Origin of the sequence: Psychrobacter sp. 78a-MNA-CIBAN-0178 (assembly GCF_040309625.1) — a bacterium.
In the GTDB taxonomy this organism is placed as follows: Bacteria; Pseudomonadota; Gammaproteobacteria; order Pseudomonadales; family Moraxellaceae; genus Psychrobacter; species Psychrobacter okhotskensis.
In genome coordinates, this window is sequence record NZ_JBEOOZ010000023.1 from 1 (window position 1) to 45,227 (window position 45,227).

Here is a 45,227-nt window from a genome sequence, read left to right on the forward strand (position 1 = left end):
AACGTGGCATGATTGGTCCTTGTGCCCCCATTTGGATTATTCTTTAGGGGTGACAACTATCCTGCCATAGGGGGATACACTAATATTCATTTTAGACTTTCTGCGAATGTATTATACTTCTCCGCTATCTTTATAGGAAGCATATCTTCATCGAAGGGCGAGCGGAACTGCTGAGGGCTTTTCATTGCTTGATTCATTTTATCTGCCATAGCTTCTATATCTCTCATTGGCATTAAATTATTACTTGGAAGTAGCTCGCTTGGACCCGATGGGCAATCAGTACTTATAACAGGCGTGCCTATAGCCAATGCTTCAGGTATTACTAAAGGACAGCCTTCCCAGTCAGAAGTCAATACTTTGAACTGAGCATGTTTGATATAAGGAAAAGGGTTCTCACGAAATCCTAAAAATATCACCCTATCTTCAAGTTTAAACTCTGCAACTAATCTTTCCACTTCACTTTTGTGCTTGCCTTGACCTAACAGTAATAAAAGCATAGATTGATCGGTTCGCGCATATGCTTGGATCAATAGATCATGACGTTTTGCATCTTTAAAACTACCCACATGAACAATATAATTTTGATATTCAGGAATAAAGGCATTAGCCTGTCTTTGAATAACGTCTCTATCAATAGGGTTATGAATTGCTGTTGTCGGTGTGATATTACCAAAGGTCTGAATGAAATCTCTTTCCACACCATCACTCACACATACGCAAGGATGTTTAGAATAAATTCTCAATAGCTCTTCTTTTTTCTTGTTAATATCTTCTTCTTTCTTGAGTTTATATAACAGCGATACGGTATTGTGTATAACGTAAACAATATTTTCTAATTTGCTATAACTAAAAATACTGTCCGAACGATCAAGATTGGATAATATCAAATCTGGTTGTCCAATTTTTTTTGTAATGTACTTATCTACTCTACGTGCAAATATCTCGTCTCGACGTTCTTTACCTGGAACAAGTTTATAAGGCTTAAACTTAAGTACATGATAGTTAAGATTTACATCAAGTTCATATTGAACTAATGGTTTAAACCTTAAAATATGCACTTCATAACCCAACTCATAAAAACCTTTCCCTAGAGTGAGTACGACTCGCTCTGCACCACCACCTTGTAGGCAATTGATAGCTAATACCACTATTTTGGTGGATTTCTTCATAACTGACAACCTATAAATAAATCAAATACTTGTATTATTATTTGTTAGTAAAATAATAAACTAACGCTTAAACATCTTTGAAAATAACGACTTTTTAAGCTTTGGACGAGTAACATTATTACCAGTATAACGCTGCTGGGATTTTTTTGGAAAATCTCCAAAAGGGTCTACACGATAGTTTTCTAATTGATAACCGTTAGCCAAAGCCTCACTGTAATAACTATCAAATAACTCAACTAAATCTTGTCTAGGATGTGGTAAAACTTCTCCATCGAACCAATGCTTTGAACCTTCTTCTTCAATCCTTTTCAATGAATACTTATGACTAAACTGCGTGCCCATATCAGAATAGTGTAAAACTTTAATAGCTTCTATCGGTAAACTTTCTCCATCAATACAATTATAGCTGTCATTGAAGGGTTCTAAAAGTCGTGGGTTCTTTTTTATCATCTCCATTATTTTTTTATGACTATCAGCATCCTCCATAATCTTCTCAACTGAAGGGAGAATACTTTTAGCACGACTACAATCCCATACACAGGTACACATGCGAGTTTTTTTAGAAACTTTCTTAGCCGCTACTATAGATTTCCCATCAATTGGATGATTCCATAATTTTAACAAATCATCTAAAATTACAACATCTGTATCCATATAGATAGCATATCCAGAATAATCACAATATTCTGGAATCGCCCAACGAAACCCTGAAAACGGGGTATCCCATTTAGTAGTATTCCATCCTTCGCCAGTCTCAGGATTAGAATACCAATAGCTATTAGGATCACGCGATAACTGCATCCACACTATTTCAACTGGTACACTAGTATGTTTATGAATACTGTAATCTAGTACCATCATCTGCTCTAAATCACAGTTATTAGGATCACACCCCACAAAGACTCTGATAGTTTCATTCTCTTTCATATCTTCACCTGCTAACTGGTAAACATTATAAATGTAGTATGGTTAAATTAATCTCTAAGCTAAAGAATGTCTGGCTGCTATTTATTTTTTCTAATTTCCACTTACTCTCGCCAGTATTTTTCTATCCACCCTACTGGTAAAATAAAATGACGCAAATGGCGCAGTGGTCTTTTTAGATTTTTGGGCTCAGTGATTCTTTTTAAGTGATCCTTAGCATTGTTAGCCGCGTTTTTATTGTACTTACCTTCAATAGCATGCGTAGGATATAGATCACCAGGGAATATTACGATGCGAGCACCTTTGGGGATCTTTGGTTCCTTGACATAGTTAAGTGGGAATGGTTGGCGGCACTTGCGCCTAAAGTGTGCTACCCATGCCTTTGGAAATAGCTTTACGCCACCTGGGGCGTTTCGTGTCACAAAGCGTTGCTCAAAACGATATTCATCAGCGATACCTTGTGGATCCGCTTTAAATTTTTCTTGTAAAGAGATCAGCGAACCAACTTGAAATCTAAAACAGGAAGTCTGTCCCAAACGCTCTAAAGGGTTGCTTGGATTATAAGACAAAACAATATCATCGGGCTTGCCATATTCAAAGAAAGGATCAAGGCTATCTACAATAATGACATCTAAATCTACAAATAGTACGGTACCAGTTAGATCCCCTAGCTTTTCACCCCACAAACGCGACTTTGGCCATTTACCCAAAGTATTGGTTGGCATGGTCACATCTAGAGGAGGTAGTTTCTGGCATTCAATCTCTGGACGTAAGTCTGTGGTGTCATCGGTAAAACAGACAAAACGGAACGGCGGGGTAATATTACGTGATACCATGCCATAAAGTTTATTGGCATAATCAGCTCCGTATTTCGTACCCCATTTAATACAGATAATTTGTTTGATATTTTCATTATCTGCTGTACTAGAGTCTATTGGCATAAACTGCTCACTTTAATTGTATGGATAAATATGACAAATATATTAGCATAAAAAAGCTGAACGTTTATGCTCAGCTTCTTGGATGGATTTAAATATTTTTTTAATAAACTTTTATTTTAATCAATAAAGCTTAACCAATCCATATATTTCTCATTGCGGCCATGAACCACATCAAAATACAGCGTTTGCAGCTTTTCAGTCATTTCACCACGACCACCATTACCAATAGTGCGGTCATCATATTCACGAATAGGCGTGACTTCCGCAGCAGTACCGGTCATAAATATCTCATCCGCCAAATAAAACTCATCACGAGTGATACGACGTTCAGTGACTTTGATACCTAAATCTTCGGCAAATTGGATAATGGTACGACGAGTAATACCGTCCAATGCCCCGCCCGCTAAGTCTGGCGTATGGAGCTCGCCGTTCTTGACTAAGAATAAATTCTCGCCTGAACCCTGACAGACATAGCCTTGTGAATCCATCATGATCGCTTCATCATAGCCATTACGCGTAACTTCACGGTTCGCCATGATAGACACCGGATAGTTGCTCGATGCTTTGGCCTTGCACATAGTGACGTTAGGCAAATGATGAGAATAAGAAGACGTTTTTACTCGGATACCGTTTTGAATACCGTCTTCGCCCAAATAAGCACCCCAATGCCACGCAGCAACCATCGCATTGATACTATTATCATGAGCAGCTAAGCCCAGCTTTTCAGCGCCAATCCATATCAGCGGGCGGATATAAGCTTCTTCTAGGTTGTTCTGCTTGACCACATCTTTATGGGCTTGCTCAAGGGTAGCCGCATCAAAAGGCACCTCCATTTGAAAAATAAAGGCAGAGCCAAGCAAGCGTTCAGTATGATCTTTCAAACGGAAAATAGCGGTACGCTTATCATCGGTTTGATAGGCGCGCACGCCTTCAAACACGGCGATGCCATAATGTAAGCTGTGAGTCAATACATGAATTTTGGCATCTGGCTGTTCAATCATTGTGCCATTCATCCAAAGCTTACCATCTTGTGTTGCCATATTCATTTTATAGTCCTTATGCTAGCGCTGGCGTCTAACTTTTTTGAGTAAATTTTAATTAATGGTATTTAACAACATCATATGATAACACCACAGCATCGATTTTTATTATCAAAATAAAGATTCATTATTGCAAACAACTACGATTTAGTCGGTTGAGACAATCTAGAGACAAGACAGGCGAGTGAAAGTACTACTAATCGTAGACTGAGCAAGCCTGACATCGTATCCGATTTATAAGGGATTGACTATAGAGTTATTATGATGCGCCAGTAATTATATCACTGGCAATGCTGGTAAATGCAAAGTTTTAGTTTGTACCTAAATGGCTTTTCTTTATATTAGAATTTTGGATTTGAGTATATTATCTTATGGAAGCAAACAGTACTGCAGACCATTAATACTATTTTTACTCCGTTGAATCTACACCCATAAGATGCTGCCACTGCGCTTGCACCAATGCCCGCGTCTCTTGCCACAGTGATTCATCAACCAATAATGACTGCTCGGACAATGCCAATTGATGGGTAGCAGCGCGTATACGTAGATAAGCATCGGTCAAATCCTGACATACTTGCTCCTCCCAAATACCGAGTGCCGCGACTTCTTCAAAAATACGTACATTATCACTCCACTTCGTCAAGCTTGGGTGATCATGTGAATAGGCCAATACCGCAAACTGTGCCAAAAACTCAATATCTACAATGCCGCCCGCATCTTGTTTTAGATGAAATTTACCCGCTTGTTGCTGCCATTGACTGGTGCCCAGATGTTTTTGCATTTTTATGCGCATACTGGTGACATCAATTCGAACTTGCTCAATCGTACGCGGTAGTGCCAGCACATTGCGGCGAATATCACAAAAAAGTGCTGTCACTCGTTTGTCCCCACATATTGCCCGTGCTCTCACCAAGGCCTGATGCTCCCATGCCCAAGCTTTTTCGAGCTGGTAGGTCTCAAACGCATGACAAGAAACCACCATCATACCGGCATTACCAGATGGGCGCAGGCGCATATCAATATCATAAACGCGTCCATCACGAGTTTGCGTATTGAGATAATTCATCAGTTTTTGCACCAGACGAGCAGCGAACTTCATGCCACTCACTGATTTTTCACCCGTGGTCATTCCCTGCTCTTTTATCTTATGTAAAAACACCAAATCCAAATCAGAAGAATACGATAATTCAAGACCGCCAAGTTTGCCATAACCGATAATCGCAAAACCGCAATCGGCTTCAGTGACCGGATCACCATCTTGACCGATAGGATAGCCATAGCGTTTGACAATCTCTGCAAAGGCGCGCTCAAGTGCTGCCTCTAATACCACTGCCGCGATATAAGTGAGTGAATCAGACACTTTCATAATTGGCCGTTCAGCCAACACATCACTGGCAGCAACAGCCAGTACCTGATTTTTTTTGAACAGTCGCAATACGCTAAGCAGCTCTTCTTCGTCGTTAGGCTCTACACGCAGTAGCTGCTGGCGCAAGATATCATGCAGCTCTAGCTTGTCTGGCAAGTGACGGTAGCGCTGCTGTAAAAAGGTATCTAGCAGCACTGGGTAATGCGCCAGCTCTTTTGCAATCCAAGGGCTAGCTGATAGCATTGGTATCAGCTCAATGGTTGCATTGGGGTTTTCGGCAATCATGACCAAATAAATAGAACGGCGGCAAATCGCTTCTAGTAAGGCAATCAAGCGTGGCAAGGCGGTATTGGCCAGCTGCTGCTGTTCTTGATGCGCCAGTAACGCATGGACAATCACAGGATACGCATCATCCAGGCGCTCTCTGGCTTCATCACTCAAGTTGGCGACCATCTTTGATTGCCAAAACTCTTGCAACTGCGCGCGGTTCTCTTCTGTCAATACTTGATCCAAACTGGCAATTTGTTCTTCAAAATGAGCTGGTTCGAGCTCGGTATCTTCTTTAGCGGGAACCTGACGTTCGGTCACCATGCGCTCAAATGGTATATTTACATTGTTTCGATGACTGTTCAGTGTGTTGAGCAATGCCTGCCAATCTTCAAACCCAAGGGTAATGGCGAGATTGTGCTGCCAATAGTGGTCATGGGGTAAGCGCTGGGTCTGCTGATCATTGATGGCCTGAATGCCATGCTCAAGTCGACGCAAAAAGCGATAGGCCGCTTGCAGCTGCTCATAAGTTGACAGCTCTAAATATTTGAGCTCATATAACGCCTGCATGGCTTGTAAACACGACTTAACCTGTAGCTGTGGATGCCGACCGCCATAAATCAATTGGAAAGCTTGTACGATAAACTCAATATCTCGAATCCCGCCCGCACCCAGCTTAATATTATCCAAATCTTCACGCTGCGCCACTTGGTTCTGAATCAAAGACTTCATTTCTCTGAGCGCTGAAAAAGCACTGTAATCGACATAATAGCGAAAGACAAAAGGCCTAATGAGCGCTTGTATTCGGTCATAAAATGGCGACTCTATTTGTCCCACTACACGCGCCTTTAACCATGCAAAACGCTCCCATGCGCGCCCATGCAAGGAAAAATACTTTTGCAAGGCGGATAGATGAATAGCCAGATCACTGCCATCACCCCACGGCCGCAAGCGCATATCGACACGAAACACAAAACCATCAGCGGTATTGTTATCCAATAGCTTGATAATCCCTTGACCAAGCCGGGTCATAAAACGCTTGTTATCGATGCTGCGAGTGCCTTTTGCTTTGTCACCATCGGTAGCGCCGCGGGCTTGATGAACAAAGATAAGATCGATATCACTCGATAAGTTCAGCTCGTGAGCACCAAGCTTACCCATCGCCATAATCGCCATGTCATCAGTTTGAACGTTGCCTTGCTCATTGATGAAGGTTGGCTTGCCATAGCGGGTCACCAGCTCCTGATAGGTATATTCCTTGGCGAACGAAATACAACCATCAGCAAACTCAGACAGCTCATCGGTCAATTGCTCGAGGGCAATCATACCGAGGGCATCTTGCCAAATCCAGCGCATCATCAGCAGCATGCGTAAGTGTCGTAGGCCACTCATGACCTTGGCTTCATTAGCCAGTTGGTAGTTTTCATCCAAGGTATAATCTTGTATCAGATCATCAATTTGCTGACGTGTTAAGGTATGATCAAGTGGATAACTGCGTAAAAATGTCTGACAGGAGGCGGTTCGGCTCTGCCAAATCTGATAAGCAAACTCACTCGCCGTCTGCAATACTTGGATTTGCGCCGATGTCGGTTGATAGTCATTATTATTGGTTGCAGCTGATGGCATAGTAATAAACGTTCCTTGCAATATAAATTATAGCGAGTGTCATTTTTATTATAATAGCATGAAAATTTTATGCTCAAAGCTATGCTAAAAAAACATATTACCATTTTGGAAAGTTGCGCTAAAAACTCGTGCTACCGATGAAGGTTATCTGATGATGAAGGCTATCTTATAAAGAATAAACATCTCAAGCTATAGGACTGATGCACATGTTCATCAAAACAGTGTCAAAAAGAACTGCCATTATATAGTCAGTTCAATTCAAAAATCATACAGCAAAACTGAGACAAATTTTTCGCAGCCTCTGCCAGCACAGACACAGCAAACAAGAAAACAAGAAAACAAGAAAACAAGAAAACAAGAAAAATGTGTCTCAGTTCTGCGTTACGACACCATGTACCTATTTTATTGAGAATCTACTATAGTAGGCTTTGCATTTTACGACTTGAACAACAGGTTTGATGAGGAAAAAAACAAATCGTAGAATGGTATAATAATGAGCAAATCAAATATCGAGAAAACTTTGTTGAAGGTTTTGAAAGTATACCGGCTGTCTTTTTTTGCCAATACATGGCGAAATTGTCTAACCTAGAATGACTAGGCGTCAAAAATTTCACTGCGTATTGTCTAAAAAATAGCCACTGCCAGTGCCACATTTGAATGTTCAACAGACCCTAATACTGATCCATACCTTCAATAATTGAGTGCTAATCCTTATTATCAACAACTGCTAAACAGCGATACCACATTTATGACTACAGATACCCCGCTACTACTTGTTACAGCCGATCCCAGTCATCCGCTTGCCCAGTTAGCCTTACGCTATGCTCGCGCCTATCTTAAGAGCACAGTCATGAATACTAAGACAACGGATAGTGATGTTTCTAAACAGCAGGCTATCTTGAATGTGTTTTTTTATGCAGATGGTGCTCACACCGCCAATCGCTTACGTTGGCAGTCAGCCGAACAAATCGACCTCACTCAACAATGGCAAAATCTGGCTAAGCAATATCAATTGCCATTACCTGTCTGCGTCAGCACTGCCCTCAGTCGCGGGATTAGTGATCGCGAAAATGGTGCTCGCCATCAACTTGAAGGGGACAACCTAGCAGCAGGATTTAGCTTGGTTGGGCTGAGTGAGTTGGCAATGATGATGCAAAGCAACTGCCGCCTCATACAATTCTAGCAACGCATGATTGACGGTATTCTGTTTGACAACTGCTTGTGACAACCAACCTTTGGAATAAACCATGAAATTACTGATTCAGCTGCGGACACCGACAGAAATAGCAAGTTATGAAGGTTGTGCCCTCGCACTGACGCTGGCAACTTTTGGTCACGACGTCCAGCTTTATTTGGATGCCCCTGTCTTTGGTTTATTAATGCAACCAACATCGCGTTTACATGGCATGATTCAATCGCTTGAGCTGTATGATATGCCAGCGGCGTGGCTACCTGCGGATGTATTTAGTGGATGGCTCACCGGTATGTTGCCGACTGACTTGGCTAGTCAATTAACTTTGATGCCTGAGGTCATTGATTCCCAAGACTTTGAGCAAATACTCAATTTTTAATACCACAACGCTGTTTTTAATATCACAACGCTATCAAACGATAGTATTAGATGACGCAATTCTAGGGCGTGTTTTCATTTTAAAAATGAGATAAATTGCCATCAAACAAGAAAAATAGTGTAGATAATATCAAGATATTAACCAGCTATTTGATGATTTTTGGCAAGATTTAGCTATTTTTAGCCCATTTAGATGACTATCGAGTGAATTAAAGACACGCTCTAGCCAATCAAAATATAACCAGCAATCGGATCCATTATGGCCACCTTATACCAATTACATAGCAGCATGGATAAGCTCGAACGCAGCACAGAAGAGCTATCACACACGTGGCACACAGGCGACAGTATTCTGTTACTGGGCACGACTGTCGCTTTTATTGATTGGCTCAATGCCTCTTTAGGTGAAAATGATATCGATGGTATTGCGGGTGTTTATGCGCTCTCCGATGATGTGGCACAGCTAACGCCGAACATAGCTACGCAGCTCAACCTAACGGCCAAGCTAACCGGTCTGCTAACGGATGATGAATGGGTCACTCTGACTCAAGACAGCCAGTTTGATAAAGTGGTGACGGTTGCCTTATGACTAATGATGTCCTTACTACCGCTACCACGTCTGCTGAAACGGCAGATAATATTGCGCTCGATCAAGACGGCCATTTATGTGATCACACTATTTGGTCACCTGCGATTGCACAGCAGTTGGCAAATACGCTAGATGTCAATTTGACAGCGGAACATCTAGAGATTCTGCAACAAGTGCGAGCCTTTTTTACTAAGTTTAATCACGCGCCAGCGACAAGACCGCTCATTAAGTGGTTACAAAAGACCTTGCCAGAGCACGATATTAGCAATCAAAAACTCCAGCAATTATTCAATACTGGCTTGGTCGCCCGTCATGTCAATCGTCTTGCTGGACTACCGAAGCCGCCTAATTGCTTATAAAGTAGCACTGATTGCTGCTCGCGTTCAGACGTTTAAAGCATGACTTTCAGTAAAAATCGATCAGTATATCAGCCGCTACTTTGGGTCATAAACCGTTAGCGTGTCATACCCAACACTGCGACCTTCATCACCCGCAAAACCCTGCTGACGCCATATCTCATACAGACATATCGCCACGCTATTGGACAGATTCAAGCTGCGTGAATCTGCCAGCATAGGCAAGCGCAACCAATGATCAGCGCCGATACTTTCACGAATATCATCCGCCAATCCTGCTGTTTCAGAGCCGAATACTAAAGCAATATTGGGGGGCGATGTCAGCGCATCTTGCTCATTGTCAGCAACTTGCCCACTAAAATTATACTCATAAAATGGCTTGCTCAGCTTGGTGGTCAATGCTGTGATGACATGACAGTCCGATGCTATAAGCGCTTGCCTAGCAGCTGCCCAATCGTCATGTACTTGCAGATGGGCATACTCATGGTAATCCAATCCTGCACGGCGTAGTTTTTTGTCATCAAGCTCAAATCCTAATGGCTTAACCAAATGCAACTGCGCCCCACTATTGGTACATAAACGAATAATATTGCCAGTATTACTGGGCATTTTGGGTGCTACCAGCACGATATGAATAGTCATTATCACTCCATCAATTGTTTGAACATCATTATTTTAGTGCTATCGCCAATCCTATATAAACAGATTTAGCTATCGGGCTCGTTCAACCCACTACTGCTAGTAGCTTTTGCTAATGGATTCGCTCGTTGTCTTTATATAAAAATTACCTTGAATGGAATATATATGCCAAGCGTAATCAAAAGTTACAGTTTACTGGCAAAAATTACATTTTGATACTGGGCACAGATTCTAACTTTCTTTATTATGGCTTTACTGGATTGCGAGATAATATACACACATTGTTGTCGTATCCTGTAATCCTTCAGTGAGGCTTAAGCAAACTGCTTAGCATCGCTGTTGTTATTTATAACCACCTATCTATTTTGAGGAAATTATTATGAAAAAATTAATCATTGCATCTTTGACGGCTATGTTTGTATTGACTGGTTGCAACACTTTTAAAGGTCTAGGTCAAGACGTATCTAGCGCTGGCGATGCTGTAACTGGCGGTGCTCAAGACGTACAAAACAAAATCTAATTATTCATTTATTAGACTTGTTTTTAAAAGGCTTACCATTTGTTTGGTAAGCCTTTTTTTGCTTTGTTACATTATTTCTTTTAAGTAGTCATTTCAGAATATCTAAAATAAGCAGTTTTCTATTATAAGAACGCTCTTAATATTTGGTTGAGGTATCTGCTGCCTAATGCAGTCGGTTTTAGATACTGACGATCATCCACGAGTAACCCCTGCTTGATTAGTTTATTGATTTGCTCAGCGATACTGTCATAGCAAAGCCCTGTTCGAGCCTCAAACAATGCCCATGACACCCCAGCATGTAAACGTAGTGCATTGAGCATAAATTCGCTGACCAGCTCATCACTATCAATCTGCTGCCAACCAATCATTTTTGGGAAATTCTGGCTGGTGTTAGATGGGTCAGTAATATCTTGATAGTCGACATAATCCTTCGGTAAGCGTGACTTACTAAAACGATAAATACCTGATTCTGCTAATAACTCACTGCTTTGACCTTCATACTTTTCTAACGCTTTAAATGTATTTTCGCTTAATAGTGCCACTTGATTACCTGATTGCTTATTATCGCCTGAATCTTTATTATCACCTAATTCGTTATCATCTGACTTGTTATTAGCAACAGTCACCTTACCATGAGCACCTGCGCCAATCGCCAAATAATCACCAAACTGCCAATAATTGACATTGTGGCGGCACGGCTTATCGGAAGCGCCAGACCATGCCGACACTTCATAATTATCGTAGCCCAATTGCAGTAGCAATGCCTGACCGGCTTGCTCAATATCAGCGAGGCTGTCCTCATCGGGCAAAATAGGCTGACTGCGGTAAAACACCGTGTTAGGCTCGATCGTTAGCTGATACCATGAGATATGGGTCGCGCCAGCAGTGTGTGCGGTTTGAATATCATTTAGTGCTTCGGTTAAGCTTTGCTGCGGCAAGCCATGCATCAAGTCGACATTGACGCGTTCAAACCCAGCACTTCGTGCCGCCTTAATCGCTGATAATGCTTGCTTTGGATCGTGTATGCGCCCGAGAGTTTTAAGTTTATCCGCAGCGAAGCTTTGCACCCCAATTGACAAGCGATTGATACCGACATCCAAATACTGAGCAAATGGCGCGTGCTCAAGCGTACCCGGATTGGCCTCCATCGTAACCTCAATGTCATCTGCGAATATAAAACACGCACGCAAGCCAGCAAATAAACGCTGGTATTGCGCAATCGGCAGTAGCGATGGCGTACCACCGCCAATGAATATCGAGCCAATTTCACGCCCTTGAGTCAATGGTTGCTGCATTTGAGCATCCAATAACAAAGCATCGACGTATTCCTCATACATCGATAGCTGACTGTCTGCTGGTAGCTCATGCGAATTAAAATCGCAATACGGGCACTTCTTTACACACCATGGAATGTGAATGTAGAGCGCTAACGGAATATCCATCACGCTTATATCCGTCGTATGAGCATCGCTATTGATAATATCGACGCCGTTACTCTCTTTTAAATGGCTTTCAGATTCAGTTTTGGGCATAGATAGACTTATTAATTATTGAGCCATTATTATATAGTCGGTTCAATATAGTTTAGATACAAGGAAGGCGCGTGAAAGTACTACAAATAGTAGGCTAAGTGAGCCTGACACCGTATCTGACTTATGTAGGATTGACTATAGCTATAAAAAGTATCGCTAGGATAACGGTTAGAAGCCTTAATGAAAAGCATCATGACAACAAAATAACTCACAAAACCACTCACAAAATCCATGTTAATACTGGCATCTGACAGGCAATATAATCGTTACTGATAAAAATTGGTTACTAGGGTCTGTTGAACATTCAAATATCAGGACTGCTGATTGCTAAAATCGTCCCAAACCTTTTATCAAATCAGGCGTAAACCGACGATAATGTCGAGACCTTAGCTAGGTTTACAACAACGTTTGGGGTGATTTTAGTATCAGCCTTTCAGGGCAGGGCTATTTTTTGCCAATACATGGCGAAATTATCTAACCTAGAATGACTAGGCGTCAAAAATTTCACTGCGTATTGTCTAAAAAATAGCCACTGCCAGTGCCACATTTGAATGTTCAACAGACCCTAATAAACCACTGCTAATAATAAAGGAATACAAGATATGGCCTATTGGCTTATGAAATCAAACCCAAAGTTTTTTAGTATTCACGATTTGCAACGCTTAGGCACAGAAGGTTGGGATGGCGTGCGCAACTATCGAGCCCGTAACTTTATGCGCGATGATATGCAAGTCGGTGACAAGGTGTTCTTTTATCACTCTAGCGCCAAGCCTTCTGGCGTTGCTGGTATCATGACCGTCAGTAAAGCCGGCTATCCGGACCCCACCCAGTTTCATCCGGAATATCGTCACTACGACCCTATCGCCACCGAAGATGAGCCACGATGGTATATGGTAGATGTCACCTTTGAGCAAGCGTTTATAGAAGTATTGCCCTTATTAGAACTCAAGTTTTTGCCTGCACTTGAGGATTCATTATTGCTTAGAAAGGGCTGTCAGCAGCTAACCGTCATTCCTCTAGAGCCCAAGCACTGGCACGCTATTATAGAGATGTCGGATCATATGGATTTATTGTGAGATGATTTATTGTCAGATAATGATCATCTTGCGCGGTAACTATTGGGTATACTTTCTCTGACATCAATTAACACTTATCCCTGCGCTCGTCGTTTAAATTTTGCTATATTTATTAGCAGATAACAACATCTCCATACTCAATAGTAATATCTCATCTTTTTATAACTATCATATTTCAATTATCAGGACTCGTTTATGAGCGCACCCAAACTAGTATTGTCTTTATTAACCGTTAGTATGTTTGGCCTAACACTGAGCGCTTGCGGCAGTGATGGCGATAAGGTCAAAGAAGAGTACGACCGCGTAGAAGATCAGGTTAAAAACGAATACGATCGTATAGAAGACAAAGTCAAAGAAAAATATAAAAAAGCCGAAGATAAGCTGACTGATGACGAAAAAAGTATGGCAGAGATTTTAGAATCTGTGTTTTTACCAGAGGAATCATTTGATAATTTCTTAGACAAGCTCACTCCAGAAGGCGGACGAGGCGGCTTATATGTCGGACACTTCATCGAGCTAAACGACGGTGATAGTAATGACATCGATATTGGTGCTGTCTACTTCGATATCAGTGAGCAAGGTGCGGGTAGCGTCGATGGCAGCTTTAGTTATCAGCAGCAAGCTTGCCAAGAAAACAACGCTTTGGGCATCAACTCAGGGCTAAAAGTCGACAACTATATCGCTGGCAAAGTGACTGGTAGCCTCGATACCTTGGAGTTTTTGGACGTTAAATATGTCAGTGACTTAGGCTTAGAGACACCAAACTTGCTCACCACTTTTGCAGGTAGCTTTGAGGAAAAACAAGCGGGCTCACCGTGGAAAGGCAGTTTTGAATACCTAGATGGCTTAGGCGGGCAAAAACTGTCCAGCGGTGAGGACAATTGCAAAGTGACTTATACGTTAAGCGATCGCGCCAATTTTACCACTTATCCGCTCGATTATGACCTTGGTAAAATGAACCTCGATGTAACGGGCAATGGTAGCCAAAAAATCGTCACTTGGCAAAACCCCATCAATACTCAGCACCTATTGGTCAGTCAAATTGATGTTAATAAAGCCGAGTCTGGCGCTAATGGTTACGTGCAAAACTTAGTATTGAGCAATCGTGAGACCCAGTTTACACCTGTGATTCCTAATAGCTCAACCAACTACGCTATTGTGGTGCAAGCATTTGATGCTAATAATAAGTTGATCGGCTATCAAGCAGTGGTACAAGATTTGCCAGAATCCCTGTAGGCCTAAGCCATGTAAAAGTCTGGATATAGGCACAATGTTATATGAATCTAGGCACAGTTATATGAATCTAGGCACAATGTTATAAATGTTATAGATGTCGCTCAGCATTATAAAACCTTCCTAAAACGTTGACATACTTGTCTGGCTTCTTTACCATCCTATCTACTTATGACCTGTCAATCTATCACTTGGATTGACGGGTTATTTTTATTTGAGTGTCTTCACTTTTAGTATCATATTTTTATTCTAATACTTAGGGTCTGTTGAACATTCAAGTGTGGCACTGGCAGTGGCTATTTTTTAAACAATACGCAGTGAAATTTTTGACGCCTAGTCATTCTAGATTAGATAATTTCGCCATGTATTGGCAAAAAATAGCCCTGCCCTGAAAGGCTGATACTAAAATCACCCCAAACGTTGTTGTAAACCTAGCTAAGGTCTCGACATTATCGTCGGTTTACGACTAGTTTGGGACGATTTTAGCAATCAGCAGTCCTAATATTTGAATGTTCAACAGACCCTAGTTTATATAGACTTTCTCGTCTTATTAATCGTCGCTACAACACTCCGGTTACTGTCTCGCTATTGAGTGGTTGATGGCAGTATTTGTCTATCAACACTAACCACCGTGAATCATAAAAAGTTGCTAATTATGGCGTTGCCAATATCCTTTACTGATTTTAAAAGCTACAGTTTACGCTTAGGCGTGCTCGCCTTACCCATCTTGATTACTCAGTTTTGCCAAGCGGCACTGGGTGTCGTCGATGCCATCATGGCAGGTCAAGTTTCTGCCCTTGATTTGGCGGCGGTCGCTGTTGGCTCTGGTATCTGGCTACCATTATTTTTATTAGCGACAGGTATTTTAATCGCCACTACCCCTCTCATTGGTGAAGCAATCGGACAAAATAAACACAGCCAAGTACCGCACATCACCCAGCAGTCTTTATGGACAGCAGGCGTCATCGGTATTCTTGGGTTCATTATTGTCAATCTTGCACCCAATGTTCTTGGCATCATGGGTGTCCCTGAGAATATCCAACCAATAGCGTCGCAATATTTACATGGGGTGTCGTTTGGTTTCCCTGCACTGGCGGTCTATGCCGTGCTACGTAGTTATTGTGAAGCGCTTGGGCGACCAGAGCCCGTGACAATCATTAGTATCATTGGCCTACTCGCTGATATCCCGCTCAACTATATCTTTATCCATGGTCTGTTTGGTATGCCAGAAATGGGCGGTGCAGGCTGCGGGGTCGCAACGGCACTGGTATTATGGATAAACGTCTTATTATTGGCCACTTATACCAGCTTTACTAAGCGCCAGCAATTTGCCAGCACGCGCTTCTTTTATGGTTTTGCGAGACCCAATCGCACGCAGATAAAAAAACTGCTGAAGCTTGGCATTCCAATTGGTATCTCTATATTTTTTGAAGCCAGTCTGTTTAGCTTGGGCGCTCTTGTCATTAGTCCATTGGGTGAGCTGGCCACCGCGTCGCATCAAGTCGCATTAGCGGTAACCTCGCAGCTGTTTATGATACCGATATCCGTTGCCATGGCGCTGACTATTATGATATCGAATCGCTTTGGTGAAAAGAACCTACTCACGCTGCGCCATGTGCAAGCGACTGGTCTTATCTGGACTGTCCTGATTGCCTTCGTGTGTATGCTGGGTATTTGGCTGTTTCACCCACAACTGGCAGCGGCGTTCACAGACAATGTAGAAGTCAGAGCACAAGCCATGCACCTCCTCATCTTTGCGCTTGCTTATCAACTATTTGATGGTTGGCAGGTCAATGTCGCGGGCATACTGCGCGGCATGCAAGACACCACAATACCAATGTGGGTCACGCTATTTTGCTATTGGTTGGTTGCCTTGCCCCTTGGCATCTATTTGGTGCGTTTCACCGATGTGGGCGCGCAAGGGTTTTGGATGGCCTTAATCACTGGTCTTTTCTTATCTTCGATTCTGCTCACCCTGCGTCTACGCTATCAACAAAAGCGCCTCAGGATACTTTGGGCTTAAAGTTGCTATAGTCGGTTCAATATAATTTAGATACAAGGAAGCCGAGCGAAAGTACTACAATTAGTAGACTAAGCAAGGCTGACACCATATCCAACTTATATAGGATTGACTATATCATTTTTATCTAATTTTAGTCTTTAGTAAGTAGCGTCTAGTAACCAGTACTGGCGCTACCTCGTCACATAGACTATGATAAATCATTAGCATTTCTTACTCACAAGAAAAGCTTACGTCAAAATATGTAAAATTTCTCAGTTAACAACTGTACATTGATTGCTCATTGCCGCGAATCTAGGTATCATTAGCAATTACTTAGACAATATTTCGTTACACTATTTCTCGAATTTAGTACAAGGCATTATAAAAATTATGGATATTGAAAAAATACGTACCCTAATCGCCCTCATGGAAGAAAGTGAACTGGTCAATTTAGAAATCAGTTCAGATGATGAGCATATTAGCCTAACGCGGCACTACGATACGCCAGCGCCAACCATGATGGCTGCGCCTGCTGCTGGAGTAGCACCTATCGCAGCTGACGCTAAACCGGCGGTAAAAGCTGGTAGCGTTGAGACGTCGCCAATGGTCGGTGTTTATTATTCAGCCCCTAGCCCGAATGATCCGCCGTTTGTGAAGGTCGGACAAAAAGTGCAAGCGGGCGATACGCTTGGTATTATCGAAGCCATGAAAATCATGAATCCCCTTGAAGCGACTCAAAGTGGTGTCGTTGACGAAATCTTGGTAGATAACTCTGAAGTCGTACAGTTTGGTCAGCCTATCATTCGCTATAAAGCGTAATAAGATTCGCCATACTTTACATCGTTATGATTGACATTGCGCTATTAGTCATCGCACCCCATCATTGCATTTGATGATGCCCATCGATGACTGATATAGCGACTGCATCATTAACTGCCGCTTCGACAAGGATGACCCCATGATAAAAAAACTGCTCATCGCCAATAGAGGTGAAATCGCTCTACGTATTGTTCGTGCCTGTAAAGCGCTAGGAATCGAAACTGTAGGCGTTTATTCAACAGCTGATGCTAACTTAATGCACCTGCGTTTCGTTGATGAAGCCATCTGTATCGGCAAACCCAATGCCAATCAAAGCTATCTTGATATTAATACTATTTTGACAGCAGCAGAAATCTCTGGTGCTGATGCTATCCATCCCGGCTATGGTTTTTTGTCTGAGAACGCTGAATTTGCAGAGCGTGTTGAAGAGGCAGGCTTAACCTTCGTCGGTCCTAATGCGGATCATATTCGCCTGATGGGTAACAAAGTCTCTGCTATTAATGCCATGAAAAAAGCAGGCGTCCCTACCGTACCTGGCTCTGTTGGAGCAGTGACGTTACATAATGCTGAAGAGCAAGCACGTAATATCGGTTTTCCACTGTTGATCAAGGCGGCCTCTGGTGGTGGTGGTCGTGGTATGCGAGTGGTTGAACGCTTTGAAGATATTATCGGTCAAGTACAGGCGGCAAAGCAAGAAGCTGAGCTATGGTTTGGTGATGATACCGTCTATATGGAACGCTACCTACAAAATCCGCGCCACGTCGAAGTACAAGTACTGGGCGATGGTAATGGTAATGCAATCCATCTATATGACCGTGATTGTTCATTACAACGTCGTCACCAAAAAGTATTAGAAGAAGCCCCTGCCCCTGATATTCCTGATGATGTGCGTGAACCTATCTTAAGAGCGTGTGTCAAAGCTTGCGAGCTTGTTAAGTATCGCGGTGCTGGTACGTTTGAGTTTTTGTTTGAAAATAACGAGTTTTTCTTTATTGAGATGAACACTCGGGTACAGGTAGAGCATCCAGTTACCGAGATGATTACGGGTATTGATGTCGTCGTTGAGCAGCTAAAGATTGCGGCAGGTTATGGTTTGTCTTACCGTCAAAGCGAGATCGAAATTCAAGGTCACGCGATTGAGTGCCGTATAAATGCTGAAGATCCAGCGACCTTTATGCCTTGTCCGGGTACCGTCAATCAGTTGTTTGCGCCAAGTGGTGCTGGTGTTCGTTTTGACTCTCATCTCTATCCCGGCTACGAGATACCAACCTATTATGACTCGTTGATAGGCAAACTGATCTGTCATGGGCAAACTCGCCAGCAAGCGATTTCCAAGACGCTACACGCACTTGATGAATTGGTGATTGAAGGTATCAAAACCAATATACCGATGCACCGTGATGTGATTTTAGCGGATGATAAGTTTGTGCAAGAAGCACAAAACATCCACTATCTAGAAAGAGAATTATTGACCGCGCAGAAAGCCAAAGCAGCCTCTTAATTCACAACTTTCGTTTTCTGCAAAAATAAAGCGAACCGCTATTAGCATTGATATCCCCATTAAAGAACCCGCTATCTACTAAGATGGCGGGTTCTTTAATGGGCTCATGTAAAATAAAAACCTTCTTTAGAGCTCAGTATATCAATATGACTTAATCAAAAATTATGGCAATACTCTATTGAAGTTCATAAAGCATTCTTTGCCATCAGGGTCGGCGCACCACTGCATTTGGTTGCCATCATGGTTCAAAAACGCTATCAGCGCCTCATCTGTCTGGTCAACCTTATTACCTGAGCAGTCTACTTCATTATTGTCATACACCGTTCTAATGGCAATGACAGGCAAGCCCTCTTCGCGATGAGTGACCAAATAGCGACCGTACGTCCATTCTTTACCGCTGACCGCCCACATCTCATTGTCAGCACCAAAGTTATATAACTCGCGACATTGATTGGCGCGCGCAGCAGCATCTATCAAGTTGCTAGCGCTGTTCGGCTGAATATTTAGGACACGCTCTTCGCTTTGGGTAAGGATGCCACCATCTGTACCAGCGGTTATTTTTGGCTCGTCGCTTTTGCCATTTTGGGTATTAGCCAAAGCCGCTTGCCGAGCTTCTGCCTCTTTTGTCATGGTAATACTACTGTCTAAATCTATTTCCCATTGTCCAGCAATGGCAGGACTAATATGCGTCGTAATCGTCGGCTTACTAACTACTTCGCCATTCGCTGGCAAGGAGGCCAGAATAGAGGCCAATGTAAATGAAGCAAATGATATCGGTTCCATAATTAACCTTTTTATTTATAATAATAGAGTAATACGAACATTAGCGTAAGTCTTAGACACCAAAAACACAAGTAACATTATGCTATTGGCTTTTACCATTCGTCCAAGATCTTATCTAATGACACCTTACTTATCTTATCATAAGTTAAGTGATTGCTATCTCCGTGAGTTTCAACCACTCAAACAATAACGCCATGGCTCTCATTGACGAATCGCAAAGAATCATGACGTTATGAGTGTGCAGTATTGACGCTACGAGCGCACTATGTACTACTGTTAAGATATTAAGCGGTCGTAGTGCTGATTGCTTGTGCAAAGGCAGATAACGCGCCTTTTAGCATGGCTGATACCGTACTGCTACAGGTACCAATACCAGAATACACGTCCCCATCGACATTCAATTGAATATAAGCGGCAGCATTGGCATCGGTCTTATTGTCGCTATTGGTATCATCATCGATACCGTTGCCATCACCATTAATATTGTTGTGCTGCGGATTGATGGCGTGCTCAGCATAATTGATGATGTGTAGCGACTTGCCAGTGTGCTGCGCTAGGCCATTGATAAATGAGGACAATGGGCCATTACCCGTACCATCAATAGTAATGATATCGTCATTCATCTGTACTTGACCGTTAAAATAAACCTGTCCGCCTTTATTGTTCACGCTGTAATCGAGTAGCTCAAAGCTACCTTGACGTAAATAGGTGTCTTCAAAGGTTTGTAAGATTTCATCATTTTGTAGTTCGCGCGCCACTGTCTCAGCCTGCTGCTGCACCACGCGACTAAAGTCGATTTGCATCCAACGTGGCAAGTTAAAGCCATAGTTGCGTTGCAAGATATAAGCAACCCCGCCTTTACCAGACTGGCTGTTAATACGTACTACATCTTGATAGCTGCGGCCAATGTGCGCCGGATCGATGGGTAGATAAGCCACATCCCAAACATTATCCGTTTGGTCTTTGTGCTGCTCGTTATAATCGAGAGATTTTTTGATGGCATCTTGATGCGAGCCACTAAAGGCGGTAAAGACCAGTTCACCAACATAAGGATGACGTGGATGAAGCGGCAAGTTATTGCATTCGCTAACCACTTGGACGATTTCGCTCATATTGCTAAAATCAAGCTCAGGATCGATACCTTGGCTAAACAAGTTCATCGCCATTACCATGATATCCATGTTACCGGTACGCTCACCATTACCAAGCAACGTCCCTTCGATGCGATCTGCCCCTGCAAGTACCCCTAGCTCGGCAGCCGCAACGGCACAGCCACGGTCATTGTGCGTATGCAGACTGACAATCACATGCTCACGCATCGCAAGATGACGACAGAAATACTCAACTTGATCGGCAAAGACATTGGGCATGGATGCTTCGACAGTCGCTGGCAAGTTAAAAATCACCTCCTGACCATGCTGCGGTTGCCAAACCTCACACACGGCATCGCAAACTTCTACCGCATATTCAGTCTCTGTCTGGCTAAAGCTTTCTGGCGAATATTGAAACACCCACTCTGTCTCAGGGTACTTTGCCGCGTATTCCTGCACTAGCTTGGCACCTGTGATAGCAATCTCTTTAATCTCAGCTTTGTTCTTGCCATAGACTTTTTCACGTTGGACGCGGCTGGTTGAATTATAGACATGAACCACCGCCCGTTTTGCGCCTTTTAACGACTCAAACGTACGCGCAATTAAGTGCTCACGTGCTTGTACCAAAACCTGTAACGTCACATCGTCAGGCACATGATTTTCTTCGATTAGCTTACGGGCAAAGTCAAACTCTACTTGCGCCGCGGATGGGAAACCAATCTCGATTTCTTTAAAACCCACATCAACCAAGGTCTCAAAAAAGCGCATTTTTTGTTCAATGGTCATTGGATCGATCAGAGCCTGATTACCATCACGCAGATCCACACTTGCCCATATTGGTGACTTTTCAATCGTTTTGCTTGGCCATGTGCGATCTGGCAGTGACGGCGCAAACGCAAATGGACGATACTTTTTATAATCAAAAGCGGTGCTTTTTGGTGTCATCTTAGCACTCGGCGTGGCTGCAGTGCGTGTGGCTTGGTCAGACATAATCAATCCTTAGATAATATGGAGATTTATATTTTAGCGGGTAAGGCTACTGATTAGATCCGTATTTTTCATACGAGATAACTAAAACTTATAGCCTAATAATAGCAAAGTTTATGAAATAGAAATCAGCTTTATTACATTATAATTGGAGTCAATTTAGTGAAATAATACGTTTTTATAGATATAATTAGATTATTTCACTAATGAGTAATTATGCCATGCCTAACAGTCGCCCTGAAAGCGCTATGTTGACTGATATTGATGAGACCGATAGGCGCTTATTATGCTTATTGCAGACTGAAGCGCGGATGAGCATTACCGAGCTTGCAGAACGGGTCAATTTATCCGCAACCCCTTGTGCACGCCGTATCAAGCGCTTAGAAGACACTGGCGTCATCACCGGCTATCATACCCAAATCGACGCGCAAAAGCTGGGTTACCCGCTCGCGGTATTCATCGCGGTCAGTATGGATCGTCATACGGCTGAACGCTTCAAAGAATTCGAATGCAAAGTTCAGAGTTTTGATGAAGTCATCAGTTGTAGCATCGTCACTGGACGTACAGAAGACTATTTGATCAAAGTGCGGGTACGCGATATGGCGCATTACGAAGAGTTTTTATTACACAGGCTCAATCGTATCGAAGGCGTCGCTCAAGTGCATACCAGTTTTGAGTTACGAGAAGTATTTAGTCGCAGCGTTATTTAACGGATCATTCGCGATTGGCGGCGAAAAAAGTAAATTAAAATCAGCCCAATGACCAAGCCTATAGCCGCTACTAGCAAGCCCGCGTTAAAGTTATCGTCCTGCCCCGCCAGCGCCACTGTGACTAATGGGCCAATAAACTGCCCTAGCGCATAGGCCAATGTCGCCAGACCCATCAATAAGTTTGAGTAGGCAGGGTTGATGTTTTTCATCAACGTGAGTGTCATCGATACCATACCGACGAAGGTTAAGCCTAGAATAATAGCATTGCCATATAGACCGACACTGCCTTCAACCCATATGGGCAGACACATTCCTAGCACTTGCAACACCGTTAAGCCCATCAAGGTTTTGGTTTCACCAATGCGCTTGGCAAGCGCACCCCAGAGGGGGTTTGACAACATCGCAAAAATACCAACGACTAGCCAAATCAGTAGTCCAGCATAGGTTTGTGTCGTTAAGCGCTGCGCTGCCATGACAGGCAAAAATGTCGCAGACGTAATATAACCAAAGCCTGCTAGCAAATAGCTGGCGGACAATAACACAATCGACTTGGTATGACCGGCCACAGCTTCATACAACGACCGTTTAAAATTAACATAAGTCTGCAATATTGATGAGCGTTGATAATCACGCGGTAATTCGGTTGGGTGCGAAGGGCTTGGTCTTATAGCAAATAATAGCCATAACAACGGTAAACTGCTGATACCAGCGCTTAGCCAAATGACATCGAAATGATAGCCTAGCGTCAAAAGCCATAAAGTAAGGATAGCGGAGGCACTAATCCCCACCCCAATACCAGCATAATGTAAGGCTGAGAGTACAGAGCGGCGCGCGTGACTAAAGCGTTGGATGACCAATGATGAACTCAAAATCATCGCAACCCCGCTTGCGATACCAGAGAGCAGACGAATGACATACCATGTATTTAGCGACATCTCTGGCACCATGAGCAGCATCGTCGTGACAATGCTGACCATCGTCCAGAGTATCAACATCAGCCATGTCAAGCGTTGAGGCACAAACATGGCGATGAGTGCACCGATGAAATAGCCAATATAATTGATCGACGCCAGCCAGCCAGCGATGCTCGTCGAGAGTGACAGTTGCACCATGATATCGGGCAGGGTCGCAGTGAACAAAAAGCGTCCATAACCCATCACCACTGCCAAGCAGTAAAGACCGATGCACGCGATGGCGGTTTCATTGGTAATAGTTGATAGCGCACGGCTTTTGAAAGCAGTCATCATGACAGAGCCAGCTTGTGGCGGTTAGCACACAATCCATTGTATTAAACAGTGTGAATGATTCAAAAGCAGTGTCTGATCAATAATTAATAACACGATTGAAACTTAAGACACTTGCAGTGTGGTTGAGGTGTTCGACTAACCCTCTGTCTGTCCTAGCATTTGTACCCGCTTATCACTAAACATATCCATATCAGGCGCCAGCGTGCGCATAAAACGGTCAAAATAGAGCATCTGCTTGGTTAATAAGGCAAAATCACGCGGGAAATGAATACCGTGACGCTTACCGACATCTACAATCTCTAGCATCATTTGATTCAATTCATCGGCCTGCTCTTTACTATTGAAAGGCACACCGCTGGTAAAGGCTTTGTCTTCTGCCATGATGGTCTTCATCATACGCTGCAAGTCATTACCCAGTGCCACCACATCGACCTGATTGCCGCCATGGGTCATCTCCATATCAATCATATGGCGTGCCATCGCTTGGTAGTCGTTGTCCTGCATCGCTTGCATCATACCCATACAGGCGCGCCAACTCTCCGCTTTTAATTTCCCAACGATACCAAAATCCAAAAAGCCAATACGACCATCGGTTAGCAGCATCAAATTACCCGCATGCAAATCAGCGTGAAAGCTATTGCATAACATTAGACTGGCAAACCAAGTATTCAAGGTATCTGCCATTACTTGTGCCGGATCAGCACAATATTGACGCATTACCGACTCATCGACCATGGAGACGCCGTATAAGCGGCTCATGGTTAGCACGCGCTTGGTCGTCAGCGCCTCATAGACCGCTGGCGCCACCACGCGGGTATTTCCTGATACTGCTAAGAACTGCTGAAAATCACGGATGTTTTGCGCCTCAGCGATAAAGTCCGTCTCAGCCAGCATACGCAAACGAATTTCATCAATAATGGGTGCAATACTGGCAAACTTCATCGATGGCATGAGTAGCTCAACTAACTTAGTGACGCCATGCAATACACCCAAATCTGTCTGCATGATGGTCTCAACGCCCGGCTTTTGCACCTTTAATACTACCTCATCGCCATTATGCAAACGAGCGGCATGAACTTGAGCGATGGAGGCTGAGGCTAATGGTTCTGGGTCGATATGAGCAAACTTATCATCCAGCGTCATGCCATCAACAGCTAGCTCTTCATTCAATACGTTTTCGATATAGGCGTAGGATAAAGGCGTGGTTTGATCCAAACAGCTCTGAAATGCTTTGACATAGTCACGTGGAAACAATGACGGCGTACTAGCGATAAATTGGCCGATTTTAATATAGGTCGTGCCCAACTGCTCAAAGGTTTCTTTTAGCAGCATGGCATCTGGCTTCTCGCCTTTAGCCACTCTGAGCGCAGACAGACCAGCGATACTCGCTGTCTGGCGAACACGATTAACGACATTAAACGTATGTTTTAATAAATGCGGACGATGAATTTTCATAAGAAACAACTATGGTAATAAAAGGAATATTTGGGAATAGATGATTGCAACAGCTCAATATCGAGCCATTACTAATGATTGGCGCATACGGGACATTGTGGATCTTGGCGATAGCCCATCAGCCGTTGCTGCATTTGACTACCATCCCATATTAGCAGCTTGTTTGTCAGTGGATTTTTGGTTAATCCCAAATACTGTAAGGCAGCATTCGCTTGCAAATTGCCCATGATGGCCGTGGTACTGGCTAGTACCCCTGAATTGGCACAAGTACGCTCATCAGCTACGGCATCAACGGCATCAACGGCTACTGAACCAAACACACAATGATAGCAGCCGGTATGAAGATGCGGCTCATATAACGCCAACTGCCCTTGCATCGCAATCGCTGAGGCAGATAGTAAGGGAATCTGGTAGCGCACGCTAATGCGATTAATCATATCACGCGTGGCAAAATTATCGGTACAATCGAGCAGTAAGTCAGGCTTAGCTGTCGCCATATCGAGTAGCTCATAAGCGTTGTCTTCACTCAATCGAGCCACCGTACCACGAGCACGAATTAAAGGATTAATGCATGTCAACATCTGCGCCGCTGCTAGCGCCTTGGATTTGCCAATGTCGTCAGGTAAAAACAGCGTCTGACGTTGCAGATTACTGGCTTCAATCTCATCATCATCTATCAGATGAAGGTGCCCAAGTCCTGCACGTACTAGCGTCTCAGAAGCCGGACAACCCAGCCCGCCTGCACCAATCATAACGACGCGCGATGCTTTTAAGCGTAATTGAGCATCGATATCCCAGCCATCGAGTAGTATCTGCCGCGCATAACGCAGCAGCTCTTCATCCAACAACTGCCCTGCATTTAATGAATGCGACATAGCCATTTAAAACCTATTATTAAAAAACTGTTAAAAAAATCCAACTATTAAATTTGCCCTAGCGTTACACGATCGTTACCACCAAAGTCTTGCACAGTATGGACAGCATTAAAGCCATTGTCCAAAAATAACTGACGTACTGCCGCTCCTTGATCAAAGCCATGCTCAATCGCTAGCAACCCACCTACACGTAAATATCTCGGTGCCTGTTGTACGATGTGCTCTATATCGGCAAGACCCTGATTAGGCGCACTTAACGCACTGATAGGTTCCGCTATTAAGCGTGCTAAATGCTCATCTGCCTCATCGATATAAGGAGGATTGGAGACAATCACATCAAATAACCGTTCGCAATCAGTGGATAGCTCGCTATACCAACTGCTTTGTATAAATTCAATATTGGTAATATTATTAACAGTAGTATTATGGCGTGCGACTTCCAGCGCCTTTACTGACACATCAACGGCTACTACTTGCCAGCTATTTTTTGCAACATTAGCTTTTGTATTACCAGTGCTACCTTGTGTTAGTTCATGGGCAAGACTAATCGCAATACATCCTGACCCTGTTCCTAAATCAAGTAAACGTTTGCTAGTTACAGCGTCCTCTTGCTTAGTTATAGAGCGCGATTTCTCTTGCTCATTTATCCAATTCAAAACCTGTTCAACCAAAATCTCAGTATCCGGTCTTGGTATCAAGGTATGTTCATTCACCTTAAAATCAAGCGACCAAAACTCCTGCTTACCCGTTAAATAAGCGAGTGGTATGCCCTGCTGCATCTTAGTCACGCCAGCACTAAACTGCTGGTATTCTGCCTCAGTCAATTGATAGTCGTCGTTGGTCATTAAGAATATGGACGGCTTATGTATGACGTACAGTAACCAATCGGTTAGCCAAAATGGTGGGATTGCACTATTTATAGACGCGTTTACCCATTGCTGACTTTGCTGTTTTATTTGCCGGATAGTGAGTGCAGTCATATTTGGCTCTTAACTACTAAACAGTTAATTTTGATGTCAATGTTAATAATGACCCTACTCTGTAGCACGCGGCGGTTCATCGGTTTTAGTCAATAAAGACTTACCGTCATCGTCATCAGATATATCATCGTTGCTACCGATAACGACATGTTTATCAACCAAATAAATCAGTATTAACACAGGAATACCGATTAAAAAAGTAATCAAGAAAAAGTTTGCGAAGCCAACATTATCTGAAATACCACCAGAATACCCACCCAGTACTTTTGGAAATAAAGTCATTAGCGATGAAAATATAGCATACTGTACCGCTGTAAACTTAACGGAAGTAAGTGCAGATAAGAAGGCAATAAATACCGCAGTAGCAAAGCCTGCAGCCAAATTATCAATAACAACTGCCATATACATATAGTTCATATCACCTGGGTGATAGGTCAATAAAATAAATAGTAAGTTAGTTGCACTTGACGCTATAGCACCAATTAGCATGACATGCATCATTTTCATTTTTTGAGCAATAAGACCACCCAAAAATCCCCCTGCAATTGTCATAAATAACCCAAGAAATTTTACCGCATCAGCAATTTGAATTTTGGTAAAACCCATTTTAGCGTAAAAAACATTTGATAAATTACCCGCTACTATGTCAGATACACGGTAAAACCCTATGAGCAATAGCAGCAGTATTGCTTGCTTACCATATCGGCGGAAAAAATCTGCTATAGGCTCTACCCATAACTGCTTAGCGACAGCTTTTTTTGCCAGCCCAACGGCTATCAATGCATAGCCTACAACGATGGCTACAGCTAAGCTACCAAGTAGTCTCACGACTTCTAACAAAAACTTTAATAATACGCCTTCAGGGCTCTCAAATATCTTGCCAATCAATATAAACGCGCCTATGAATGCCAGCACTGATAAGATAAATAGGAATAATATTCTAATATTATCATTACGTGTCTGCACTGCTGAAGCCACTTTATTGACTATTTTAGGTTGGTTCAAAATAAAATAGACTAACAAAAATGGGGCACATGCCATTACAATCAAGAAGTACGTATTTATCGTGGGCAAATATTCAACAGGTATTAACGTTAAAGGTATATTTAGTATTCTAGTGAAAAAAGTGCTAAGGAACACTGGTACGCCATAGACGATACCCGGAATCAACAAAAAAGCAGCATAAACAGAAAAAATCTTTAAATTTCTTTTTTGCTTCTTTAGATTCAATGATTCTGCTGTAGGCTCATAGATGGCGAACGTCGTCAGCAATCCGACCGACATAACCGCCATCATCGTATAATACGTATTACGCCACGCTTCATAGCTATACGACGTTTCAGACGAGCCAAAATAAGTCGCTAGATAAAGAGCGCCTGCGCCAGCAACAATCATCCCTATACGATAACCTGCGACATATATCGAAGATAAAGTGGCCTGCATCTCAGCACCTGCAAGCTCAATACGATAAGAGTCCACAACAATATCCTGCGTCGCGGATGAAAAGCCTAATAAAACTGCGCCAAGCGCCATTAACCAAAGTACATTGTCTACAACTGGGTTTACACTTGCCATCGTAAAAATAGCAACCAACACCATCAGTTGTGATACAAACATCCACGCCCGACGCCGACCCAGCCATTTGGTCAAAAAAGGAAGTGGCATAGAGTCAATTAATGGCGCCCAAATAAACTTAAATGAATAGCCAAGTCCTGCCCAACCAAACATCGTTATGACACCCGTTTCAAGACCTGCTTCACTCAGCCATAATGAAAGACTTGAAAAAACCAATAGAATAGGTACGCCTGCTGAAAAACCGAGAAACAGTATAATCATGACACGAATATCTGAAAAAGACCGTAACGCATCAGACCAAGATTTTTTAGCCACTGGTGGCACAGATTTGACAGCAGACATAATAACTCACCGAAACTTGAGACAAAAAACACAACTACGCACAATTTTTATCAATCATTTATAGCAAAAACCCGCTATCAGCTGTCGCTAACAAGGATTGATAAAAATTGCTCAGCGTTGCACAAAACGAGCATTACCACAAAATTCAATTATGGTACTTGAGAACGCTTACCTTGACTAGATATTTTTGCATTAACTTATCATAGACAGCACTTCGTCAAAAATGCTATTTCACAGTCGCCACATGGAATGTGATAGTCTGCAATGAAGGGTAAATTTATCCTGATTTTTTCTTATGCTTCTTATGATGTTAAAAATAAGTAAATAAGTAAGTCGTTAACTATTAACCTATTTGTATATAAAAAGAATGAAATCAACGCGAGTGGCGTTATTGATAAGGGGGAATGGCGTTTACAGCATATTGAGTAGGACAAAAAATTAAAACCGCTTATGATTGGTTATTTAAAACTTATGATTCTTATATATCAGTTTTATAAATACATGGTACTTAGTTATGCTTCACGTATAGGCATACATATATCAGCAAGCTTCACTACTAATAAACGTCACTTCTAAAAATTACCATAGCTAGCTATTTTTCCTTTCTCTCACTACCGCCCAGGAGTTATTCAATGTCCAACTCGACCCCCAGCTCAGCTGACAAAAATGCGACCCCAGACGCTGCACGTTGCCCTATCGATCATGAAAGCAATAACAATAATGGTGCCGCCACTAACACAACTTATGACCAAGGTGATGATAAAGGTCCGACGATTCATAGTGAAAACGTAGACCATACGCATGCGCCGCAGCGCCCTAGTATGGGCGGCTGTCCTGTCATGCATCAAGCACACACTACTGCTGCTTCTACAGCAACTGATTGGTGGCCGAACAGCTTGAACTTGGACATCTTACATCAGCAAGATCAAAAGACTAATCCCATGGGTGCGGACTTTGACTATGCTGAGGCCTTTAAGCAGCTCGACCTAGAAGCCGTCAAACAAGATTTGAAAAACTTAATGACTGAATCACAAGAATGGTGGCCAGCAGATTGGGGGCATTATGGTGGTTTGATGATTCGTATGGCATGGCATTCGGCTGGTACGTATCGTAGTGCTGATGGCCGCGGCGGCTCCAACACTGGTAATCAACGCTTTGCGCCATTGAACAGCTGGCCTGACAACGTCAACTTAGACAAAGCGCGTCGCTTACTATGGCCTATCAAGAAAAAATACGGCAATAAACTGTCTTGGGCTGACTTAATGATTTTGGCAGGCAACATGGCCTATGAGTCAATGGGCTTTAAAACCCTAGGTTTCGCTGGTGGTCGTGCTGACATCTGGCATCCAGAAAAAGATATCTACTGGGGCTCTGAGCGTGAATGGCTCGCCGCTACAGAAAACCGTTACGATAGCGATGAAGATCGTGCGTCACTCGAAAACCCGTTAGCAGCGGTACAAATGGGCTTGATTTATGTCAACCCTGAAGGGGTCGATGGCAACCCTGACCCGCTCAAAACAGCGCAAGATATGCGTACGACCTTTGCTCGTATGTCGATGAACGATGAAGAAACCGTGGCGTTGACCGCTGGTGGTCATACCGTTGGTAAATGTCATGGTAATGGTGATGCGACGATATTAGAAGATGAGCCAGAAGCAGCTGATGTCGCCGAACAAGGCTTAGGCTGGCGCAATCCTAAAGGTAGTGGCAATGCAGGCGATACGGTATCGAGCGGTATCGAAGGTGCATGGACGACCAATCCTACCCAATGGGATTACAATTATTTTGAGTTACTCTTAGGTTATAACTGGGAGCTAACCAAAAGCCCAGCAGGCGCTTGGCAATGGGAGCCTACCGATATTCGTGAAGAAGATCGCCCATTAGATGCGCATGACTCAAGCGTACGCCGCAACCCAATCATGACCGATGCCGATATGGCGCTAAAAAAAGACCCTATCTATCGTGAAATTTCAGAGAAATTCCATCAAGATCCAGAGTACTTCGATGAGGTCTTTGCCAAAGCGTGGTTCAAACTAACGCATCGTGATTTAGGTCCAAAAGCTCGCTACTTAGGCGCAGACGTGCCAAGCGAGGACTTCATATGGCAGGATATCGTTCCTAAAGGCAATACTGACTTAACCGCTGATGATATTGCAGCTTTAAAATCGCAAATATTAGACAGTGACTTGAGCCGCCGAGAGTTGATTATCACTGCTTGGGATAGCGCCCGAACCTTCCGTGCCTCAGACTATCGCGGCGGTGCCAATGGTGCGCGTATTCGCCTTGCCCCGCAAAAAGACTGGGCAGGCAATGAGCCTGAGCAATTGCAACGTGTGCTCGAGACGTTAACCAGCATCCAGTCTGGCTTTGATAAAGACGTTAGCTTGGCAGACCTTATTGTGTTGAGTGGTAACGCCGCTCTTGAACAGGCAGCTAATGATGCCGGCGTAGACATTACAGTACCGTTTAACCCAGGTCGCGGTGATGCTGACGCATCAATGACCGATGCGGAATCTTTTGCAGATTTGGAGCCCTTACACGACGGCTATCGTAATTGGGTTCAAGGCGACTACGCGGTATCACCTGAAGAGATGCTGCTGGATCGCACTCAGTTGATGGGCTTAACTGCTCCTGAGATGGTGGTATTGATTGGTGGTATGCGCGTTCTCGATACCAACCATGGTCAGAGTCAACATGGCGTCTTTACTGAGCGTGCTGGCGTGCTTACCAATGACTTCTTCGTTAATCTGACGGATATGAATAACACTTGGCATCCTATCAAAACCAGCGACGATGCTCGTAACACCTCTAACCTTTATGAAGTACGCGAACGTGGCACTGGAAAAACGAAATGGCAAGCGAGCCGTGTGGACTTAGTGTTTGGCTCCAACTCTATACTACGCGCTTATGCTGAGCTATACGCGCAGGATGACAATTTAGAGAAGTTCGTTCATGACTTCGTCGGCGCTTGGAGTAAAGTAATGAACGCCGATCGTTTTGATATCGCTGACTAACCTTCTGTGCTCAGTTTGACATGTTCACTAAGGTTTGCCTTAATAATTAAATCCAAACTTTACAAACAGCTATCTTTTAGAAGGTAGCTGTTTTTTTTGAATAATGCACTTTTATTGAAATTTCAAAACTCGCTAGCAATTAGATTACAATTTCTATATTCCCAATTATTATTAATTGATAGCTATTTATTATATACAAGAATAATAGATTTGATTTACACTGGTCGCTTACGGCATATTCGTAGGTTTTTACTTTTATATACAGACAGGGTTTGTATATTTATACAATAGGATTCAGTTATGGCAATCGACGTAGTGGTCAATCAGCGGCACTTGCAAATTCAGCTCAAGCAGTTGGAGACGGTGTGGCATACGGTGATTAATGGCTATAACTTAAGCCAAGCGGCGACAGTACTGCACACCAGTCAATCAAGCTTATCCAAGCATATCGCAGCGCTTGAAAACCAACTAAAAACTGAAGTATTCGTGCGTCAAGGCAAGCGTTTGACCGGTCTGACGACCATGGGCACAGCGCTCATGCCGCATATCGAGTCTATCTTTGCTGAAATCCGTACGATTGAGAATCTAAGCCTCGACTTTAACAACCCCAATGTCGGTACCTTAACCATTGCCACTACTCATACGCAGGCACGTTATGTATTGCCGCAAGTGGTCAAAGAATTTAAAGAACGTTTTCCTAAAGTGAATTTAATCTTGCAACAGGCTGATCCTGAGACCATCGCCCAGATGGTGATACGCGGGCAAGCTGACATCGGTATTGCAACCGAGTCGTTGCTCCATAATAACTATCTGCGCTGTTATCGCTATTATGACTGGACGCATCGCGTTATTGTGCCAAGCGATCATGAGCTTGCCAGTCACGAGTCTATTGATTTGCCGACCCTCGCCAGCTATCCAATTGTTACCTATCATGGTGGTTTTACCGGACGCGGTGCGATTGATAAAACCTTTACGGATGCAGGTCTTGAGCCAGATATTGTTTTAGCAGCGCTCGATGCTGATGTAATTAGCACTTATGTTGGTCTTGGTTTAGGCATTGGTATTATAGCCGAGATGGCTTTTGAGCCAAGCCATTATCAGAACTTAACGGCGATTCCGGTGGATCATTTCGGGCGCTTTACCAGTTGGATGGCGGTACGGGATGATGCAGAAATCCGCCAATACGGGCGCGCTTTTATGGAATTATGCCAAAAGCAATTTAATCCAGAATAGGCTATCTGCTTAATCATTGTTTTTACCCTCGCTGTAAACATTTTAATAAATATCAGACAGTACAGACTGACGGCATCGTTATCAATAGATAGCGATGCCGTTAATTTTTATGCCTAAAAAGACGTGCCTTCAATAAGAACCAACACGACTAAATGGACTAAAAGCGGCTAAATATTCTAATCTGTACACGCTATTAGATTATTAAGATTTGTTATCGTTCTAACTTTTGACCTTGATATTGCCCGCAACTGCCCCATCATAATAACTATTAAACGGGTAGCACATCGCAACCTTACACCACTAGCAACGATGAACTGGCCTTGTTGTACTTTCAATATTGTTTCGACATGAAAAGCCACTATTTATTTAGAGTTTGTTGAACATTCACAACTTGTTGCACATTCACAAATAAGCACTGCTGCCGTTTATCCTTACCACCCTCAAATACAAATATAATAATGTCGTTAAAAAGCGGCGTTAGAAACACAGGTGATCTATGAGTAACACAATTCCTTTATCCTTTTTAGACTTAGCCCCCGTTCCTGAAGGTCATACCATTGCTGAAGGTATCGCCCAGACGGTTGAGACCGCACAGCTTGCAGAAAAAGTCGGCTTAAACCGTTATTGGATGGCAGAACATCACAATATGCCCGGTATTGCGAGTGCAGCAACCTCGGTGCTGCTAGCGCATATTGGTAGTCAAACCAAGCGAATACGTATTGGCGCAGGCGGCGTGATGCTTCCTAACCATGCACCGCTCGTGATCGCTGAGCAATTCGGCACATTACAAGCGTTATATGGCGACCGTATTGACTTAGGCTTAGGCCGCGCTCCTGGTACAGATGGGGCGACTTTTCAGGCGCTACGTCGGCAGATGAGCGACGCTGAACGCTTCCCGCAAGACGTGCAAGAATTAATGTACTTCTTAGGAAATTCAACTGACAACAGTCCTGTGCAAGCATTCCCTGGCGCCAAATCAAACATTCCTATCTGGATACTCGGATCTTCACTTTTTGGTGCGACCTTGGCCGCACATTTAGGACTGCCTTACGTGTTCGCCTCGCATTTTGCGCCGCAAATGCTCAGTCAAGCTATCACAACTTACCGCGAGCAGTTCAAGCCGTCAGCCTATTTAGACAAGCCTTATGTGATGGTGGCAGCGAACTTACTACTGGCTGATGACGATGCAACTGCCCATTATCACTTTACCTCAGCACAGCAGAGCTTTGTGCGTTTACGCCGAGGTGAAACAGGGCAAATGCCAAAACCAACCCACGATATGGATAGTATTTGGAGTCAAGCAGAGAAGATGATGGTAGACAACGCGCTATCGATCTCGTTCATCGGCTCTGTTGAAACGGTCAAGCCCAAACTGGCTAATTTTCTGGCCCAATATGAGCCAGATGAGTTGATTGTAACGGCCAACGTTCATAATCAAGCAGCGCGTTTGCGTTCACTTGAACTTACACCTGAGCTAAACTTGTTTACTTTACAATCGGCAGCGGCACTTGCATAATTATTGATAACTTTTAATGAGATTATGGTCATGGAACCCTCTGCTTTTATTGGTTCATCAATATTTTTGTACATCGCAGCATTTATCGCCGTTATGGTTGTTGGTGGATATTTAACGTATCGTACCAGCCCAAAACGCAAACAGCGCCGTGAAGATAAGCGCGATAGAGATAACTAAGGCTAATGTCAAAAGCCCTCTTTTCTTATTTGAAAAGAGGGCTTTTTTATTGCTAATAAATATATAGCGCTTTTACGAAAGATGACTTCATTTTAAAAATGGTGATAAACATGCAATAAATTGCCTTTAAACAAGAAAAATAGTGTAGATACTATTGAAATATCAACCAGCTATTTGACGCCGTTTAGCAACGTTTAATCGTTTTTATCACATTTAAATGACTATAAATTGAAGCGAAGACACACCCTGATTGGTCTATTATAAAACGTATCACCAATCAACTGATGAGCCGAGGTTTTGTTTTGCAGCTTGCTTAGCGACATATAAAGCGACTGCCGCATCGAAACTAGCCGCGCCCACCGATTTAAATAACGTGATGCCTTTTTTAGACTGAGTCGTATCTTCTTTTAGCTCGCTCGTTACCAGCGCTTGCAAATCGCCACTAAGGTCATCCCAAGTCCATACGCAATCAGAAGCAGCATGCGCTTGAATCAAATCGCCAGCCTCATGGCGACTGCCGGCCAAGTCATCAACGACAACCCTACTGCTGCCAGCTATGACATCATTGCTGATTTCTTTCATTGAAGGTTGATAAGCACCAACCGCGTTGATATGCGCATCAGATTTTATTTGATCGATACTAAATAAACCTTCGGTTGCACGGGTCGCTACGTTAATGATATCCGCATGACGAACAGCCTCACTGATTTCGTTGCAAACCTGAATGTCAACATCCCACTGCGCATAATCACGAGCAAATTTTATCTTAAATTGCTCGGCTCCTTCGTGGTTTCTGTTCCATAAATAGACCGTTTTAATATCGGGGCGCACTGTCAGTACGGCATGCAGTTGCTCGTAAGCCATGCCGCCGCAGCCAACGACAGCTACACTTTGGCAGTCAGACTTTGTCATATACTTAGTAGCGATACCTGATAAGGCGGCCGTGCGCACCTGCGTGATATAGATACCATCCATAATCGCTAATATTTCACCCGTATCATTATTAGAGACGGTAATAATAGCGGTGGTCGTTGGCATATCACGACTAGGGTTATCAGGGCAAATTGTGACGAGCTTGACAGCGGTATACTCTTTTTCACCATCATAAATCGTGGCTGGCATCGATAAATGCGAGCCTGAACTGTGAAGCTTATCTTCACTAAACGTCTCGATAACCAAACGTTCAGGTGCTTTAACCCAATTAGAGTGTGCTGCTTGCTGAGTTAACAAGGTTTCAATCGCTTCAATCGCAGCTTGCATATTAAGATGTTCGGTCACTACCGCTTGATTTAATAATTGCATTAACATAGCTCCTGTTTATATTTTATTATTGAACTGCTCTCTTATCTTATCATGCTAAAACAACCACTACATCCACCCTAAAGCACGTAACATCGCCGCACCAATCGCCATGCCAAACATGCCTACGACGGTGGTAAACGCTAAGATATTGGCGGCTAATACATCATTGCCACCCATGGCTTTTGCCATCACGTAGCTGGCGGCCGCTGTAGGTGAGGCGGCCATCAAAAACAGCACGCCCATATGAACGCCCGTTAGCTCGAAGCTCAATCCTACTGCGATAGCGATTATTGGCGCGACGACGATACGGCCAATACTGGCTTGCATGGATAATCCTGAAGGATGTAGCATCGACTTTAAGTCAATACTGGCGCCTGCACAAATCAGTGCTAATGGTAATGCTACGGCCGCTAGTAAGTCGCCAGTCGTATGAATCACACCTGTTATCGGTGGTAGCGGCAACGCCTTATAAGCAAAGGCAGCTAGTAAAGCGATGATTAATGGATTGGTAAAGAGTTTTTTGATGATCATGGTGCTACGACTAACCCACGTATCGTCCACGCTTTTCGACACGCGACTGAGGGTAATCACAGCTAAAATATTAAATAATATCGTCACCACACCCATATATACCGCACCAATACTTAAACCGCGCTCTCCGTAGGCATTGGCAACTGTCGCCAGTCCAATAATGGCCATATTGCTACGAAATATACCTTGTACAAACACTCCTTGATCTACGGGACGACTGACAAAATGCTTGGCGTAAATCTCTGCCCCAATGAATAGAATAAAAGTCACTAAAATACCAGCAACTATCAGGGTAATTTGCTTGCCATAATCCACATTACTATCGACGACACTGAAGAAAAGCAAACAAGGCAGACAGTAATTAAAGACGAAGTTTGAAGATTGATCGATAAAGCTCTGGCTTGCCTCGCCGCGTGTTTGCATAAAAAATCCCAACCCCATTAACGCAAGGTTGGGCAGTACAATGGTAATTGCAAAAACAATGGCTTCGATCATAGATAAGCTCGGATCAGCAATATGCTCAAAGCTATGTTGTCAAAGCCATGAGCACGTACTTATTATAGGTTGGACAAAATAGTGGAAAGTTAAGGCGTCTACCCCATAATTATTTATGGTCTGGTTTTTTGACCCATTTACCGTCAGCACTTTTTTCGTAGACATTCTCAACGGCAGACCATGCGGTCGCAAACCAACGTGACTCCTCATCATACTGTTTACTCGCACTATTAAACGCCGCACGAAAGATTTCTTGTGCGTGTTTGGGTAAGTTGTCTTTTACCGCATCCGGTAAGTCTGATAATTTATCATAAGGCATAAAAGCATTCCTTGTCTGTAATCGACTATCGACATCATCTTTAATCATTCTATTCTACCTATTATTTGTTCTCAAAACAGAATAGAGCCATATTATGCTGTTTTTAAATTGTTAAGAATATTGTTAGGCGCTTTACCATAAAAAGAGCCCATAACTAAACAACGTTATGAGCTCTTTTTATCATTCTTTATTCATTGTTCTTTTTTTAGTGATGTTTTACGACAAATTTAAAGCTGCTGCGACTTTTTTCTGCTTCTTGACGGTCATGGCTAATAATTGAATGGCGGCAGGCGTGACTCCACTCACGCGCCCAGCTTGGGCAAGTGTAGCAGGACGGACTTGCGTGAGCTTCTGCACAATCTCATTTGATAGCCCTGACACGATGCTATAATCAAAATCAACAGGTAGCGCGGTGTTCTCCAAGCGCTTCATTTGATCAATCTCTTCTTGCTGACGATCAATGTAGCCGGCGTACTTGACAGAAATTTCAATCTGCTCACCCACCTGTGCATCGACTTGCGAATCAGTAATCGAAGCGATATCGGCAAAGTGGATTTGCGGACGTTTGAGCAGATCAAAAGCAGTTGCTTCTTTGCTAAGTACTTCGCCTGTTTGCTCAGTGACTTTTTGCCCTAGAGCATTGGCAGGGGTTGCCCACATATCTTTTAGGCGAGCAGACTCAGTAGCGATAGATTCCATTTTCTGCTCGTAAGCCTGCCAGCGCTCATCATCAACCAAGCCAAGCTTACGACCCGTTTCAGTCAAGCGTTGATCCGCATTGTCTTCACGTAGCAATAGACGATACTCAGCACGGCTAGTAAACATACGATACGGCTCAGTCGTGCCATGTGTAATCAGATCATCGACAAGCACGCCAAGATAGGCTTCATCACGGCGCGGTGTCCACGTTTCAAACTCGCTATTATTACTAGTGACGAGTGCAGCATTCGTTCCTGCTAGCAAACCCTGCACGCCTGCTTCTTCGTAACCCGTCGTACCGTTGATTTGACCTGCGAAGTACAAACGATCAATAGATTTGGTCTCAAGCGTTGGTTTTAGATTTTGCGGATCAAAATAATCGTATTCAATCGCATAACCGGGACGGGTAATGTGCGCGTTCTCTAACCCTTTCATACTATGAATAAAGTCTAATTGCACATCAAATGGTAAGCTGGTTGAGATGCCGTTTGGATACAGCTCATGCGTCGTCAGACCTTCTGGCTCAATAAAGATTTGATGACTGTCTTTATCAGCAAAGCGGTGAATCTTATCTTCAATCGATGGGCAATAACGTGGACCCACGCCTTCGATTTTGCCAGAGAACATCGGTGAGCGATCTAAATTCTCACGGATAATGTCATGGGTACGCGCATTGGTATGGGTGATATAGCAGTTGACCTGCTCAGGATGCATCGACACATCACCCATATAACTCATCACTGGCAATGGCGTATCGCCTGGCTGTACGGTCATCACACTAAAGTCAACGCTACGTGCATCGATACGTGCGGGTGTGCCAGTCTTTAAACGTCCAACTGGCAGCTTAAGCTCACGCAAACGGTCAGCCAACTTGATCGAAGGTTGATCCCCTGCGCGTCCGCCTTTTGAGTTCTCAAGACCAATGTGAATGACACCGCCCAAGAAGGTTCCTGAAGTCAGTACCACAGTTTCGGTATTAAAGATAATGCCAGTCGAGGTGACAACCGCCGTCGCGCGACCATTTTCTACCAAAATATCATCAGCACCTTGTTGGAATAAATCAAGATTAGGCTGGTTTTCTAGCGTTTCACGAATGGCGGCTTTGTACAAAATGCGATCTGCTTGCGCACGGGTCGCACGAACGGCAGCGCCTTTGCGACTATTCAATACGCGAAACTGGATACCTGCTTTGTCCGTCGCCAATGCCATGGCACCGCCCAACGCATCAATCTCACGTACCAAGTGTGATTTACCGATACCGCCAATCGCTGGATTACAGCTCATCTGCCCCAGCGTCTCAATATTATGCGTCAACAGCAAGGTCTGCGCGCCCATACGTGCGGCCGCCAGAGCAGCTTCAGTACCGGCGTGACCGCCACCGATAACTACCACGTCGTAATGTTTTGGATATTGCATGCATGCCTCGCTTGACAGATAACGTCAATATAAATAGAGAAAAATAGTCACCAATTATAGCAATTTTTAGTCGGTATTCATATTATTACCAGGACTCAGCGGCACAATACGATCTGCGTGACCACTACCTAGCATATGCTGACTACCATAACCCTCTGGATTAATCTGCAAGTAGGCATTCATCTGCCCAATCGCATCACCGTCATCACTGGCTAAGATCTGACCTTTAATCAGTTCAACGGGTGGCAGTGGTAAGTTTTTGAGTAATGCCAAGCGCTGATCGTTATCACCCTTATTGACAACCAATTCAATTAGCTGACGCGCATCAATCGGCAAATCTGGCGTATTTTGTGCCATTAATGCTAGGTGATAAGCACCAGCCGTGTCTTGATCCGCAACGACACGCTGCTCAATGGCCACATAAGTCGCTTCAGTTGCACCGCCTGCCACACTGAGCTGATGGATACATTTAAGTGCTGAATTCGGCTCATTGCCCGCAATATCAATAATACGCGTAGATTCATTTTTTAGGTGTTCACGGCGCTTCTCGATAGCCGCTTGCTTGATCACTTCTTGTTGCTTATTTTTTTGATCATTTTCTTGATCAGCAACTTGTGGTTCAGTAAGTTCATTATTATTTAATTGATTATTCATAAGTCTCTCTTATTATATAAACTGGATTTATCTTGAACACTATATGGGGTTAAAACCTATAAAAACAATCAATTGCACAGACAATAAAAAACCCGAATAACCATTTTAATCTATTAAGAAAGGTCATTCGGGTTCACTGTGCTTTGATATCACGCTTTGCGTTTAGACATTAAGTTAGTCTAATCATGCGAGTAAATATTAAGCAGCAGGGCTGTTTGCTTCAACCAACGGCTTAAGCTCACCTGATTGATACATTTGTAAAATGATGTCAGAACCGCCCATCAACTCGCCATCAATCCATAATTGTGGAAACGTTGGCCAGTTGGCAATTTTTGGTAATGTTGCACGGATTTCTGGGTTTTCTAAAATATTGACAAAGGCAAATGGACGACCGATTTGGGTAAGTACCTCAATCGATTTAGCAGAAAAACCACACTGTGGAAACTGCGGTGTCCCTTTCATATAAAGAATGACTTTATTGTCTTTAATTTGATCACGGATCAGTTGTTCAACATCGTTTGCAGCGGTATTTGGGGTTTGCTCACTCATAAAAGCTCCTATTGATAAAGCGGTTCATTGAAATGGTTATTTATATGACAAAATAGTACTATGAAGATATGGTTGATACATGGGGCGATTGCCACGGTATTACAAGCAAAATCTATATACTGGTCCAGCCAATCGTTATTTGGCTTCGACGACATTAGGCACTAATAATACCACGGCATTGGCCATAATGCCCTCTTGCCGACCGGTAAAGCCTAGTTTTTCAGTCGTTGTGGCTTTGACACTGACATGTCCAATATCAGTTTGCAAGTCACTGGCGATATTCTCACGCATGGCCTGATTGTGCGGGGCAAGTTTTGGGCGCTCACACATCACCGTAATATCAGCATTGCCAAGCATATATCCTGCCGCTTGTACCTTGCTATAGACATAACGTAGCAATACTCGCGAGTCCAGACCCGCATGCGCCGCATCAGTATCTGGAAAGTGCTGACCGATATCGCCAAGCGCCAAGGCACCCAACAGCGCATCCGCGAGTGCGTGCAGTACTACATCGCCGTCAGAATGCGCCAGTAAACTATGGCTATGCTCAATAAGCACACCCGCTAAGATGACGTATTGCTGCTGCTGACCATTATTATGAAAAGCATGAACGTCGATACCTTGACCAATTTTTATCATTGTTATTCCAAATTAAGCGTGATTAAAATAATTGACAATCACTATCTAAATTTTCAAAGCTATTTTCTGGCAGTCAGGCCGTATAGCTCGCCACCAGTTTTAAATTAACTGGTATAATGTGACGCTTATTTTATCATAATACCCAGTCCAAGAGATAAGTCTAAACGATGAGATAACCCTGTCAACTTACTAAGCCTATTAAAGGCGTTGTAGTGAGGTCAGTGGTATTTCAAACTTTATTTCAAATTTGGACAAGGTATAAAAAGTTGAGCCGTTCTATGTCAGTCATGCCAAATACTTCAAGCATATCCGTTTCTGATTCTTTCAGCGCCCAGCGCCCTTTGACGCTTGCCGATATCGACAATCCTAGCAGCAAACATGTGATTGTCGGTATGTCAGGCGGGGTCGATTCTTCCGTGTCTGCCGTTTTGCTACAGCAAGCAGGCTTTAAGGTGGAAGGTCTATTCATGAAGAACTGGGAAGAAGATGACGGCACCGAATACTGCACAGCGATGGATGACTTAGCCGATGCGCAAGCCGTTTGTGACAAGATAGGCATCAAGCTACACACCGCCAATTTTGCCATGGAATATTGGGATCGGGTATTTGAGCACTTCTTAGCGGAATACAAAGCAGGACGTACACCCAATCCTGACATTTTATGCAATAAAGAGATTAAATTTAAGGCGTTTTTAGACTACGCACTCACTCTAGGTGCTGATTATATCGCTACCGGTCATTATACGCGTCGTAGTGTGAATTACAAAAATGACAATGGTATGGAAGTCGCGCAGCTATTACGTGGTCTTGATAACAATAAAGACCAAAGTTACTTTTTACATGCCGTTGGCGGCGACAAAATTGCCAAAACCCTGTTCCCAGTTGGTGAGCTTGAAAAACCGGTCGTACGTCAAATCGCGGAAGAGCACGACTTAATTACAGCTCATAAAAAAGACTCAACGGGCATTTGCTTTATTGGTGAGCGCCGCTTTAAAGACTTTTTACAGCAGTACTTGCCTGCCCAAAAAGGCGATATCGTCACTGACGATGGCCACATTATCGGCTCCCATGATGGACTTATGTATTATACCTTAGGTCAGCGCGGTGGCATCGGTATTGGCGGGGTCAAAGACCGTCCCGAAGAGCCATGGTTTGTACTCGCAAAAGACTTAGATAAAAACCGCTTAATCGTTGGTCAAGGTCACGAGCACCCAATGATGCTGAGCAATGAGCTGCAGGCTTATAAGCTTGACTGGGTCGATGGTCTACCTCCTGCAGCTATATTTAGCGCTGAAGGCTTACATTGTATGGCAAAGTCGCGCTATCGTCAGCCAGATCAAGCCTGTCATGTGTTTGCTATTGATGATAAAGGTTTGGAGGTGAGAGCTGTATTTGACGAGCCACAACGGGCGGTAACCCCAGGTCAATCAGCAGTATTCTATATTGATGAGGTTTGTCTAGGCGGCGGCGTGATTGAGTCTATCGATGCGCCACTTTCTACCCTTAATTAATACTAGGCCGTGTCCTCAATCCAAGCGATTGTATCTAAATGGGCTGAAAATGGCTAAATTTTTGCCAAACATCGTTAAGTAGCTGATTAATATCTCGATATTATTTGCGCTATTTTCCTCGTTTGACTGCAATTTATCTCATTTTTATGACCATTTTTAAAATGAGAACACGCTCTAAAAACATTTATATAACAAATCTTACATAAACACACTTACCGCTAATCTAAGTAATACTACCCTTTAGTCAGTTTTTGCGCGGTAACTCTATGAAATTGTGCTATAAATAGATATGGCGACATATACTCTCATCTGTCGTATTTACAATAGTGCGTCTAATTTACTTCAGGATATTTCATGAGCTATCGTTTTTCCTCAATCTTTGATTCTGCAAAGACTTTGAATATGCCTATGAAGTATCCTATCGCCTTTATTATTGTGATAGGTTCTTGTCAAGCATACGCAGCACCGCAAGATATGGGCACTATTACTGTAACCAGCCGTAGTCTATCAAACGGTACAGCTTCTGGCACTTATATAGCTGCTGGCTCAGGTGCAACTGGTAGTTTTACGCTCACACGTATTAACAATAATACTCGCGGTTATCTAAGTAATGTTGAGATAAAGCCTACAGGTCTTCCAGCTACAGGGACCAATGGTATAGAGATTAGCAACCTTGCAGATACTAATGTCAGCAATGATAAATTTACTTATACCTTTACCATTACTCCTAATGACAACACGGCTATCCATACTATTAAGATTGGTCAAGCCAGCTACACGACCAGCGGTAACTCAGAGGTTGCGCAACATACTTTAAATTTTACTAAAAGCACTTTAAACAGTCGAGCGGTTCAAGCAAGTGTTAGAACAAACCCAAGTGTTCCCTATTACTATGAAGCCATGGGGGATTATTTTATGGGTAAAAGAGATCCAGCTAACACTAATAACTTTATTTATAACGACCCACAACCTCATTTCAATTACGCGAAAATAGTGGCAATAAGCTATATTTTTATCGTTTTGACTTTCTTAACGGTACCAATCAGGGCGGTAATGTATATAGACCTAGCACTACGGGTGGAGAAGTCAGTGTTCGAAGCGGTGCCACTGGCTTTTTACCGCCGACGCCAACCTTTTCAAACATTATAAAATCGACTTCAACCAGCCCTAATAATCAGACTACCTACCCTCCTTTAACATCAAATATTGCCGATGGTGGTAAATATATCAGCTATGGTATTGAAAACAGTGCCAGTAACTACGTAGTGGCAGTAAGAAATGCGAGCACTGTTACCTTAACTTATGAAGGTATCATGAATGGTAGTAACGGCTTGACAGGAGAGACGGTTGGTGAGACGTATAACGAATGGATCAGCTTTGGAGTAGAGAGCGAGCCCTTAAATTATATATTTTCTGGTACGGTATTTAATGATAACGGTGGTATCAGCGATAGCGCTGCTGACCCAGACAAGGTAGGCGCTCCTTATAGCAGTAATAGTAATTATTTTAATGGTACATTCGATAGCAATGAAGCAGGTGTTTTAGTTAAAACAGGGAGCGTCGCTAGTAGAGTTCGGCTAGTAAATGATTGTGATAACCCTACGACGACTTATGCCACCCAAACATTAACAACAGCTGACGCTGGCGTATATCGGTTCACTATACCCGTCACAGAAATTGGTAATAGAAACTCTGTCTGTATTATTGAAGATAATAATAGTGACTATCCTATCCGTACTACCAGTGGCAATAAACAAGTTGGCTTTACCTCCAATAAATATAGCTACCCTAACAATAACTTTGGCAGAGTAATTGAAGCAAACAAGGCCTTAGTGTTAGAAAAAGAGCAGGCCTTAAATAATTGTAGTATCTCAACATTAGAGCCTTTCCTAAAAACTGTGTAACTGCTTATAATCCACTAACAGGAGAATAAGCAATGACTAACCAAACTGACATC

General features: G+C 43.2%; 39 protein-coding genes. 18 read left to right on the forward strand and 21 right to left on the reverse strand.

Translation table 11 applies throughout. The features are described from left to right. Positions 1 to 86: 86 nt before the first annotated feature. From AAEY80_RS11480 to glnE, 5 genes are all read right to left on the reverse strand, one after another. On the reverse strand, positions 87 to 1,169 hold the full coding sequence (locus AAEY80_RS11480) for a glycosyltransferase (protein ID WP_201566726.1): 1,083 nt from the start codon (positions 1,167 to 1,169) through the stop codon (positions 87 to 89). Positions 1,170 to 1,229: 60 nt separating this feature from the next. Further along, complete coding sequence (locus AAEY80_RS11485) at positions 1,230 to 2,096, reverse strand: glycosyltransferase (protein ID WP_101211958.1); 867 nt, start codon at positions 2,094 to 2,096, stop codon at positions 1,230 to 1,232. A gap of 101 nt (positions 2,097 to 2,197) precedes the next feature. Further along, entirely contained in the window at positions 2,198 to 3,034 is an 837-nt protein-coding gene (locus AAEY80_RS11490) for a glycosyl transferase (RefSeq protein ID WP_201577869.1), read from the reverse strand. 116 nt (positions 3,035 to 3,150) lie between these two features. Beyond that, positions 3,151 to 4,080, reverse strand: coding sequence for a branched-chain amino acid transaminase (locus AAEY80_RS11495; protein WP_201566728.1), 930 nt, complete (start codon positions 4,078 to 4,080; stop codon positions 3,151 to 3,153). 403 nt (positions 4,081 to 4,483) lie between these two features. Next, positions 4,484 to 7,333: a bifunctional [glutamate--ammonia ligase]-adenylyl-L-tyrosine phosphorylase/[glutamate--ammonia-ligase] adenylyltransferase gene (gene glnE, locus AAEY80_RS11500; RefSeq protein ID WP_201566731.1), complete on the reverse strand. Its 2,850-nt coding sequence runs from the start codon at positions 7,331 to 7,333 to the stop codon at positions 4,484 to 4,486. Between the two features lie 748 nt (positions 7,334 to 8,081). Here glnE and tusD point away from each other — a divergent pair. From tusD to AAEY80_RS11520, 4 genes are all read left to right on the forward strand, one after another. Continuing rightward, entirely contained in the window at positions 8,082 to 8,516 is a 435-nt protein-coding gene (tusD, locus tag AAEY80_RS11505) for a sulfurtransferase complex subunit TusD (RefSeq protein WP_201566733.1), read from the forward strand. 64 nt (positions 8,517 to 8,580) lie between these two features. After that, the gene (locus AAEY80_RS11510) at positions 8,581 to 8,904 is read left to right on the forward strand and encodes a hypothetical protein (RefSeq protein WP_350588345.1); all 324 of its coding nucleotides are present in this window, start codon (positions 8,581 to 8,583) and stop codon (positions 8,902 to 8,904) included. 258 nt (positions 8,905 to 9,162) lie between these two features. Next, a complete protein-coding gene (locus AAEY80_RS11515) occupies positions 9,163 to 9,492 on the forward strand; it encodes a hypothetical protein (protein WP_201583610.1) in 330 nt (109 codons plus the stop codon). Continuing rightward, a complete protein-coding gene (locus AAEY80_RS11520; protein ID WP_201578149.1) occupies positions 9,489 to 9,851 on the forward strand; it encodes a TusE/DsrC/DsvC family sulfur relay protein in 363 nt (120 codons plus the stop codon). The genes AAEY80_RS11515 and AAEY80_RS11520 overlap by 4 nt, the downstream gene beginning before the upstream one ends. Before the next feature lie 75 nt (positions 9,852 to 9,926). Here AAEY80_RS11520 and AAEY80_RS11525 read toward each other — a convergent pair whose 3' ends face one another. After that, positions 9,927 to 10,490, reverse strand: a complete 564-nt coding sequence (locus tag AAEY80_RS11525; protein WP_350588346.1) for a tRNA (cytidine(34)-2'-O)-methyltransferase — start codon at positions 10,488 to 10,490, stop codon at positions 9,927 to 9,929. A gap of 376 nt (positions 10,491 to 10,866) precedes the next feature. Between AAEY80_RS11525 and AAEY80_RS11530 the strand changes: the two genes are divergently transcribed. Next, positions 10,867 to 11,007, forward strand: a complete 141-nt coding sequence (locus AAEY80_RS11530; RefSeq protein WP_037025595.1) for an entericidin A/B family lipoprotein — start codon at positions 10,867 to 10,869, stop codon at positions 11,005 to 11,007. 122 nt (positions 11,008 to 11,129) lie between these two features. Here AAEY80_RS11530 and hemW read toward each other — a convergent pair whose 3' ends face one another. Beyond that, complete coding sequence (gene hemW, locus AAEY80_RS11535) at positions 11,130 to 12,449, reverse strand: radical SAM family heme chaperone HemW (protein WP_037025603.1); 1,320 nt, start codon at positions 12,447 to 12,449, stop codon at positions 11,130 to 11,132. 692 nt (positions 12,450 to 13,141) lie between these two features. On the opposite strand from hemW, the gene AAEY80_RS11540 reads away from it, so the two are divergent. From AAEY80_RS11540 to accC, 5 genes are all read left to right on the forward strand, one after another. Then, positions 13,142 to 13,615, forward strand: a complete 474-nt coding sequence (locus tag AAEY80_RS11540; protein WP_025652779.1) for an EVE domain-containing protein — start codon at positions 13,142 to 13,144, stop codon at positions 13,613 to 13,615. Between the two features lie 195 nt (positions 13,616 to 13,810). After that, entirely contained in the window at positions 13,811 to 14,851 is a 1,041-nt protein-coding gene (locus AAEY80_RS11545; protein WP_025652780.1) for a hypothetical protein, read from the forward strand. Positions 14,852 to 15,503: 652 nt separating this feature from the next. Beyond that, positions 15,504 to 16,871 (forward strand): MATE family efflux transporter, encoded by a 1,368-nt coding sequence (locus AAEY80_RS11550; protein WP_350588347.1) that lies wholly within the window; start codon positions 15,504 to 15,506, stop codon positions 16,869 to 16,871. A gap of 369 nt (positions 16,872 to 17,240) precedes the next feature. After that, positions 17,241 to 17,669, forward strand: a complete 429-nt coding sequence (accB, locus tag AAEY80_RS11555; RefSeq protein ID WP_025652782.1) for an acetyl-CoA carboxylase biotin carboxyl carrier protein — start codon at positions 17,241 to 17,243, stop codon at positions 17,667 to 17,669. Between the two features lie 139 nt (positions 17,670 to 17,808). Next, positions 17,809 to 19,170 (forward strand): acetyl-CoA carboxylase biotin carboxylase subunit, encoded by a 1,362-nt coding sequence (gene accC / locus AAEY80_RS11560; protein ID WP_025652783.1) that lies wholly within the window; start codon positions 17,809 to 17,811, stop codon positions 19,168 to 19,170. 162 nt (positions 19,171 to 19,332) lie between these two features. Here the strand turns inward: accC and AAEY80_RS11565 are convergent, their stop codons facing one another. Beyond that, positions 19,333 to 19,953 (reverse strand): hypothetical protein, encoded by a 621-nt coding sequence (locus tag AAEY80_RS11565; protein ID WP_025652784.1) that lies wholly within the window; start codon positions 19,951 to 19,953, stop codon positions 19,333 to 19,335. Between the two features lie 284 nt (positions 19,954 to 20,237). Beyond that, entirely contained in the window at positions 20,238 to 21,989 is a 1,752-nt protein-coding gene (gene leuA / locus AAEY80_RS11570; protein WP_478010603.1) for a 2-isopropylmalate synthase, read from the reverse strand. 263 nt (positions 21,990 to 22,252) lie between these two features. Between leuA and AAEY80_RS11575 the strand changes: the two genes are divergently transcribed. Then, complete coding sequence (locus AAEY80_RS11575) at positions 22,253 to 22,741, forward strand: Lrp/AsnC family transcriptional regulator (protein ID WP_101211969.1); 489 nt, start codon at positions 22,253 to 22,255, stop codon at positions 22,739 to 22,741. On the opposite strand, the gene AAEY80_RS11580 is transcribed toward AAEY80_RS11575, so the two are convergent. From AAEY80_RS11580 to AAEY80_RS11600, 5 genes are all read right to left on the reverse strand, one after another. Then, entirely contained in the window at positions 22,738 to 23,988 is a 1,251-nt protein-coding gene (locus tag AAEY80_RS11580; RefSeq protein WP_201616949.1) for a YbfB/YjiJ family MFS transporter, read from the reverse strand. The genes AAEY80_RS11575 and AAEY80_RS11580 overlap by 4 nt on opposite strands. A gap of 135 nt (positions 23,989 to 24,123) precedes the next feature. Further along, positions 24,124 to 25,443, reverse strand: coding sequence for an ABC1 kinase family protein (locus AAEY80_RS11585; protein ID WP_350588348.1), 1,320 nt, complete (start codon positions 25,441 to 25,443; stop codon positions 24,124 to 24,126). A gap of 71 nt (positions 25,444 to 25,514) precedes the next feature. Next, positions 25,515 to 26,318 (reverse strand): HesA/MoeB/ThiF family protein, encoded by an 804-nt coding sequence (locus tag AAEY80_RS11590; protein ID WP_502945291.1) that lies wholly within the window; start codon positions 26,316 to 26,318, stop codon positions 25,515 to 25,517. 47 nt (positions 26,319 to 26,365) lie between these two features. After that, positions 26,366 to 27,298, reverse strand: a complete 933-nt coding sequence (prmC, locus tag AAEY80_RS11595; RefSeq protein ID WP_350588350.1) for a peptide chain release factor N(5)-glutamine methyltransferase — start codon at positions 27,296 to 27,298, stop codon at positions 26,366 to 26,368. Between the two features lie 54 nt (positions 27,299 to 27,352). Further along, on the reverse strand, positions 27,353 to 29,215 hold the full coding sequence (locus AAEY80_RS11600; RefSeq protein WP_350588351.1) for an AmpG family muropeptide MFS transporter: 1,863 nt from the start codon (positions 29,213 to 29,215) through the stop codon (positions 27,353 to 27,355). A gap of 821 nt (positions 29,216 to 30,036) precedes the next feature. On the opposite strand from AAEY80_RS11600, the gene katG reads away from it, so the two are divergent. The 4 genes from katG (at position 30,037) to AAEY80_RS11620 (ending at position 35,155) form a co-directional block, all read left to right on the forward strand. Beyond that, positions 30,037 to 32,229 (forward strand): catalase/peroxidase HPI, encoded by a 2,193-nt coding sequence (katG, locus tag AAEY80_RS11605; RefSeq protein WP_350588355.1) that lies wholly within the window; start codon positions 30,037 to 30,039, stop codon positions 32,227 to 32,229. Positions 32,230 to 32,529: 300 nt separating this feature from the next. Next, positions 32,530 to 33,462, forward strand: coding sequence for a LysR substrate-binding domain-containing protein (locus AAEY80_RS11610; RefSeq protein WP_025652792.1), 933 nt, complete (start codon positions 32,530 to 32,532; stop codon positions 33,460 to 33,462). A gap of 496 nt (positions 33,463 to 33,958) precedes the next feature. Then, a complete protein-coding gene (locus AAEY80_RS11615; protein WP_025652793.1) occupies positions 33,959 to 34,978 on the forward strand; it encodes an LLM class flavin-dependent oxidoreductase in 1,020 nt (339 codons plus the stop codon). A 30-nt stretch (positions 34,979 to 35,008) separates the two neighbouring features. Beyond that, entirely contained in the window at positions 35,009 to 35,155 is a 147-nt protein-coding gene (locus AAEY80_RS11620) for a hypothetical protein (protein ID WP_156915630.1), read from the forward strand. Positions 35,156 to 35,425: 270 nt separating this feature from the next. On the opposite strand, the gene AAEY80_RS11625 is transcribed toward AAEY80_RS11620, so the two are convergent. From AAEY80_RS11625 to ispF, 7 genes are all read right to left on the reverse strand, one after another. After that, on the reverse strand, positions 35,426 to 36,457 hold the full coding sequence (locus AAEY80_RS11625) for an ornithine cyclodeaminase family protein (protein ID WP_350588352.1): 1,032 nt from the start codon (positions 36,455 to 36,457) through the stop codon (positions 35,426 to 35,428). Between the two features lie 66 nt (positions 36,458 to 36,523). Continuing rightward, positions 36,524 to 37,483, reverse strand: a complete 960-nt coding sequence (locus AAEY80_RS11630) for an AEC family transporter (RefSeq protein WP_201577554.1) — start codon at positions 37,481 to 37,483, stop codon at positions 36,524 to 36,526. A gap of 109 nt (positions 37,484 to 37,592) precedes the next feature. Next, positions 37,593 to 37,802: a ChaB family protein gene (locus tag AAEY80_RS11635; protein WP_025653313.1), complete on the reverse strand. Its 210-nt coding sequence runs from the start codon at positions 37,800 to 37,802 to the stop codon at positions 37,593 to 37,595. Positions 37,803 to 38,018: 216 nt separating this feature from the next. After that, the gene (gene mnmG / locus AAEY80_RS11640) at positions 38,019 to 39,917 is read right to left on the reverse strand and encodes a tRNA uridine-5-carboxymethylaminomethyl(34) synthesis enzyme MnmG (RefSeq protein ID WP_025653312.1); all 1,899 of its coding nucleotides are present in this window, start codon (positions 39,915 to 39,917) and stop codon (positions 38,019 to 38,021) included. A 66-nt stretch (positions 39,918 to 39,983) separates the two neighbouring features. Further along, positions 39,984 to 40,571 carry a hypothetical protein gene (locus AAEY80_RS11645; RefSeq protein WP_350588353.1) on the reverse strand — a complete coding sequence of 196 codons (588 nt, stop codon included), beginning with the start codon at positions 40,569 to 40,571 and terminating at the stop codon, positions 39,984 to 39,986. 198 nt (positions 40,572 to 40,769) lie between these two features. Further along, on the reverse strand, positions 40,770 to 41,120 hold the full coding sequence (gene grxD / locus AAEY80_RS11650) for a Grx4 family monothiol glutaredoxin (RefSeq protein ID WP_025653310.1): 351 nt from the start codon (positions 41,118 to 41,120) through the stop codon (positions 40,770 to 40,772). 135 nt (positions 41,121 to 41,255) lie between these two features. Beyond that, positions 41,256 to 41,759, reverse strand: coding sequence for a 2-C-methyl-D-erythritol 2,4-cyclodiphosphate synthase (gene ispF / locus AAEY80_RS11655; protein WP_037025748.1), 504 nt, complete (start codon positions 41,757 to 41,759; stop codon positions 41,256 to 41,258). A gap of 287 nt (positions 41,760 to 42,046) precedes the next feature. Here ispF and mnmA point away from each other — a divergent pair, with 287 nt between their 5' ends. The 3 genes from mnmA to AAEY80_RS11670 all read left to right on the forward strand — a co-directional run bounded on the left by mnmA (position 42,047) and on the right by AAEY80_RS11670 (position 45,174). Beyond that, a complete protein-coding gene (gene mnmA / locus AAEY80_RS11660; protein ID WP_413786527.1) occupies positions 42,047 to 43,270 on the forward strand; it encodes a tRNA 2-thiouridine(34) synthase MnmA in 1,224 nt (407 codons plus the stop codon). A 354-nt stretch (positions 43,271 to 43,624) separates the two neighbouring features. Then, complete coding sequence (locus AAEY80_RS11665) at positions 43,625 to 44,419, forward strand: hypothetical protein (RefSeq protein WP_201577679.1); 795 nt, start codon at positions 43,625 to 43,627, stop codon at positions 44,417 to 44,419. A 164-nt stretch (positions 44,420 to 44,583) separates the two neighbouring features. After that, complete coding sequence (locus AAEY80_RS11670; RefSeq protein WP_350588354.1) at positions 44,584 to 45,174, forward strand: hypothetical protein; 591 nt, start codon at positions 44,584 to 44,586, stop codon at positions 45,172 to 45,174. The last annotated feature ends 53 nt before the right edge of the window (positions 45,175 to 45,227 follow it).

Bases quoted from the DNA above. Each gene is read 5' to 3' on its own strand.
- AAEY80_RS11480 (WP_201566726.1), bottom strand. From the start codon at position 1,169: ATGAAGAAATCCACCAAAATAGTGGTATTAGCTATCAATTGCCTACAA.
- AAEY80_RS11485 (WP_101211958.1), bottom strand. From the start codon at position 2,096: ATGAAAGAGAATGAAACTATCAGAGTCTTTGTGGGGTGTGATCCTAAT.
- AAEY80_RS11490 (WP_201577869.1), bottom strand. From the start codon at position 3,034: ATGCCAATAGACTCTAGTACAGCAGATAATGAAAATATCAAACAAATT.
- AAEY80_RS11495 (WP_201566728.1), bottom strand. From the start codon at position 4,080: ATGAATATGGCAACACAAGATGGTAAGCTTTGGATGAATGGCACAATG.
- glnE (WP_201566731.1), bottom strand. From the start codon at position 7,333: ATGCCATCAGCTGCAACCAATAATAATGACTATCAACCGACATCGGCG.
- tusD (WP_201566733.1), top strand. From the start codon at position 8,082: ATGACTACAGATACCCCGCTACTACTTGTTACAGCCGATCCCAGTCAT.
- AAEY80_RS11510 (WP_350588345.1), top strand. From the start codon at position 8,581: ATGAAATTACTGATTCAGCTGCGGACACCGACAGAAATAGCAAGTTAT.
- AAEY80_RS11515 (WP_201583610.1), top strand. From the start codon at position 9,163: ATGGCCACCTTATACCAATTACATAGCAGCATGGATAAGCTCGAACGC.
- AAEY80_RS11520 (WP_201578149.1), top strand. From the start codon at position 9,489: ATGACTAATGATGTCCTTACTACCGCTACCACGTCTGCTGAAACGGCA.
- AAEY80_RS11525 (WP_350588346.1), bottom strand. From the start codon at position 10,490: ATGACTATTCATATCGTGCTGGTAGCACCCAAAATGCCCAGTAATACT.
- AAEY80_RS11530 (WP_037025595.1), top strand. From the start codon at position 10,867: ATGAAAAAATTAATCATTGCATCTTTGACGGCTATGTTTGTATTGACT.
- hemW (WP_037025603.1), bottom strand. From the start codon at position 12,449: ATGGATATTCCGTTAGCGCTCTACATTCACATTCCATGGTGTGTAAAG.
- AAEY80_RS11540 (WP_025652779.1), top strand. From the start codon at position 13,142: ATGGCCTATTGGCTTATGAAATCAAACCCAAAGTTTTTTAGTATTCAC.
- AAEY80_RS11545 (WP_025652780.1), top strand. From the start codon at position 13,811: ATGAGCGCACCCAAACTAGTATTGTCTTTATTAACCGTTAGTATGTTT.
- AAEY80_RS11550 (WP_350588347.1), top strand. From the start codon at position 15,504: ATGGCGTTGCCAATATCCTTTACTGATTTTAAAAGCTACAGTTTACGC.
- accB (WP_025652782.1), top strand. From the start codon at position 17,241: ATGGATATTGAAAAAATACGTACCCTAATCGCCCTCATGGAAGAAAGT.
- accC (WP_025652783.1), top strand. From the start codon at position 17,809: ATGATAAAAAAACTGCTCATCGCCAATAGAGGTGAAATCGCTCTACGT.
- AAEY80_RS11565 (WP_025652784.1), bottom strand. From the start codon at position 19,953: ATGGAACCGATATCATTTGCTTCATTTACATTGGCCTCTATTCTGGCC.
- leuA (WP_478010603.1), bottom strand. From the start codon at position 21,989: ATGACACCAAAAAGCACCGCTTTTGATTATAAAAAGTATCGTCCATTT.
- AAEY80_RS11575 (WP_101211969.1), top strand. From the start codon at position 22,253: ATGCCTAACAGTCGCCCTGAAAGCGCTATGTTGACTGATATTGATGAG.
- AAEY80_RS11580 (WP_201616949.1), bottom strand. From the start codon at position 23,988: ATGATGACTGCTTTCAAAAGCCGTGCGCTATCAACTATTACCAATGAA.
- AAEY80_RS11585 (WP_350588348.1), bottom strand. From the start codon at position 25,443: ATGAAAATTCATCGTCCGCATTTATTAAAACATACGTTTAATGTCGTT.
- AAEY80_RS11590 (WP_502945291.1), bottom strand. From the start codon at position 26,318: ATGTCGCATTCATTAAATGCAGGGCAGTTGTTGGATGAAGAGCTGCTG.
- prmC (WP_350588350.1), bottom strand. From the start codon at position 27,298: ATGACTGCACTCACTATCCGGCAAATAAAACAGCAAAGTCAGCAATGG.
- AAEY80_RS11600 (WP_350588351.1), bottom strand. From the start codon at position 29,215: ATGTCTGCTGTCAAATCTGTGCCACCAGTGGCTAAAAAATCTTGGTCT.
- katG (WP_350588355.1), top strand. From the start codon at position 30,037: ATGGGCGGCTGTCCTGTCATGCATCAAGCACACACTACTGCTGCTTCT.
- AAEY80_RS11610 (WP_025652792.1), top strand. From the start codon at position 32,530: ATGGCAATCGACGTAGTGGTCAATCAGCGGCACTTGCAAATTCAGCTC.
- AAEY80_RS11615 (WP_025652793.1), top strand. From the start codon at position 33,959: ATGAGTAACACAATTCCTTTATCCTTTTTAGACTTAGCCCCCGTTCCT.
- AAEY80_RS11620 (WP_156915630.1), top strand. From the start codon at position 35,009: ATGGAACCCTCTGCTTTTATTGGTTCATCAATATTTTTGTACATCGCA.
- AAEY80_RS11625 (WP_350588352.1), bottom strand. From the start codon at position 36,457: ATGCAATTATTAAATCAAGCGGTAGTGACCGAACATCTTAATATGCAA.
- AAEY80_RS11630 (WP_201577554.1), bottom strand. From the start codon at position 37,483: ATGATCGAAGCCATTGTTTTTGCAATTACCATTGTACTGCCCAACCTT.
- AAEY80_RS11635 (WP_025653313.1), bottom strand. From the start codon at position 37,802: ATGCCTTATGATAAATTATCAGACTTACCGGATGCGGTAAAAGACAAC.
- mnmG (WP_025653312.1), bottom strand. From the start codon at position 39,917: ATGCAATATCCAAAACATTACGACGTGGTAGTTATCGGTGGCGGTCAC.
- AAEY80_RS11645 (WP_350588353.1), bottom strand. From the start codon at position 40,571: ATGAATAATCAATTAAATAATAATGAACTTACTGAACCACAAGTTGCT.
- grxD (WP_025653310.1), bottom strand. From the start codon at position 41,120: ATGAGTGAGCAAACCCCAAATACCGCTGCAAACGATGTTGAACAACTG.
- ispF (WP_037025748.1), bottom strand. From the start codon at position 41,759: ATGATAAAAATTGGTCAAGGTATCGACGTTCATGCTTTTCATAATAAT.
- mnmA (WP_413786527.1), top strand. From the start codon at position 42,047: ATGCCAAATACTTCAAGCATATCCGTTTCTGATTCTTTCAGCGCCCAG.
- AAEY80_RS11665 (WP_201577679.1), top strand. From the start codon at position 43,625: ATGAGCTATCGTTTTTCCTCAATCTTTGATTCTGCAAAGACTTTGAAT.
- AAEY80_RS11670 (WP_350588354.1), top strand. From the start codon at position 44,584: ATGAATGGTAGTAACGGCTTGACAGGAGAGACGGTTGGTGAGACGTAT.